Consider the following 57,671-nt stretch of genomic DNA (forward strand, 5'->3'; position numbering starts at 1 on the left):
TCGACAAGGTCACGTTCACCTATGTCTCCGAACGGCCGGACCGCCCCGGGGGCCGCGGCAAGGGACAAGGAAAAGATGCGGCTTCCCGGGACGAGAGCTCCGTCGACCCGGATTTGGTCGAGCTGATCAAGCCGGACAAGAAATTCTACTTGATCCCGCCCAAGACGAGGCCGGAGCCGCTGCCAACGGTCCAGGAGCACCGGCTCGCATTACGGAGCATCAGCTTTAAGGCGAAGCCGGGCGACGTCATTGCACTCGTCGGACCGAGCGGCGCAGGCAAATCGACGCTTGTTAATTTCATTCCCCGCTTCTACGATCCGGACGAAGGCTCTGTGAAGCTGGACGGCGTAGACCTGCGGGACTACGATCTGTACGACCTGCGGCGGCAAATTGCCGTCGTGCTGCAGGATAACGTGCTGTTCTCCGGCACGGTGTTCGAGAACATCGCCTACGGCGATCCGGACGCTACCGAGGAGAAGGTGATCGAAGCCGCCCGCGCCGCCAACGCCCATGAATTCATCATGGATATGGAGCAGGGCTACGACACGATCGTCGGTGAGCGCGGCGTACGGCTGTCCGGCGGCCAGAAGCAGCGGATCGCTATCGCCCGCGCGCTGCTCAAGCAGCCCCGCATTCTCATTCTGGACGAAGCTACCTCGGCGCTGGACGCTGAATCGGAGGAGCTTGTAACGGAGGCGCTGGAGCGGCTGATGGAGGACCGGACGACCTTCATCATCGCCCACCGGCTCGCCACCGTCGTCCGCGCCGACCTCATTCTCGTCATGGACCGCGGCGAAATCATCGAACGGGGAAGCCATGCCGAGCTGCTGGCCGCCGGCGGCCTGTACAAGGATTTATACGTCAAACAGCTCAAAGCGATGAACCCGGAGGAAATGATGAGGCAATCGATGGGCTGGTAGCTGATAGCTGCTAGCCGGCAGGCGGCGGTCTCGCTTAACGGGTCCGCCGCAGCCGAGGAACGAGAAGAAGCCAAGCTCCGCTTCGCGGCGGAGCCTGGCTTCTTGTTTAGTTGATAAGAATTGATAAGTTTTCGAAGGCTTATCGCTTCGCATCAACCTTGATAAACGCGCTGGTTCTTGTAAGACAAGGACGGCGTAGCCGTTTATCCTGGTGTCAGTGAAATCTCCTCATATACTCCAGCTCGTAGATCAATTCCTGGTTTCGCTTTCCGATCACTTTGGCAGGCACGCCGCCTACGATCGTGTAAGGGGGAACATCTTTCCTCACCACGGCGCCGGCGGCAACAACCGCACCTTCCCCGAGCCTCACCCCCGGCAGTATGACCGCCCGGCTGCCGATCCAAACATAATCTTCAATGGTTACCTTCCCCAGCACGCCGGCAAACGTTGGACTGTTTACTCCGTGCTCCGCCGTGAGGATCATCACTTCGGGGGAAATACTGACATTATTGCCGACAGTAAGCCCGCCCCTCCCGTCCAACGTACAATCCCGGTTAATGACGGAGTGGTCTCCGATCTCGATCCCTCCGCGCGTCATTAGCTTTTGCCCCATATGAACTGCCGTCATTTGGCCGATCCGAATGCCGTATATTCGTTTATAAAAGAAATACCGGATCGAATAAAAGGGGATGCCGTTCACCACATGATTCGCCGTATAGTGCAGCAGCTCGCTAACGAATTGTCTCAGACCCATTCCCGGAAGCACCTCATTATTCTAAATAGATTAACTATGATACATTATGTATCATAACGGTGATAACCGTCAACTCTATTGTACAAGCACCCCTCATTAGTGACCTTGCCATAAAAAAACCGGCTGTTCCGAAGAACAAGCCGGCTTTTCACCCTCTGAATGATTCGTTCCCTTAAGGCTTCACGTCATAAATCTTATACAAATCGTCCAGCATCAGGTTCGCCGCTTTGACGCCCCCGGCCGTGTTCCACGTCGCATCGCTCACCTTGATCAGCTTGTTGTTCTTCACAACCTTCAGGTTCTTCCAGAGCGGATCGTTCATCCATTCCTGCTCCTGCTTCGTTCCTTTGCCGTCCCCGATCTCATACGTGAAATAGAATACCTTATCCGCCGCGTCAAGCTCCGGCAGCCGCTCCTTCGTAATATCCTCGAACGACTTCTCGTCGCTCTTCGGATCGGAGCGCGGAATGCCGATCTGCTTGAAGATGACGCCGGAAAACATATCGCCGTAATAAAAGCGCGTCTTCCCGCCCATAAAGCGGACGACGGCCACTTTCTCCTTCAGCTTGTCGCCGGCCTTGCTCTTGAAATCGTCGATCCGCTTGTCGAACGCGGCGATGACCTTGTCGCCTTCCGCCTTCTTGTTGAGCGTATCCGCATACAGCTTGAAATTACTCTTCCATTCGCCTCGCAGCGTCTCCGAGAAGACCGTCGGCGCGATTGCTTTCAGCTGCTCGTAGATTTTCTCTTGACGCATCTTGTTGCCGATGATCAAGTCCGGCTTAAGTGAAGCGATCAGCTCCAGGTTCGGCTGAGATTCCCCCCCGACCGTCTTTACGCCTTCCATGTCCGCACGGATATGATCGAACCATGGGCTGCCGTAGTACGATTCTACAGCGCCTACCGGTTTGACGCCGAGCGCCAGTAGCGCTTCCGTGCCTTCGTTCGTCAGTACGACGACCCGCTGCGGATGCGCGGGCACTTCCGTTTCGCCCATCGCGTGCTTGATCTTGCGCGGTGCGTCGGCTGCCGCCGCCGAACCGGACTTGTCGTCGCCAGTCCCCGGCTGCGCCGCAGGCTTACTGCCCCCGCAGGCCACGAGAACTAAGGAAAGCATAAAAATCAAGGCCAGCAGCGCCGCCGGTTTACCTCGAAGCAAACGATCGTGAAACCCCATTTTGTTTATTGACCTCCCAAGTAAAAATGCAATGCATCCCAAATTGATAATGATTATCATTAACGAACAATATATTACTTGCAGCAGCCTCACTTGTCAAAAAATACTTTGATAATGATTCTCAAATTCATTGACAGGTGATAACCACTCTCATACAATGAAATGAGCCGGGCCACCCGGCAAGGGTCCTCTGGGAAAGCGCAAAGCATTCCCGCCGTCCCTTCAATCTTTTTTAACATCACCCGCTGTAGGCGGGTTGTGACAGGAAGCAGGCTGCGCCCTTATGAACATGAACATGAACATGAATACCAACCGGATCAACTTCCGCCGATCCTATAAAAGCATCGGATTCGCTCTATCCGTACTGCTGCTCGGAGCCGCCATGACCTTCAGCGTCATGTTCGGACTCCGCACTTACTCCTGGGAGCAGATCGTTTCCGCTTATATGCAGTTTAACGGCTCCAACGAGCATATCATCATTCAGACCGCCCGTGTGCCGAGAGCGCTCATCGCCGCGCTCGTTGGAGGCAGCCTGGCCGTCGCCGGAGCTTTGATGCAGGCGATCACCCACAATCCGCTCGCTTCGCCCAGCATCTTCGGGGTGAATGCAGGGGCGGCTTTTGCCATTGTATTGTCGGTGGCGCTGTTCAATGTGTCCGGACTCTCGCAGTTCACCTGGATCGCCTTCCTCGGCGCAGCGGTGAGCGCAGGTCTCGTTTATACGCTCGGCTCGCTCGGCAGGGACGGCCTGACGCCGATCAAGATTACGCTGGCGGGCTCCGCCATGAGCGCTTTCTTCGCTGCGCTGACCCAAGGCATCCTGCTGGCCAGCGGCAAAGCGTTCGACCAGGTGCTCTTCTGGCTCGTCGGGTCGGTGGCGGGACGCACGATGGACATGTTCCTGTCCGTCTTCCCTTATATGCTCGCGGCTATCATCGGCGCATTCCTGCTCGCCTCGCCCATTAACGTGTTGTCCATGGGCGAAGACGTGGCCAAAGGCCTCGGGCAGCGGACCGCACTCGTCAAAGCCGCAGCCGCGGTCGTCATCGTCCTCCTCGCCGGAGGCTCGGTGGCGGTGGCCGGTCCCGTCGTCTTCGTCGGGATTATCGTGCCCCATGTCGCCCGATTTCTGGTCGGAACGGACCATCGCTGGCTGCTTCCTTACTGCGCCGTGTTAGGCGCGCTGCTGCTCGTTAGCGCGGACATTGCGGCCCGCTTCATAGCGATGCCGAAGGAAGTGCAGGTGGGCGTGACGACCGCACTGCTCGGCGTTCCGTTCTTCGTCTACATCGCGCGGAAAGGGGGGCTGCCCGGATGAAGACGACCGCAAGAAGCCGTTATGTCACACTGCGGGGCCCGCTTTATTCTTACCTGGTGCACAAGAAAGCCGTCACCGTCACTCTTCTCCTGCTCGCCGTCACGACCGTACTGATGATCGTAAGCACGGGCATCGGCAGCGTCTACATCGCTCCGGGCGAGGTGGTCCGCTCGATCTTCGGCTTCGGCTCCGACTCGAGCGAAATGATCGTCCGCTCGCTCCGTCTGCCGCGCGTCATCATGGCGGTGCTGATCGGAGCGGCGCTGGCGGTGTCCGGTGCGATCCTGCAGGGTATTGTCCGCAATTCGCTCGCTTCCCCCGATACGGTCGGCACGACCGGAGGGGCGACGCTCGGCGCGGTGCTGTTTTTCTTCTTCCTCTCGAATAAGCTCAGCATTCATCTGCTGCCGCTTGCGGCCGTCATCGGAGCGTTTGCGGCCACCCTGCTCGTTTACATCCTCTCGTGGAAAAACGGCGTGATGCCGCTCCGGCTCGTTCTGGTCGGCATCGGCTTCTCGGCCGCCATGAGCTCGCTTTCGTATATGCTGATGATTTCCGGCCCGATCGTCCTGGCCAACCAATCGCTGACGTTCATGACCGGTAGCGTCTACGGCGTCTCCTGGGAGAAATCGGTGCTCCCTCTGCTGCCGTGGATGATCGTCCTGCTGCCGCTGATCTTCCTCTGTGCCAGGCACCTGAATATTCAGGGGCTGGGCGAGGATATCGCGAAGGGCGTCGCCTTCGGCGGCGCGATCAACTTCATCGGCCTGCTTGCCCCGCATATCGGCCGCAAGCTGGTCGGCCCCAGCTTCGGCGCGCTGCTGCCGGTAAGCGCCCTGTGCGGCGCGATCATCCTGCTGCTGGCCGATCTGGCCGGACGAACGCTGCTGCCGCCGCACGATATTCCGGCGGGCGTATTCACCGCGGCGATCGGGGCACCCTTTTTCATCTATCTGCTGTACCGCAGCCGTCATCGCTGACGCAGCCGCCGTCCGGCTTGCCACCATACTTTGAAGGAGCTGACGCTCATGACGCACCAACCCGCAATGGAAGCCCGGTCGCTTCATCTGTCCTACGGGGATACCGCAATCTTCGATAGCCTGAATCTCAGCATACCGAAGGGCCGGATTACCGTATTCATCGGCAGCAACGGCTGCGGCAAATCGACGCTGCTCCGTTCCCTGGCGCGGCTTCTGAAACCGAAGAGCGGAGCCATTCTGCTGGACGGCGAGGCGCTGCTTCGGCTCCCGACGAAGGAAATCGCCAAACGGATGGCGATTCTGCCGCAAGGTCCGGCCGCTCCCGAGGGACTCACGGTGCTGCAGCTCGTCAAGCAGGGCCGCTACCCTTACCAAAGCTGGCTGCAGCAGTGGTCCGCCGAGGACGAACGCAAGGTCCGCACCGCACTGGAGTTGACCCGGATGGAGCCCTACGCCGAACGGACGGTGGACAGCTTGTCCGGCGGACAGCGGCAGCGGGCTTGGATCGCGATGACGCTGGTGCAGGATACGGATACGATTCTGCTGGACGAACCGACGACTTACTTGGACCTTACGCACCAGATTGAGGTGCTGGATCTTCTGTTCGAGCTCAACGAACAGGAACGGCGCACCATCGTGATGGTGCTGCACGATATGAACCTCGCCTGTCGGTATGCCCATCACATCGTAGTGATCAAAGACGGGGCCGTGTACGGCGAAGGCCGTCCCGAGGAGATCATGACCGAACGGCTCATCCGGGATGTGTTCGGCATGGAATGCCGCGTGGCGCAGGACCCGATCTTCGGGACGCCGATGTGCATACCTTTCGGCAAAGGACGAATGCTACTACCACGTCAGGAGAGCGGTTATGAACATGCGGAACGCGAGCTTGAGAACGTTTGAAGAAGACTTCGGCCTCCTCCTCGGGAAGACGGATGACGACGCGGGGCTTTCCAGCCTCCGATGCCCCGGGGAAGAGCTCCTGACGCGGGAAGGCCTGGAGAGCCTTCTCCGCCGGTTCGGGCAAGGTCTCGGCTCGACCGCCTGGAAGACGACGGCCTCCCTCTTTACCAAATACTATGCGAAAAAGCTGTGCGGCGTCCTCTACGCCATGTCGGTTATGGACAAGGGGCTGCTCCTGCCTCTCCGCTGCGCCGTGCTGGAGCTGCGCGAAGCGCCGGATTTCCGCATCCGAACCGGGAACGCGGAGCTTGTCCCCGCTCCGGCGTCCGGCCGGGCGGCTTGGCGCCGGGAGACGGTGCGTCAGCTGTTTGCGGAGCATCTTGCGCAGCTGCTCGATGCGATCGCCAGACATACATGTGTGAATAAGGACATCCTGTGGGAGAACGCGCTGGTCTATATCCGTCACGGCTACGGCGAATGGGTGCAGGAAGCCGCATCGGAAGCGGACCGGCAGCGGATCGAGGGCGATTACCGGTTTCTTATGGAGGAAGCGGGGCCAGACCTCTTGGGCGGCGAGGACGCCCATCCTTTTGCCGGGTACAGCACCGCCCTCGTGCCGGGAAAGCCCCCGGTACGCAAAACGTGCTGCATGCGCTGCTTGCTGCCCGAAGCCGCGTACTGCAAAACTTGTCCGAGAGCGAACGGTTAGCGGGCTTTCGGGGCGTGATCGTACGTGAAGGTCTCGGAGGACGGCAGCAGCCGGCTTCCGCAGGCCTCCAAATTTTTTTGTGTTTGTGATTTTTTTCACATCGAAAGCGGATGTCCTATGGTACATTAAAGATGCGGTAAGGAAGTTAAAGATAAAGCGACGGACCAGCAAGGCGGGAATGAAAGCAACGCCCCGAGCGATGCCCGGGGAAGCCGCCCGGGAGCCCGGCAACCGCTGCAGCCGCGATCCTCACAAGGAAAGGAGCAAGAGCCATGAACGCGCAACTCCGCTTACGATACCTGCTTCCGAACCCGGGAAACCTTGTACGTTCCGGCCAGTCCCGGTACTCTCTTGAATAGACGGGAAGCCTGCTTTTTATAGGTTAATTTGTGAAAAAAATCACTTAAATATCCGGTGGTAGCCCCACCTTAAGGAGATGTCGATCATGATGAAATTTTGGAGAGAAAACGTGTATGCTGCCGGTTTTACGCTACTGCTTCGGTTGTACCTAGGCTGGACTTGGATGACAGCGGGCTGGCACAAATTGACCGCCGGCTTCGACGCCACAGGGTTCCTTAAAGGCGCTGTCGGCAAGCCGATTGTCGATAAAGCGACGAACGAGCTCGTCTACCCGACCTTTACGGCTTTCCTGGAGCACTTCGCCCTGCCGAACGCCAAGCTGTTTAACATTGTGATCCCGCTCGGCGAGCTCCTGATTGGTCTCGGCTTGATTCTCGGCGCTCTAACCTTGACGGCCGCCTTCTTCGGGATGTTCATGAACTTCATGTTCCTGTTCGCCGGTACGGTAAGCACGAATCCGTGGCTGATTCTCCTTGGCGGTATCGTCCTTGCGGCGGGCACCAATGCCGGACGGTTCGGCTTCGACTTCTACCTGATGCCGCTGCTCCGCAAGCTGCTGCACCGCGGCGGCAACGATCATCACACGCCTAACGTATTCAAAGGCACGAAGCCGACAGCCCACGCTTGACGCGGCGGACGGTCTAAGCGGCGCAAAAGGATCGGGGGAAGTCCCCCGATCCTTTTGCGCTGCTTTTATGCCTCCGGAAGCAGCACCGTGAACCGGCTGCCCCGCCCCGCCCCGCTCTCGGCCTGAATCGTGCCGCCATGGGCATCCACGATCCATTTGGCTATGGAGAGGCCGAGCCCCGTCCCGCCTTCCTGGCGGGAGCGGGCTTTGTCGATGCGGTAAAACCGTTCGAAAATATGCGGAATTTGATCCTCCGGAATGCCGATGCCGGTATCCGTGACGACGAACCGCGCTCCCTTCTCCGACAAAGCGGTCTCGAGCGTCACGCTCCCGCCCTCCGACGTATATTTAATCGCATTGTCCAACAGGATGACGAGCAGCTGGCGAACCCGCTCCCCGTCCAGCCGGGCGGTATCCGGACCGCCCGCATGGACCGCATGCCGCAGCTCCAGCGCGATCCGCTTGCGCTCTGCCAGCGGCCGCAGCTTCTCCACCGCATCTTGAGCGAGGCCGCGGAGCCCGATCGGTTCCCGCAGGATCTCCACGGCGTCGGAATCGCTTCGGGCCAGCGTGAGGAGCGACTCCGTCAGGCGGATCATCCGGTGCACCTCCTCGTCCATATTGCTCAGCACCTTACGGTGAAACGGCGGCAGCGCCTCTTGCTCCTCCCCGAGAATCTCAACGGACGACTGCATCACGCTGAGCGGCGTACGTAGCTCGTGAGAAGCGTCCGCAGTAAAATCCTGCTGCCGCTTGTAAGCGCGGACGATGGGCACCATCGAACGGCCGGCCAGCAGGTAGCCCATTCCGCTGGCCACCGCGAGCAGGCAGACCGAGAATAGGAGCAGCGCGAGACGCATTTGGCTCAGCAGCCGGGTATCCCCGGAAATGTTCTGTCCGGCCAATAAGATTCCGTTGATGTCGGGCCAAGGATACGCTTTGAGGAAATACGTATCGTCGCCGCGCTCGACCAGATAGCCGCTCGAATGATTCACGGGCAAGCCGTGTCCGTGTATATTTTGGCTCAGCCAGGCCGTCCAAAACGTCCTCATCTCATCATCGTAGGACGAGCCGAAGATCGGGTCGCCGCTTGGGCCTACCAGAAACATCAGCTCGTTCGATTGAACGGCATCCAGGTCGATCAGCCCTCCGCTTCGGCGATCGCCGGGTCCGGGGCCGGGGGGACGCCTGTCGAGCGGCTCCTTTTTGCGGTGCTCCAGCGTCTTGACCGCTTTATCGTATATGCCGTCGACCGCCGCATTCTGATTGCGGTGCAGCGTCTGGCTGAGCACGACATAAAACAGCACCGTCATGAGCAGCAGGATCAGCGCCAGCATGACGCTGAAGAAGATGGTCAGGCTGCGCCGCGTCTTCTCAAACATGCGTCATTCCTCCAATGACAGCCGGTAGCCGAGACCTCGTACGCTGTGTATGATTTTGTCCGGGAACGGGTCGTCGATCTTCTTGCGCAGCAGCTTGACGGTGGCGTCCACCGTATTGGGCGTCACCTCGGCATCGACTCCCCATACCTGGTCCATCAGCTGCTCGCGCGAAATGATTTGTCCGGTATGCAGCAACAGAAAGGTCAGCAGCTGGAACTCCCTCCGCGTCAAGCTGACCGGGCTGCCGCTGCGCACAACCTCGTGCGTCACGCGGTTGAGCAGCAGCGTCTCGCCCAAGCGGCATTCGTCGCCGGTCCACTCGGCCGGCCGGCGGCCGAGCGCATGGATCCGGGCATCCAGCTCTTCAAAGGCGAACGGCTTGACCAGATAATCATCCGCCCCCGCGCGCAGTCCCGCCACCCGGTCGGGCACCGCATCCTTCGCCGTCAGCATAAGCACGGCGGTTTGGTCTCCCCGTTCCCGCAGATCGCGGCAGAGCTCGATCCCGCTTTTGTAAGGAACCATCCAGTCGAGGATATATAAATCGTAGGTGCCGCGGCGCATGTATTCCTCAGCCGTTTCTCCGTCCTGTACCCAGTCTACGCTGTGGAACTGCTGGCCCAGCTTGTACTGCACCAGCATCCCCAGCTTCTCGTCGTCCTCCACCAGCAGAATATGCATCTTGCGCCCGACCTCTCTTCTGACGTACGGCCATCCTGATCCGAATGACCGTCAGTAATCCTATCATAACACAGCTGGCCCCGTAAAAAATTCCGATCCACGGCACTTTGCTGTCCGACCCGGCTCCAATGCCGTGCAGCATGGCCGACAGGAATACGGGGTAGGCCAGCAAATGAATGTACTTCCACAGCCTGTAAGGGATCAGACTCTTAAAGTCCGTCGTGATCAGAACGAGGATCAGTCCGTAAATCGTCAGCGTCCCGAGCCCGCTCCAGAAAGGATCCTTCGGTGCGGTAAAAGGTACCAGCAGCTGCGGCCAGCCGTAAGGCATATATGTGTCGATCATCAGTATGAGGCCGTGAACGAGCCCGATCAAGAGTCCCGCATTCGACGTCCGCGAATGCCAGCGGTACAGCCGGGCTTTGGCCTGTCCCTTGAAGAGGGGCATGCTGTAGAGGATGCCGAGGGCAACCCCGGCGAATAATAGAGCATATGAAGTCAAACCTGCAATACGTATTATCCACCAGGTCGGCAGGTTAATCAGTAATCCGGCCATAGGTTAATCCTCCTTCGCTTTCGTTATCAGGGGAGTCGGATGACGCCGGGCGAAGCGTCACGGCATCCGGGCGCTCGCCCTGCCACTGCTCCAGCCACTGAGCCTCCGTACCGTAATAATGCCTTAATCCGTCCTTGGTTATGAGCAGCGCCTGATACCGGGGACCTTGCCGTCCGAGCCATTCGAGCCCTTCTCGAAGGCCGAGGATGCAGACGGTTTTGGCGGCTATCTCGCTCTCTCCCGCCGTCCTTCCCGCAACTGTGCATTGCGCCACGTCGGTCCGCACCGGCCGCATGGTCCGCGGATCGATGAGGTGATGGCGTTCGCCTTCGTCCGTACTCCAGCGGCGCCCGATCACGCTGGAGGTGGCAGCCGCCCCTTCGATCAGACGGAGCTTGGCCAGCGTCCGCTCGGGCTCCCAGGGGTCGGCCACCTCTACCGTCCAGGGGCTGATCTGCGTTCCGCCCCAAGCCCGCAGATCGCCTCCGGCATTAATCAGGCCCGCCGCGGCTCCCGCGCCGGAGAACCAGGAAGCCAGACGGTCCACCGTCCAGCCTTTCACGAGTCCGCCAAGATCGAGGCGGCCGCCCTCCGGCAGGCGAACGATACCCATCCGGGGATCGAGCGTCAAGGCGGTCTGCGCGGCGGTCGGCGGTTTCGGTTTCAGTTTCAGCTTCGGCATGGGCAAACGCAACCGTGTTCCCGCCGCACTCTTCAGCCGCTCAAAGCTGACGTCATATCCCGCCTGCTCCAGTGCCGGCAGCACGAAGGGCTCGTATATGCCTTCGGTTCGAACGCGGTAGTCTTCAGCCAGCTGCAGCACGGCCATCATGGTCTTCGATACGAAGCACGGACGGCCTCCGGAGGCATTCAGACAGGAAAGCTCGCTGTCCTTCCGGAAGCGGCTGAAGATGCGCTCCGCGAACTCGAACCAGCTCTGCGCTTCTGCGGCCAAGCCTCCGGCAGAAGCGTCCAGCACGACGTCCACGTCCGTATTCATCGCCCTGAAACGCACCGACGCGTAAGCTTCTTCGCCCCGGGTCCGCATCACGAGCTCCTCGTCCGCGTTCTGGGCTTGGACGGCGTCGTCGTCTGCGGCGTGCCGGGCGTGCTCGGCGTCATGGAGCCGCTCCCTTGGCTCCCGTAGTCCGGCGAAGTAATGCCGTCCTGCGGGGCGCTTCCCTGCGAAGTCCCGTCCCGCAGCCGCCTATGCCTTCCATGCGGACGCTGCAGCTGGCCGCCATCCTGTCCAAAATCCTGTTGGCGCTGCCGGAACTGGCCATACTCCTGCTGTACCGGGTCCTGCGCCTGCGCCTGTGCCGATTGCGGCTGAGTCGCGCCCTCCGCGAGCGCCTGATTATGAGCTATAGTGAAGGCGGGAGCCGCCTTAACGTGATTGAACAGCAGCCCTGCTGCGAGCGTACAGCCTGCGGAGACGCTCCATTTGATCAGTTTCGATCTGGTGACGGATCTCATCGAGTGACTCTCCTCTCAAGTGAATGAACCCAGTATAGACCCCCATTCTGAAACGGACATGAAAGCCGCCGCCTGAGAAAAGCACAAGGCGCCGGAAGAATGAACGATGTGAACATCGCGGTTCGGAAGGCCGCCGAGCAGGCGAACACTGTTAGCGATGCCGACCGGGCGGCGGCAGGCTCGGGGAAACCAGGATAAACAGCTTCGCCGTCCTTGTCTTACAAGGACCAGCGCGTTTATCAAGGTTGATGCGAAGCTATAAGTTGCGAAAAACTTATAAATTCTTATCAACTAAACAAGAACAACCGTCCGGAATACCCGGACGGTCAGGCTGTTGAGAAACCCATGAAATTGAGAAATCTGCCTTGTTCCTCCGGTGGGGTATCCCCCTCCGGCCGCTGTTGTTACCCGTAAAATGTTCAATTTATTCGCTATGCAGCGGTCATTTTCCGATAACAAAGGCGGGCGCTAACGCTCCTGCAGAGGATACCCCACCTTCTACCTTTTGCATTTTTCTGCATATCCGGGTTTCTCGTCATTCTGACCGTCCGGAACACCCGGACGGTCCTTGCGCGGTAACCTATGTGTTCGGGCGAGGGTGCGTAGGCAAACGCTGCCCCAAGCCGGAGCCGTAACGGCCGACCTGCCAAAAAGAACAGCTGCCTTGACCTTGCCGGCAGCTGTTCTTTTTGTACTCCTCACGGTCCCTTTGGGCTTGCCGTCCGGCGAGCCGTTTCAACTCGCCCCGGCTCCAAGGGAACGAACGCCTGATTGCGCTGCGGCGAAGCGTGGATCGCGCTAGACCCGCTCCACCATCAGCGCGACGCCCTGCCCTCCGCCGATGCACAGCGCCGCCAGGCCAAGACGGCCGCCGCGCCGGGCGAGCTCGTAAAGCAGCGTAACCAGTACCCGGGCACCGCTCGCGCCGATCGGATGGCCGAGCGCAATCGCGCCGCCGTTCACGTTCAGCTTCTCATGCGACACACCCAGCTCCCGCCCTACCGCAAGCGATTGGGCCGCGAACGCTTCATTCAGCTCGAAGAGGTCGATCTCCTCTATCGAGGTGCCGGTCTTCGCAAGCAGCCGCCGGACGGCGTCTACCGGCCCCAGTCCCATGACGGACGGGTCCAAGGCGGCCGAAGCGTACCCCCGAATCCGGGCCAGCGGCTTCATCCCCAGCCGCTCCGCCTCACGGGCGGACATGACCACAAGCGCCGCCGCTCCGTCATTGATGCCGGAGGCATTGCCGGCCGTGACGGTGCCGTCCCGGCGAAATGCAGGCCGCAGCTTGCCGAGCCCTTCCGCCGTCGTGCCGGCGCGCGGAAACTCGTCCGTGTCGAACGGGACGGGTTCCCCCCGTCGCTGGGGCACGGATACTGGCACGATCTCCTCCTTGAACCGTCCGGCGGCGATCGCTTCTTCCGCCTTCCGCTGGCTGGCGGCTGCGAATTCATCCTGCTCTCGGCGGGCGAGTCCGTACCGCTCGGCAATATTTTCGGCGGTGATCCCCATATGGATGTCGCACATCGCGCACCATAAGCCGTCGCGGAGCATGGAGTCGACCAGCTTGCCGTCGCCCATCCGCAGGCCCGAGCGCGCCCCCTCCAGCAAATACGGGGCCTGGCTCATATTCTCCATCCCGCCGGCCACGACGATCTCCGCATCGCCCAGCCGGACGGCCTGCGCCGCAAGCATGACCGCCTGAAGACCCGAGCCGCATACTTTGTTCACAGTCAGAGCCGGTACGGCGTGGGAGAAGCCTCTTTTGACCCAAGCTTGTCTGGCCGGATTCTGCCCCAGTCCCGCCTGCAGTACGTTGCCCAGAATGACCTCATCCACCTGTTCATCCTTCACGTTCGCCCGGCGCAGCGCCTCCTCGATGACGACGCCGCCCAGCTCCGTCGCGGAGACGCCCGCCAGCGAGCCTTGAAAGCTTCCGATCGCCGTGCGTACAGCGCTGACGATTACCGCATCCCCGCTCATTCCAGTCCTCCCTGTCCGCAGACGCCGAGCTGGTTATCCAGCCGGGAATCGACCAGGAACCGGGCTTCCGTCTTCGCCCGGACCTCCTCCAGGCTCGCTCCGGGCTGCAGTTCCACCAGCATCATGCCTTCGCTTGTGAAATCAAACACGGCCAGGTCCGTAATGAGCCGGTCGACGACGCCCTTTCCGGTCAAGGGGAGGGTGCACGCCTGCTTCACTTTCGCTTCGCCGTATTTATTCACATGCTCCATAATGACGACGATCCGCTTCGCCCCGCTTACGAGATCCATGGCGCCGCCCATGCCCTTCACCATCTTGCCGGGAATCATCCAGTTCGCCAGGTCTCCGGACTCCGATACCTCCATGCCGCCGAGAACCGCCAAGTCCATGTGCCCGCCGCGAATCATAGCGAACGACTCCGCACTGTCGAAGTAAGAGGCGCCCGGCACCGCCGTCACGGTTTCTTTGCCCGCATTGATCAAATCCGGATCTTCCTCCCCTTGCAGCGGGTAAGGCCCGATGCCCAGAAGCCCGTTCTCCGATTGAAGCATGACGTTCCGGTCGGCCGGAATTTCACCTGCCAGCAGGGTCGGCATACCTATACCCAAATTGACGTACATGCTGTCCCGGATTTCTTGTACAGCTCGCTGAATAATGATCGAACGGTGATCGCTCATGTCAATTCCTCCTTAGCTGCTCCGGACCGTCAGACGCTCGATCCGCTTCTGGTAGCCTATCCCCCGGACGACGCGCTGCACATAAATCCCCGGCGTATGAATTTCATCCGGGTCCAGCCCGCCGGTCTCCACGATCTCCTCCGCTTCCGCGATCGTGATGTTGCCGGCCGCGGCCGCCAGCGGGTTGAAGTTGCGCGACGTCTTGCGAAACACAAGATTTCCCGCCGCATCCGCCTTCCAAGCCTTCACCAAAGCGAAATCGGCGGTGAGGGCGCGCTCCAACACATAAGTGCGCCCGTCAAACGTCTTATGCTCCTTCCCTTCGGCCACCAAGGTTCCGACGCCCGACGCCGTATAGAAGCCCGGTATGCCCGCGCCCCCGGCCCTGAGCCGCTCGGCCAGCGTCCCCTGCGGCACCAGCTCCACCTCCAGCTCGCCGCTCAGGAACTGCTTTTCGAACGTTTTGTTTTCGCCCACGTAGGATGAAACCATTTTGTTGATCTGTTTATTCGCCAGCAGCAGTCCGAGGCCCCAATCGTCGACGCCGCAGTTGTTGCTGATCACGGTCAACTGCCGCGTCCCCCGCTTCCGCAGCGCGGCGATCAAATGCTCCGGAATGCCGCACAGCCCGAAGCCGCCGACGACCAGAGACGCTCCGTCCCCAATATCCTGCACGGCTTCTTCCATCGAGCCCATCAGCTTGTTCATTCCCATCTTGCACTCTCCTCCCATGTTGTCTTCTCTCTCTACTGTGCGGTATATCCCCCGTCGATCAACAGCGATGCGCCGGTCACTCCCCTCAGCTTGTCGCTGGCGATCAGAACGGCGTACTCGGCGATTTCCTCGACCGACAACAACCGCTTCTGCGGAACTAACGGATAGATGACCTCATCCAGCACGCTTTCCAGCGGGACACTCCGCGTCCTCGCCAAATCCTCCAGCTGCCCCCGGACGAGCGGCGTATCGACGTAGCCGGGACACAGGGCGTTCACGGTGATGCCGTCCGCCGCACCTTCCAGCGCGGCCACCTTGGTGAGGCCGATCAAGCCGTGCTTCGCGCTGTTGTAAGCCGCTTTGCCGGCGAAGCCGATCACCCCGTTGATCGAAGCCATGTTGATGATGCGCCCGTAGCGCTGCTTTTTCATCATGGGAAAGGCGTATTTGATCCCGATAAAAGCTCCGGTGAGCATCACCTTCAACATCCACTCGAACTTCTCTACGGGAAAATCCTCAATCGGCGCCACGTGCTGCAGCCCCGCGTTATTGACCAGAATATCGAGCCGGCCATAGGCCTGCCGTGCAGCATCGATCGAGCCGGCAAAAGCAGCCTCCTGCGTTACGTCGCAGGCGAGTCCGAGCGCGTCATAGCCGCCATCCTGGAGCTGCTGTGCGGCAAGCCGCGCCTTCTCCTCCTGAATATCGGAAATGACGACGCGGGCCCCTTCCCGCGCAAACGAGCGGGCGATCTCCAGACCGATGCCGCTGGCGGCGCCGGTGACGAAAGCGACTTTCGAATCAAGCAAGCCAGTCATAGCAGCGTTCCCTCCATTGGTTTGAAGATATTGGTTTAGAAGAAAGATAGTACGGCGGCAAGCAGAAGAACGGTAAGCGTCTTGACGACCGTGATGGCGAAAATATCCTTGTACGACTGCCGGTGCGTCAGGCCGGTGATGGCCAGCAGCGTAATGACGGCGCCGTTATGAGGCAGCGTATCCATGCCTCCGGAGGCCATCGAAGCGATGCGGTGCAGCCACTCGACGCTGATGCCGGCCGCTTGCCCGGCCGCCATATACTGCTTGCCCATGACTTCCAGGGCGATCGATAAGCCGCCGGAAGCCGAGCCGGTCACACCGGCCAAAATATTGACGGATATCGCTTCCGATACGAGAGGGTGGGAGCTGAGGTTCAGAATCCAATCTTGAATCGCCTTAAAGCCTGGCAGCGTCTTGACCACGTTGCCGAAGCCGACCTCCGAGGCGGTGTTGAAAATCGCAAGCAGCGCGCCCATGGCCGCCGCCGTGAGGCCCGTCGCCAGCTTGGTCTGCACCTGCCGCAAATTGATGCATACGGCGGCGACAATGCCGAGGGTCAAGGCAATGATGAGCGCCCACGAGGAGGCAACGGTTTTGACATTGGCGATGTTGTACTGCTTCAGCACGTCGGCGCTGTACCAGTCCGCTACCGAGATGAAGCCGCGGCTCAGCAGAAAGTTGAAGAGCAGCACGAGAACGAGCGGAACGATCGAAATCCACAGGTTCGGGTACCCCTGGTTCTCCGCCGTTTCCGGTTCATTCTTATGTCCCGTGCCATAGCCTTCCCCGAGCGCTTCGGCCTGCCTGCGGCGGCGCTCCAGCCAGACCATGCCGGCCGCGAAGACGATCAGCCCGCCGATCGTGCCGACGACCGGAGCCGCGTACGCGTCCGTACCGAAATAGGCGGTCGGAATAATGTTCTGCACCTGCGGCGTTCCTGGAAGCGCATCCATAGTAAACGTGAAGGCGCCCAGCGCGATCGTCCCGGGAATGAGACGTTTCGGGATGTTCGCTTCGCGGAATACGGCCACCGCGAACGGATAGACGGCGAAGGCGACGACGAAGAGCGACACTCCGCCGTAGGTCAGCACTGCGCAGGCCAGAACGACCGACAGCATCGCCCTTCTGGAGCCCAAGGCTTTGACGATGGACTGGGCGATCGACGAAGCCGCGCCGCTTAGCTCCATGACTTTGCCGAAGATCGCGCCGAGCAGAAAGATCGGGAAGTAGGTTTTAATATAATTCGCGGCATTCGTCATATACGTTTCCGTATAGCTGGGCATCAAAGCCAGTCCCGAAATGACGACCGCAAGCAAGGTGAAGATCGGAGCGAATACAATTACCGGATAGCCCCGGTAGGCGAAAAACATGAGCAGTCCGAGTGCCAACACAATGGCCACCACTTGCACGAACACCATGCGCCTTCCCCTCTTTCCTCCTGAAAGAAATTGTTCAAACTGTCGATGCTTGATAGCGTTTACAGCAACAGTTTACAACGGGAAAGCCGGCGAGGTAAAATTCATACATCGAATAAAAACCATTCCAAAATTTTATAGGTTGGGGATGATAGCTATGGATTTGCGGAACTTAACCTATATTCTTGAGGTCGCCAGGCAGCAAAACTTCACGAAAGCAGCCGACATATTGCACCTGACGCAGCCGACCCTGAGCAAGCTGGTAAAAAGCATGGAAGACGAGCTCGGCGTCACGTTGTTCGACCGTTCGGGCAAAACGATCAAGCTGACCGACGCAGGCGCGGCCGCCGTGCAGCAAATCCATCACATTCTGAAGTCCGTGAACGATTTGTATACGACACTGGACGACGTTTCCGAGCTCAAGACCGGCTCGATCAAGATCGGCCTGCCTCCGGTGGTCAGTACGGTCTTTTTCCCCCGAATCATCGCTCCGTTTCAGCGCAAATACCCGAACATCGACTTCGACATGGTGGAAGAGGGCGCAAAAAAGATCGAGCAGCTCGTGCTGGGCGGGTCAATCGATGTAGGCGTCGTCCTGTCTCCCGACGAGGACTCCAGCTTAGGGCGGCTGCCTTTCCTTCAACAGCGTTTGTCGCTTCTTCTTCATAAGACCCACCCCTTGTCGGATCGGGCCTCGGTCTCGTTGACGGAATTAAGCAAAGAGCCGTTCCTGCTGTTCGCCAAAGGCTTTGCCGTCCGGCAGCACGTTCTCGAAGCCTGCCACAGCTCGGGGTTTCATCCGCCCATCGCCTACGAGAGCTCCCAGTGGGATCTGCTCGTCGAGATGGTCGCCGCGGGGATGGGCGTTTCCTTCCTGCCGGAGCCTATCTGCTCGAAGGTAACAAGCCCGGATGTGAGCATCGTGCCGTCCACGACCCCGCAAATCCCCTGGTACTTGTACGTGATCTGGAACAACGAGCGATACGTGTCCTATGCCCTGCGGGAGCTGCTTGCTTTTATCCGGACGGCGTCCAGACTGGAAACCGGGAAATAAAAGAGTGCCCGCCGCCATGCCGAACATGAAGCACGAGCGGTTCATAGCTGCGTTTGCGCACAAGCTTCCTGCGGACCAATGCAGCTTCCCTCCGACCCGCTCGAACAAAAAAGGCCGTCCCCCGGTCGAATGACCACGGGGACAGCCTTCACTCATGTCTATCGCAGCTTCCAAGCGATATCGTTCCAGCGCAGCTCGCTGCGGAACGTGCGTTGCGAAGTGTGCTTATCGATCAGTACGTATTCGATGCCGGCCATGTCGGCGAAATCGATCAGCTGTTCGCTCGTCACTTCGTAGGAGAATACGGTGTGATGCGCCCCGCCCGCCAAAATCCAGGCCTCCGCCGATTCGCTAAGCGAAGGCTGCGGCTTCCACAGCACGCGCGCGACCGGCAGCTTCGGCATCGGCCGCTCCGGCTGCACCGCGTCGACCTCGTTGATCAGCAGGCGGAACCGCTGGCCGAGGTCGATGACCGAGGCGTTCAACGCCGCGCCGGAGCGGCTGTCGAACACCATGCGGGCCGGGTCCGCCTTGCCGCCGATGCCGAGCGGATGCACCTCCAGCTTCGGCTTCGCGGCCGCGATGGTCGGGCATACCTCCAGCATATGCGCGCCGAGCACCAGTTCGTTATCCGGCTCGAGATGGTAGGTGTAGTCTTCCATGAACGAGGTGCCTTTGCCGCCTGCCATGATCTTCGCCACGCGGACAAGCGCCGCCGTCTTCCAGTCGCCCTCGCCGCCGAAGCCGTAACCGTCCTCCATCAGCCGCTGGACCGCCAGCCCCGGCAGCTGCTTCAGCCCGTGCAGGTCCTCGAACGTCGTCGTGAAGGCCGTGAAGCCGCCCTCCTCGAGAAAAGCGCGCAGCCCCAGCTCGATGCGGGCCTGGTATTTGATCGCCTCGCGGACCGGTCCGTCCGACATTCCCGCAGGCGTGATTTCGTAGCGCTCGGCATATTCCCCGAGCAGCCGGTTCACCTCAGTCTCGCGGACCGCGTCCACGCGCGCCGCCAGGTCGCCGACGCCGTACCCGTGCACCGTCCAGCCGAACCGGATTTGCGCTTCGACCTTGTCGCCCTCGGTGACCGCTACCTGGCGCATGTTGTCCCCGAAGCGGGCCACCTTGAGCTTGCGGCTCTCCGTATACCCGACCGCCGTACGCATCCAGCCCCCGATCCGGCTGCGGACCGCCGGGTCCTCCCAGTAGCCGGCGACGACTTTGCGGGAGATGCCGAGCCGCGCGCCGATGAAGCCGTACTCCCGGTCGCCGTGAGCGGACTGGTTCGTGTTCATGAAATCCATGTCGATGGTATCCCACGGAATGTCGCGGTTGAACTGGGTATGCAGGTGCAGGAGCGGCTTGCGCAGCTCGGTCAGGCCGGCAATCCACATCTTGGCCGGGGAGAATGTATGCATCCATGTGATGAGGCCCGCACAGCGCTCATCCGCGTTCGCCTCCATGCAGAGGCGGTGAATGTCCTCCGGGTTCGTCAGCACCGGCTTGAATTCCACAGGATAAGAAATCGCCTCGTCGCGGTCCAGCCCCTGCGCGATCCGAAGCGAGTGCGCGTCCACCTCCCGCAGCGTCTCCGGACCGTACAAATGCTGGCTTCCCGTAACAAACCAGAATACATAAGGCTTCAATTGCAGCATAAAACTTATTCCTCCTCGGATAATGGAATGAAGATGGGATTAATGCCCGCTTGCTTCCTCTTTGATCGATTTCAGCCGTTTCATCACGTCGTTTCCGCCGCGGCCGAAATAGTCGTGCAGCTTGCTGTATTCTTGATACAGCTTCTCGTATACCGCAACGTTCTCCGGAATTGGCTTGTACGTCTCTTCGCGGACCCGCGCCATCTTCCGCGCCGCCTCGACGATGGAATCGTAGCCGCCTTGCGCCGCGCCCGCAGCTACCGCGCCGAACATCGCCGCGCCGAGCGCCGGGGTTTGCTTCGAAGCAGCAATCTTGATTTCGCGGTTCGTCACGTCGGCGTAAATCTGCATCAGCAGCCGGTTCTTTTGCGGCAGTCCCCCGCAGGCGTACAGCTCATACACTTCAACACCGTTCTCATGGAACGCTTCGACGATCTTGCGCGTCCCATAAGCGGTCGCCTCCAGCAGGGTGCGGTAAATTTCCTCCGGCTTCGTCAGCAGCGTGCAGCCGACGAGCAGACCGGTAAGATCCGTATCCACGAGCACCGAACGGTTGCCGTTCCACCAATCGAGCGCGAGAAGCCCCGACTCGCCCGGCTTGTATGCGGCAGCCTGCCGCTCCAGCCACACGTGCACGCTCACGCCTTCCCGCTCCGCGGCCTCCTTCACATAAGCCGGCACCGCCTCATCCACATACCAGGCAAAGATGTCGCCTACCGCCGACTGTCCCGCCTCATAACCCATATACCCGGGGATAATACCGTCCTCCACGACGCCGCACATGCCTTCCACCCGTTTCTCTTCCGTGCCCAGCAGCATGTGGCAAATCGACGTGCCCATCGCCATGACCAGCTTGCCTGGAGTAACGACACCGACGCCGGGCACGGCCGCATGCGCGTCCACATTGCCAACAGCCACCGCGATCCCCGGCTTCAGCCCCATGCGCTGCGCCATCTCCGCCGTCAGTCCGCCGGCCTTCGTGCCCAGCGGTACGACCTCGCCCCGCAGCTTCGTCTCCGTCAAATTCTCCAGCCGCGGATCCAGCGCCTTGAAGAACTCCTTGCCCGGGTAGCCGTCCTGCTTGTGCCAAATGGCTTTATAGCCTGCCGTACAGCTGTTGCGCACGATGTTACCGGTCATCCGCGATACGACCCAGTCGGCCGCTTCCAGGAACCGGTCGGCCCTTGCGTACATGTCCGCATCCTCGTTCAAAATTTGCCATATCTTCGCAATCATCCATTCGGATGAGATTCTACCGCCGTACCTTGGCAGGAAAGCTTCGCCCCGCGCTTTGGCGATTTCATTAATTAGGTTCGCTTCCTCCTGCGCCGCGTGGTGCTTCCAGAGCTTCACCCAGCTGTGCGGGCGGTGCTTCAGCTCCGGGTCGAAACAGAGGGGCTCTCCCGTTTGATCTACCGGCAGCATCGTGCAGGCGGTGAAATCGATCCCGATTCCGATGACGTCGGCCGGATCGACCCCGGAAGCGCGGATCACTTCAGGGACGGACCGCGTTAGCACCTCGATATAATCGGCCGGGTGCTGCAAGGCCCAATCGTGGCCCAGCTTGACGCCGGAATCCGGCAGCCGCTCGTCGATCACGTTATGCGGATAAGGGGTGACATGGTCCGCAACTTCCGTCCCGTCGGACAGGTCGACGAGCACGGCACGGCCCGATTCGGTGCCATAATCGATGCCAATGGCGTATTTTTTGTTCATTGGGGCTGAGACCTCCTTCCGTCCTGACCGTAATAAGCGCCGGCTCCGTGCTTCCGCAGGAAATGCCGGTCGAGCAGCGTTTGATCCATCGGGGGCGCAGCCGGATTAAGATAAAAGGTGCAGTAGGCCATCTTGGCCACCTCCTCAAGAACGACGGCGTTATGCACGGCGTTAGAAGCGTCCTTTCCCCAGCTGAACGGCGCATGGCAGTGAACGAGTACTCCGGGAATCCGTTCCGGATCTTTATCGCGGAAGGTCTCGATGATGACGTTGCCGGTTTCGAGCTCGTAAGCGCCTTCAATCTCCGCAGTCGTCATCGGCCGGGTGCACGGCACCTCTCCGTAAAAATAATCCGCATGCGTTGTTCCCAGCGCCGGAATGCCCTTACCCGCCTGCGCCCAGGTCGTAGCCCAAGGCGAATGGGTATGTACAATTCCCCCGATTTTGGGGAATGCCTTGTACAGGGCCAGGTGCGTCGGCGTATCGGAGGAAGGCTTCAGATCCCCTTCGACGATATGCCCCTGCAGATCAAGGACGACAAGATCGTCCACCTTCAACGCCTCGTATGGAACCCCGCTGGGCTTAATGACGACAAGGCCTCGTTCCCGGTCGATTCCGCTTACGTTCCCCCATGTAAACGTTACCAACCCGTGCCTCGGCAGGTCCAGGTTGGCCTCCAGCACTTCCTTTTTCAGTTGTTCCAACATTTCGTCACCGTCTCCTCTCTTTATTCATATCATTCCTTAAACACATTATATATTTGTACGTACATTTATTCAATACTTTTTTGCTAAATAAGTGACTCGTTTTTGCTTACTTGAACAGCAAGTTAAATCCTAGTTAAATCGACGGCAGCGCCCAATCTACCAATTTCCAATTCGACAAATTCTGCTATAATGAACAGTAGATTGGACCGCAGGTCCAACATTTTCCGGCACGGATACAAAGACCTGTAAGGAGCGGTCTTCTTAAGATGCAAGCGGCAGCGCCTAACCGGCATGCCAAAAATATTCTTTTATTGGTGGTGAACGCTTTGAAACCGATTATAAAACAGCTCGTTTGTTGGACATTGTCCCTCCTTTTGGCGATGCCCGCTTTTGCCGTGCAGGCGGCCGAGCCGGCTCCCGGTACTCTCGACGTGAGCGGCGTACATATCGATGACGTTGTAAACCAAATTTCTCAAAACCATCTTACGAAATCCGACATTGTCCAATTGCTGAAAAGCATCCAACCCATGGCCGTTATGCCATCGGTTTATAATCATGTCTATGTTACCGGCGTTAGCATTACGCCAACCTCCGCTACCATTCCGGTAGGGGGAACCCAGAGCTTTACGAAGACGATTTCTCCCGCCAACGCCACGAATCAGGACGTGAACTGGACCAGCAGCGATCCGTCCGTCGCGAAGGTTGTGTACAATACCGGAGTGGCCACCGGTATTGGCGCAGGAACGGCTGCCATTACGGCGACTACGGCAGACGGCGGCTACACCGCATCGGCCGTCATTTCGGTGCTGCCCGTTACCGTGCCGGTCACCGGGATCTCGATAGCTCCTGCGGTATCGACGATACCTCTGGGCGGATCCCAAATGCTCACCAAAACCGTCACGCCGGCCAATGCCTCGAATCCGAACGCAACCTGGACGAGCAGTAATCCTTCGGTGGCGGCCGTCGTTTACGACACGGGAGCCGTAAAGGGAGTAGGCATAGGTACAGCCACGATTACGGCGACGACCCTGGACGGCTTGCATTCCGCGTCGGCCCTCGTCATCGTCGTACCCGTCCCGATAACCGGCATCACCGTCACTCCTGCGAAGGCAACGATTACCTGGGGCGACACGGCGGTATTCACAAGCAGCGCCGTGCCGGCTGGCGCCGTCAATCCCGCCGTAACCTGGACCAGCAGCAACCCTTCGGTGGCAGCCGTCGTTTACAATACGGGAGTCGTAACGGGAGTCAGCCCGGGAACCGCCATCATTACGGCAACGACCCTGAACGGCACGTTTTCGGCCTGGGCCGGCATCACCGTTCTGCCGGTGTCGGTATCGGGGATCAGCGTAAGTCCCGCGTCGGCGACGATCATTCGGGGACAAACACAGACGCTCACCAAGACCGTTACACCTATGAACGCATCCAATCCGGACGTCATCTGGACCACCAGTGATCCGTCCGTCGCAATCGTCGATCCGAAGGGCAACGTCACGGGAGTTGGGGTCGGGACGGCAACCATTGCGGCAACGACGATCGACGGCGGATATCATGCCGGGGCCGTCATCGCCGTTACTCAAATCCAAGGCAATGCCGGCGTCACCATCGTTTCGCCGAGTCTTCGCAATACTGCTAAACCTACCGTATTTTCGGGCACCGTGTATGATCCGGACGGGAATGAATATGTAGGCTTCGTCAAGGTCCGCATTAAAAATCAGAACGGACAATACTTGAAATCCGACGGCACGTTTGCCACGGATTCGACGGTCTACGATTTTCATGCACCGGTCAGCGGCTCGACCTGGTCTTTGACTTTGACCAATCCCGATTTCGCGGAGGACACGGGATCAGGCAATTATTATTATGTTGAAGCTTACGCAAACGACGGTCTCGACGGCCCCGTCAGCAGCCAAATGTTCTCCTATACGACAGGGCCGATGACGATTTCGCCGGGATATGACGTCCAGCTCTATTATTACATGGGGAATGTCGTCTTCGCCCTCGGCGTGACGAATTACGGACGTATTCATTATGTGTATCAGCCCGTTTCCATAGCGGCGGCACCTACCGTTCAACAAGTGGCGGAAGGAAAAACCGGTGATGACGCTCCCGCTCCGGAAGCCGGTTTCTTTGATACCATCGGCATCAATACGAATCTGCTCGCGCCATATCCTACAGGATTGGAAACCGGCGTGGAATACAAGGTTTATTACGTACTGGAAGACCTTAACCATCAATTCAGCCCTGTTCTGGTCACCGGCACATCCGTGATGATACCTTATCCGGTTTTGATGTGAAGTGCATACCAGGATAAACGGCTACGCCGTCCTTGTCTTACAAGGACCAGCGCGTTTATCAAGGTTGATGCGAAGCTGTAAGTTATGAAAACTTATAAATTCTTATCAACTGAAAAAAGACCATGCGGCTCTGCGCATACGCAGAATCACATGGTCTTTCTTACTTCCCGGAGGCCTTCCGGAAGTATTCCGGAAGCCGGAACTTTACAGCCTTCTCGTCGATTCCCGCACGATCAGCTCCGGCTCGAACACCAAGCCTTCTTCCGGGGGCCTCTGACCTTCGATCATTCCGATCAGCCGCTCTGCCGCCTGCGCTCCCATCCCCGTCTTAGGATGCGTTAGCGTAGTCAGCTTCACCTCGGTAGCTACCGCAAGAGAGGAGTCGTCGAACCCGACGACCGAAATGTCCTGCGGGACGCTCAGCCCACTCTGCCGAACAGCCTCAAGCAGTCGGACCGCCAATTCGTCATTGTAGCATACGAACGCCGTAGGCCGTACGGCGGGATCCGCATCCGCGAGCATCGCCAGCGCCGCCTCGAACGGCTTCGTCTGCTTGTCGTCCGTCATATAATGGACGACCGTCTCCGGCTGCAGCGGCACCCGCATATCGCGATGCGCCCGCATGAAGCCCTTTAGCCGGTGCACGCCCTGGAGGTCGTCCATCTTGAAGAAACCGGCGATCCGCCGGTGCCCCAGCTTGATCAAATGCTCCGCGGCCCGATAACCGCCCGCCTCATCGTTTACCTTCACATAAGGGCAATCGAGCTCGGCATACCGTTCGTTGATCATCAAATACGGAATTTGATGATAATCCAAGGACAAATAATAGCTTAAATTCGGATTTCCCTCCGCGCTGCGGGTAGGCTCGATGATAAGCCCGCTCAGCGGCTGGCTCATCATGAGACGCAGGCTCTCTTGCTCCCGCTGCTTGTCGTTATCCGTGCTGGACAGCAGCAGGCGGTAGCCCCTTTCCCGCAGCACCGCTTCCGCCCCCCGTACGATATGGGGAAAGATGTAATCCGATATATAGGTCGTAATGATGCCGACCGTCTGCAGCTCCGGCGTCTTGCGCCCGTGCGGGGTGGAGACGAATGTTCCCCTCCCTTGGACGCGCTGCAGCCAGCCTTCCTGCTCCAGCTCCCCGAACGTTTGGCGGACCGTCTGCCGGCTCATGCCGAACGTCTCGGCAATTTCGTTTTCCGTCGGCATCTGATCATTCGGCTTCAGCTTCCCCGAATGGAACCAGCCCAGAATCTCCTGCTTGAGCTGCAAATATTTCGGCATCGTTTTGTTCTCTCTCATCCCGCGTTAGCACCTCGTATCTTCCATCGCCGTCTTCATGAGATTCATTATACCTTGGGGCAAATTGTATGTACATATGGATGGCACCGCAGCGGCGAATTGACCGCCTTTCGGCAGTCCCAGGCTGTAGAGAAACCCATGAAATAAAGAAATCTGCTTTGGTACCCCGGTGGGGTATTCGCCTCCGGCCGCTGTTGTTACCCGTAAAATTTTCAATTGATCCGCTATGCAGCGGTCATTTTCCGATAACAAAGGCGGACGCTACAAGGGATACCCCACTATACCTTAGCATTTTTCCTGCATATCCGGGTTTCTCGTCAGTCTGACCGGTTACGCCGTCCTTGCTGTCCCGCAGAAAAACCAGGCACAATGAGATAGCTTAATATCACAAGGCATAAAATGAAAAAAGGCCTTCCGCAACGGAAGGCCACTGAAAAAACTCACGGGATCAATTCAATGCCGGCGTCGTTTTACCTTTGTCCGAACGGCGGCGTTCTCCAAGACGAAGCCCCTTTTTTCTTTTTCATCATATCCAGCACTTTGAATGCGGCAGCCCCCAACGCGATAATCCCAAGCGCATAGAAGCCGTAGCGGGTCACTACGGTATGGATGACATCCATATGATCTCCAAAAAAATAGCCCGTCATGAAAAATACCGCCGTCCAAACGAGTCCCGTCGTGTAAGAATAAAAGGCGTACTTTCGAAACGGCATCCGGTTGATGCCCATAAGGTAAGGAACGACGTGTCGGACCACGGGCAGAAAATAACTGATCACCAGGGTATAAGGACCGAAGCGTTCCAGCAGCTTCCGGGAGCGGTCGATCGCGGCGGCAAGCTTGGGCTTCTTGGCCAGCTTGTTCAGCACCGGAGCGCCCATAAACCGCCCCAGCACATAACCGAGCGATAAGCCTGATACGACTCCCATATAAGTCAGAATAAAAGACGGCACTGCCTGCAGCCAGTGCAGCGAGACGACCATGCCGCCGGTCATTACGATGACCTCGTCAGGAATCGGCATGCCGACGATTCCCAGCCATAGAGCAAAGAACAGGGCGAAGTAGCCGAAATGCTGAATGGAGTGAAGCAGCACGTTGATGGTCATAGATAAACTCCTCTCAATTCGTGCATACGTAAACGAATGCCGGGGGAAAATTCCAAGGTACGAAGGAAATCCGGACCGAAGCGAAACGTTCCTGCAGCATGGATTTCATCTGCAGCGAATATTGGAAGGTAATGAACGGCCCGCCGCCGCGCAGGGAAGCCTGGACCTCATCCATAATTTTCTCCCGCTGCTCAACCGGAAAATTGGCGAACGGCAGTCCCGAGACGATGCAGTCCACCCCGCTAAGGCCAAGGCTCCGGATGGCACCGCTCAGATCCTCCGCGTTCTCGAAGCAGCTGAACTCCTGGAACTGCAGCGTAAGCCGCCGTCTCATCACCTCCTCTTTCTCGAAGACGGCGACCTTCGTGCCCGGACGGACGGAAGCGCGGATCGCCTTCGTAAAGACGCCCGTTCCTGCGCCCAGCTCGGCAATGGACCGGATCTCGGTCCAATCGACCGGACGAAGCATCCGCCGGGTCAGCGCGGACGAGCTGGGAACGACGCTGCCGACCACCCGGGGAGATTGAAGGAATTTATAGAAGAAGGTCCATTTGTCGGACGAAGTGATCGCTGCCATAAGAGGCCACATCCTTTTCGCTTGATGAATATAGGATAACCAACAATTCTAAGGAAACATGGGGGTAAATTCTGAAGAATTGTTTAAGAACGGCTAAGAATTTATTGTCTCCTATTTCATCAGACGCTATGCCTGCACGGTTCCCCTTCAGATCAAATTATATATTCCGATGAAGGGCTGACAGCTTAAGGACCAACTCTGATCCTATGGCCTCTATTATGAAGCATGTCCCTGCATCCGTTCAACTTTCCCGCCTCTTCGGCAAAATAAACAGGCAGACTAGCTCATCGGAGCCGTCTGCCGCAACATAAGCGATACGCTTAATTGAGAACATTGAAGCTTAAATAACAAAGACTTGTCAACGGGATCCATGCGACAAAGCCGCTGAGCATTGATCCCCGTCCTATCCTCCTCTGGGAGTGCCCCCCTCCCAACGCCGCTCCCAGCTGAAGCTTCTCCCGCTTCTTCTCCAGCTTGGGAATGTCATAGGTATGCAGCCCTTCCTCCTTCTGGGCGGAATTCCACAAGTCGTTCCACATCCCGAAATGAATACAGCCGGGTCCCTCCATCCGCCCTTTCCGGAAAGCAGCTCAAGGAGAAGGGCCTCACGCTCACGGACGTCATTTACTTGCGCGTTTATATCGCCCCGGACGCGGCGAAGGAGAACAAGTTCGATTTCAGCGGCTGGTTCGACGCTTATGCGCAGTTCTTTAATACCAAGAGCAACCCGGAGAAGCCGGCCCGCTCGACCATCGGCGTGCCTCAGCTGGCAAGCAGCGACTGGCATCGAGATCGAAGCGGTTGCCGTGTATCCGAAGAAAATTCATTAAATAGTGCGGTGGAAGGAAGATCACGGCCAGGATATGAGGCGGCAGTCAGGGGGAACCGGCTCCCAGGTCTGCGGCTCTTTTTGTTGCCCACCCGCGTATGTTCGCCCAGGCCAATCGTTCACTCCTCGAGGATGAGGGTTCTTTTCCTTGGGAGAATTGCTATAATGAGAATGAAATTGTCATAGGGCATGCCAAGAAGGGAAGTTAACAATGAAGAAAATCAACAAAGTCCGGATGCACGAAATGGTATCCGAGGAGCTCAAGGAATATATCCGGAGCAACGACTTGAAGCGCGGGGACAAGCTTCCTTCCGCCGAGACCATCATGAAGATTCTTGGCGTCGGACGGTCCTCCCTCCGCGAAGCGCTTCGTTACCTGGAGGCGACGGACATCGTCGAGGTCGTTAACGGCAAGGGGATTTATGTGAAGGAAACCGCCCAGTATCATATGTCCGCGAAGATCAACATCGAGGACGAGCGGTCGGCGCTGCTGCAGCTCATGGAGGTTCGCCGGGCGCTGGAGCTGCTTGCCGTGGAGCTTGCGGCACAGCGTTCCTCGGAGAAGCATCAGGAGGAAATGCGCCGCTATTTGCACGAGATCGAAACAACCCGCGGGCATGCCAGCTCGATTGCGGATATGAAATTTCACCAGGCCGTTTATAAGGCGTCCGGGAATCCGATCCTGCAAAGCATCGCGGAGTCGGTATGGGAGCTGTTCTCGGTGTTCTGGAATGCGCCGTTCGGACGGCAGGAAATTTTTCAGGACAGCTTTCCGTTCCACCAAACGTTGTTCCAGGCCATCGTCGAAAAAAATCCGGCCAAGGCCCGCGAGGAGTTCAACAAAATGATGGACAGCATGGAACAATCGATCAAAAGCGTATAAATTAATGTAAACATATATAACATCAATATCCAAATGTAATCCAGTACAGCGTTTTCATAAATGAAACCAGGTGATGAAATATAACAAAATGTATTGACTTCCTCAACCTTGCCATATTATCATTTGGGTATAAAAAGTAGGCTATATACCTGTCATACAGGCATATAGCTTCCGATCCATTTACCTTTTGAACAGCTTCAATTTCCGTGCCTTGATTGCTCATCTTAACCTAACCTATCATACAGGTGTATAGGTTGACCGGGTATTGATCGTACCACCTCGCTTTACGCTGGATAAGCTATATTGGACATTGGTCTTCTATAGAAAATAATGATGGTGGAGGTATACATGATGAAGGGGACAAAACGATGGTTGGCGGTATCACTGGTTCCGGTTTTGGCCGCAGGCGCACTGGGCGGCTGCAGCAGCGGGCAGAGCGGAGCCGGGAGCGGGAGCGGTTCCAATACCGTAAACCTGAAGATGATCGAAAGCTTGACCAGCCCGGCAAGAACGGAAGTCATCAAGAAAATGATCGCGAGCTTTGAGGCCGCGAACCCGAATATCAAGGTCGAGTTGATCTCTCCTCCTCTGGAAAGCGCCGACAACAAGATATCCACCCTGCTTTCCGTCAAGGATGAACTCGATGTGCTGGAGGTACGGGACGTTACCGTCAAGCAATTCGTGACCAACAAGTGGATCGCCGACCTAACCTCGTATACGTCCGCTTGGAGCGGCTACAAGAACTTGAACGCCAACTCCCTGGCCATGGCCAACTACATAGACAACAAACCCTACTACATCCCCTACGGCCTTTATCAGAAAATGCTGTTCTACCGCAAAGACTGGTTTGATCAAAAGGGCCTAACGCCCCCGAAAACATGGGACGACCTGGCCAAAGCGGCCAAGACCCTTACCGATTCCCCGAACAATCGCTTTGGCTACTCCTTCCGCGGCGGATCGGGCGCCGACGGCTACATCGTCGACCTGCTCCGCGACTATAACGGCACGAATGTCAATTTGGACGACGCGATGTTCCTGAAGAGCGGCGCGACCATCTTCAGCACGCCGGAGGCGAAGCAGGGCATGGCGCTTTATGTCAGCTTATATAAGGACGGCTCTCCGAAGGATTCCATCAACTGGGCCTTCGCCGAGCAGGTGCAGGGGTTCGTCTCGGGCGCGACGGGGATGCTCATTCAGGACCCGGATACGATCGATCCGGTGAAGCAGGGACTGAAGGAAGGCACCTGGGCGACGGCGCCGATGCCGACGGGACCGAGCGGAGCCTCGCACTATAAAGTGGGCGCCGCGGGCTGGGGGATGACCTCCTACTCCAAGCATCCGAAGGAAGCGTGGAAGCTGATCGAATTCCTCTCCAGTCCGGAGCAAAATGCGGTGTTCACCAAGGTGGCAGGCGTCATTCCGATCCATAATAGCGCATCGGTCGACAAGTACTTTAAGGAAGGCGCCTATAAGCCGTATATCGATATGGCTAACGATACCGCCCACTACTTCCCTTACAAGCCGGAGACGGACTACAAGGGCTTCGGCGAGTGGAGAAAAATCGTCCAGCAGGACGCGCAGGCAGTCCTCCTCGGGAAGATGACGATCGATGATGCGCTGAAGAAGTGGGACGCTTACTGGGTGAACGAGAAGAAACAGGGCAAATAATCACAATCGGGCGACGGATAGGCCTCCCCCTAACCGCCGCCTCCATTCCTGGAGGGATCCTGCATGAATAACCGGGAAGTACGGCCGTCACGGATGGCGGGCAGGTCGCTGCCGCTGAACCGAACGCAGACGTTTATCTTTTTAAGCTTGCTTCCGACACTGCTTCTTGTCTTCGGATTCACGTATTTTCCGATTCTCAAAGGGATCAGCGTAGCGTTCCAGAATTACTCGCTCTTCAATTTAACGGACGTCCGCTTTGTGGGCTTGAATAATTTCCGTACCGTGCTGGCGGCAGACCAATTCCATACCATCCTCGAAAATACGGCGCTCTGGGTCGTCGTCTCGCTCTTCTTTCAGTTCGTCATCGGCTTCATCCTGGCGCTGCTGATGCGCAAAAGCTTTCCCGGCCGCGGCGTTTACCAAGGGTTCGTATTCTATTCCTGGGCGCTATCCGGCTTCCTGATCGGCATCATCTGGCGCTGGCTGTTCAACGGGCAGATCGGCGTCGTCAACGACCTGCTCCTGAAGCTCGGGCTCATCTCGGAGCGTATCGGCTTTCTGTCCGACCCGAAGTGGGCGATGTTCTCCGTCATCGTCGCCAACGTCTGGTACGGCGTCGCCTTCTTCGCGATCATGCTGCTGGCGGCTCTGCAATCGGTGCCTTCCGAGCTGTACGAAGCCGCGGAGATCGACGGGGCGGGCAGCTTCAAGCAGCTGGTTCATGTGACGATTCCCTACATCATGCCGACGATCATTTCCACCACTGCGCTTCGGGTCATCTGGATATTCAATTTTCCCGACCTGATCTACGGAATGACGAACGGCGGTCCTGCCGGCTCGACGCATATTCTGACTACCTTCATGCTGGACAAAATCGTCTTCTCCGGCGATTACGGGCAGGCCAGTGCGATCGGGATCCTGTGTATCGCCATCCTGGTGCTTTTCACCGCCTTTTATCTGTTTGCGACCAAAGCGGAAAAGGCGGGTGATTTCTGATGAAGAAGCCGCTCAAGCACGCCGGAACGGCAGGTAAAACGATCGCGCTCGCGTTATATTTGATCTTCATGGTGTTCCCGCTGTATTGGATGGTCATCACCTCGCTGAAGCCGCGCGGCGACATCTTCAAGCTGCCCTTGCAGTATTGGCCCGAACGGCTGTCCGTGGAAAATTACGTTTCGATCTTCAAGATCTCAAAGTTTCATATTTACATCGGCAACAGCCTCGCGATCTCGCTCACTTCCGCGGCGATCGTGCTGATCGTAACCGTTCTAAGCGGCTACGTCCTCGCCCGCTTCACGTTCCGGGGCAGCCGCCAGCTGATGATGGCCTTTTTCGTGACGCAGATGATCCCCCTGTTCATCGGCTTCAGCACATTGTATCTGATGATGTCCAAGATGGGGCTGCTGAACAAACAAGGCTCCTTGATTCTCATGTATACGGTCGGCCTCGTACCGTTCTGCACCATCATGCTGCGGGGCTTCTTCCAGAGAATTCCCGCGAGCCTCGAGGAAGCCGCCATGGTGGACGGCTGCTCCCGGATCAGCGCCTTGTTCCGGGTGATCGTACCGATCATGATGCCGGGCATTTCGGCAACGTTCATCTTCGCCTTCGTACAGAACTGGAATGAGTTGTTCATGGCGATCATGTTCATCGACAAGGAAAGCTCCAAGACGCTGCCCGTCGCCATGAACTCCTTCATCACCAAATTCGATATCGATTGGGGGTCCATGTCGGCCGCCACCGTGCTGTCCATTATTCCGACCGTCATCCTTTTCGCCATCTGCCAGCGGTTCATCGTCGAGGGCTTGACGCAGGGCGCGGTAAAAGGATAAGGCGGGCAATCCTAACATGAAAGGACCGATTCCTGTGGACCAAACAAGAGACCGCGCCGGAGATATCCGGAGCTCCGAGCCTATGATCGACTCGAGCACGCGGGTTGCCCACGATCCTCATGACGACCGGCATCAAGGAGCTGTCGTGATGCCGATTTACCAGAACAGTCTGTTCACCTTCGCTACATATGAGGAGTTCGACCTCGCCTCCACGGGCACGGAGGATATCGCCGTCTACTCCCGGGGGCATAATCCTACGGTCCGGCAGCTGGAGCAGAGGCTGGCCCAACTCCAGGGCGGCGGGAAAGCGCGGTGCTTCGCATCGGGCATGGCCGCCATCTCCACCGCCATCTTGTCCAATGTCCGTGCGGGGGACCATATTATCTGCATCGATCAGGTGTACGGGCCGACGCGGGAGCTGCTGACGCATTTCCTTACGCGGTACGGCGTCGAAACGAGCTTCGTGGACGGCACCTCGCTCGAAGCCTTCCAGGCGGCGGTGCGTCCGAATACGAAGCTGGTGTATCTGGAAAGTCCGACGACGCTGACGTTCCGCCTTCAGGACCTGCGCGCCTGCGCGGACCTTGCGAGGAGCATCGGGGCCGTGACGATCATCGACAATACGTGGGCGACGCCGGTGTTCCAGAATCCGTTCCAATACGGCATCGATTTCGTCGTGCATTCCATTAGCAAATATATCGGGGGGCACAGCGATATCGTCGGCGGCGTGCTGATCGGCTCCGCGGAGCGGATCAGCCGGATCAACGCCGGCGAATACCTGCTGCTCGGCGGCATCATGACGCCGCAATCGGCTTCCCTGACGATGAGAGGACTGCGGACGCTCCCCTTGCGGCTCGAGAAGCTGGAGCAAAGCGGGCTGACCGTCGCCCGCTTCCTGGAGGGCCTTCCCTTCGTCAGGAAGGTGAATCACCCCGGGCTCCCCTCCCATCCGCAGCATGAGCTGGCTAAGAAGCAGATGTCCGGTTCGAGCAGCCTGTTCTCGTTCGAAACCGACCTGCCGGCGGCAGAAATGAAAGCGTGGGCCGACCGGCTGGGCTATTTCCGCATCGGCGTCAGCTGGGGCGGCCATGAGAGCTTGGTCACCGTCGGCCGGCTCGGACCCGGCTACGAATCCGTTACCGGCTCGCTCGTCCGCCTGTACGTCGGTCTGGAGAATCCTTCCGATTTGATCGAGGACATCATACAGGCAAGCGCCGGACTCCCGGTGTAGGGCAAATCAAAGGGCGTTCCCAAGGTCTTCTCCGACCGAAGGGAACGCCCTTTGTTCATATTATTTCAACCCTAGCTGCTCAAACCGTTTCTTGGCGCGCTTCCGGAAACTTACCGTGAACACGATCGCCGCCCCGATGAACCCGTACATGACGAAGTTCGATACCGCGAGAAATTCCGTGACCGTCAGCTCATAGACGAGAATCGTACGTACGACCGCTTCGCCGAGGAGAACCGCTCCCCAGACCACCGTCATCGTGCGAGCACGAAGCGGAAGTAAGGAATTCGCCATTTGCGGTCGGTTGTCAATGGCGCTTTGAATACAATTTTGTTTTCCCAAAAAACGAAAAAAGACCGAATCCTAAGAGAATTCGGTCTGATTGAGAGAAACCCGGATAATGCAAAAGGTAGCAGGTGGGGTATCCACTTTAGGAGGGATAGCGCCCGCCCTTGTTTCGGAAAAGAAGGGAACGGATTAACGGGCTTGCACTTCCTCATCCTTCGGAAGCAGGAACGCCAGGATGCCCAGCAGAGGCAAGTAAGCGCACAGCTTCATAATAAATGCGATGCTGGTCGCGTCGGCAATGGCCCCGAGCACCGCAGATCCGAGTCCGCCCAGGCCGAAAGCCAGACCGAAGAACAAACCGGACACCAGTCCCACTTTGCCGGGGAGCAGCTCCTGCGCGTAGACCACAATAATCGAGAACGCCGACGAAAGGATGAAGCCGGCGAAGACACAGAGCACGCCCGACCAGAACAAATTGGCATAAGGCAGCAGAATCGAGAAGGGCGCCGTCCCCAGAATGGACAGCCAGATGATGTTTCTGCGCCCGTACCGGTCCGCCAACGGGCCGCCGAAGAAGGTGCCTGCCGCCGAGGCGACCAGGAAGGCGAACAGGAACAGCTGCGCATGCTCTACGGTAATCCCGTAATCCTTAATCAGGTAGAACGAGTAAAAGCTCGTGATGCTCGACATGTAAACGTGCTTCGAGAAGACAAGAAAAACCAGAATAACGATCGCCCAGACGACTTGTGTCTGCGACAAGCCTGCCTTGCGGAGCCGGGACTCTGCAGTCCGCTGCTTACTCGCCGGGCGCGGCTGCAGCTGCTGCCGGCTGTACCAGCCGGCCACGAAATACTGAATCGCAATGGCGATGACCGCGGCGATGGTGAACCACATTACGCCGATCTGCCCGATCGGCACGAAGATGAGCGCCGTCATGACCGGACCGAGCGCGCTGCCAAAATTGCCGCCGACCTGGAAGATCGACTGCGCGAGTCCCCGCTGGCCTCCAGCCGCAAGATAAGCGACGCGGGACGATTCGGGGTGGAAGATCGCCGAGCCGATCCCCATGCAGATGACTGCGGTCAAGATCAGCGTGAAGCTGGGAGCCAGCGCCAAGACAATGACCCCAATCAGGGTGAAAAGCACCCCGATCGGTAAAATGTAGGGTCTCGGACGCAAGTCGGAATACAGCCCGACAACCGGCTGCATGACGGAAGCGGTCATGTTCATGGCAAATGCAATGAGCCCGATCTGCTGATAGCTGAGCTTCAAGGTTTCCTTCAGAATCGGGAAGAGCGCGGAAACCGTAGACTGCATCGAATCGTTCAGCAGGTGAACGATGCTGATGGCGAATAAAATCGGGAATACCGTAGCAGTGGCGCGGGCGGCAGCCCCCGGCAGCATTGGATTCGCGGCGGGTTTCGCCATGGTTTCTCTCCTCCTGTTCATAAATGAGCGTTCATCCGATTGATGAGTATTGAGCGATTATAGCACGGACTCGGAACATGTCAACACAAAAAAACAAGGAAGCGTTTCCCTTGCTTTCGCTCGTGCCTGATCCGATTATGATTTCCCGTTCCATAGATTCAGTCTTAGCTCGGATTACGGCAGCAAATTCCGCTTCTTGGCTTCAATGACGGCCGTGACGCGGAGATTGACGTTCATTTTGGTAAAAATATTGCGGCCATGCACTTTCACCGTCTCCGAAGTTACGGTTAGCCTCCCGGCGATTTCCTTGTTCGAGAGTCCCGCCGCCACTTTGACGACTTGCCCGGGATCTTTCCCTGCACCTTTTCCCGGACCTTCCGGGAATTTCACGAGAGGCTTCGGGAACGTTTAAACGTTTTATCCACAAAGCACCCACAACTCGACCCCACTTATACACATTCCGCTATTTCTTACCCACATTTCACCCACAAACTATCCACAAGTTATTCACAAGTTGTTCACAATTCATCAACAGATTATCCGCTACTCCTCGACCCTCAGCGGTCCTCAACCAGTATCAGGTCCAAAAAAAGAGGCGGATCGGCTCCGCCCCTTCGGTCCATGATCTTGAATCATTCACACCGGAAGATCTACCCTTGCTTCGCTACCCGTACCCGGCCGGAAAAGAAGGTTGCTCCGCCGCCCATGTCGGCGACGCGATCCGGCGTCAGCGCATTCACGAGCGCCTTGCCTCCGACCGGTGAATCCGCCCAGAGCCCCTGGCTGACGACGACGCCCGGCAGCACATCCTCGCCCACGGCCGCCGTCAGCTGGCATTCGCCCCGTTCATTCCACACCCTGACCGCATCGCCGTCCGCAATGCCCAGAGTCGATGCGTCCCGGGCATTCATGTGCAGCAGCGGCTTCTTTTCCATGCGGACATGCTTGTCGTTATTCGAGAACGTCGAATTCAGGAAATTGTGATTCGGCGCCGGAACGAACAGGAACGGCAGGTCCCCTTCCTCCGGCAGCGGAACGTAGGTCGGCAGCGGAGGGAGGCCATTACGCTCCATTGTTTTCGAATAGAGCTCGATCTTGCCGCTCAGGGTTTTCAGGCGGCCCGAGAGCAAAGGCCGTACTTTGCCTTTTAGAAATTGCTTCTCCGCCAGCTCCTCGTACGTCATCCCCTCAAGGACCGGATTGTTCGGATGGTCCAGCGCCTGCCGGATCATGTCCTCCTCCGTATCCCGCAGCGCCTGATCCTCGAAGCCCATCGCCTCCGCCAGCAGACGGAATACCTCCACGTTCGATTTACTTTCCTCGTAAGGCTCAATGACCGGCTGTTGAATCTGGACATAATGATGCCAATAAGAACGGTAAAAATCCGTATTTTCAAAAGAAGACGTCGCCGGCAGCACGATATCCGCATAAAGTGCCGTCTCCGTCATGAACAAATCGTGGACGACGGTGAACAAATCCTCACGCTCCAGCCCCTGCCTTACTTTGTTCGCATGAGGAGCTACAACGGCAGGATTCGAGTTGTACACGTACATTGAGCGGATCGGCGGATCCAGCTCCAGCAGCGCGCTTCCGAGTAAATTCATGTTGACGCGGCGCGTGGGCCTCTCCAGCAAATCCGGGCGCTGCAGCGCCTTCGAATTGTGCTCCAGGTAAGCACCGTTGCTCTTGATCGCGCCGCCGCCCTTGCAGAGCCAAGCGCCCGTGAGCGCGGGCAGGCACGAAATCGTACGGATGCACATCCCGCCGTTATCGTGATGCTGCGGCCCGTTGCCGATCCGGATGAACGACGGACCGGTCTCTCCATACATGCGGGCCAAGCGGATGATGTCTTCCACCGGCACGCCGGTGATGGCCGAGACGGTGGACGGATCGTAGCTTCGGACATGTTCCCTCAGCTCTTCATGCCCCACGGTATACTGCTGCAGGAAAGGCTCGTTCACCAGCCCCTCCGCAAAAAGCACATGCATCATTCCCAGTGCCAGCGCGGCATCGGTTCCCGGCACAATCGGGATAAACCAGTCGGCCCACCGGCCGGTCCGGTTGTTGTGCACGTCGATGACGACGATCTTCGCTCCGTTCTTGCGGGCCTGCTCCGCGAGTACCACCTGATGCATATTTGTGCTGACGGCGTTGATCCCCCACATGATGATCAGCTTCGAGTGCACGGAGTCCTCGGGATCGAATCCGTAGCCTCCACCCATCGTGTAGCGGTAGCCTACTTCTCCCGCCATTTGGCAGATCGTATAATCCAGCCGCGTTGCGCCCAGCCGGTGGAAGAAACGGCGGTCCATACCTTCCGTACCTAGCCGGCCCATGTTCCCGTAGAAGCTATAAGGCATGATCGATTCGGAGCCGTGCTCCGCGATGAGCCGCTTCCAGCGGGAGGTTATCGTACCGATCACTTCTTCCCAGGAAATCCGTTCGAAGGAGCCCTCGCCTTTCCTGCCCGTCCGCTTCAGCGGATAACGCAGCCGCTTCGGATCATAAATGCGCTCTCCCATGTTCCGCACTTTGTTGCAGATCGCACCGCGCGTCACCGGATGGTTCGGGTCGCCCTCGATCTTGACGATTTTGCCGTCTACTTTATGTAGGAGAAGCCCGCATTGGTCCGGGCAATCCAGTGAACAGACCGACGGAAATACGCCGGTCCGCTCCTTCAAGTATGAATGCATTTCCACACAACCTTCTCTCCGTAATCTTTTCCCCAGTTATACATAAGCTGCAGGATCGGCATCAGGCTTTCGCCGTAAGGCGTCAGCGAATATTCCACCCGCGGCGGAACCTCGGCGTACACCTTGCGGTGAACGAGCTGATCCTCCTCCAGCTCGCGCAGTTGGTTCGTCAGCATCTTTTGGGTGATCGAAGGAATTTTCTTCTTCAGCTCGCTGAACCGTTTCGTTCCTTCCAGGCCTAAATGCCACAGAATGATCAGCTTCCATTTCCCGCCGATGACGGCGAGCGTCAGTTCCTTCTCGCAATTGATTTCCTTCAAATTGATCCGTTCTTTCAGTTCGGTTGCCATGCAAACGCCCCTTTCTATCACAATAGTATCCTTTGGGTGACTATACCACAGGAAAGTGCGTACTTCCGTAATTTGCAGTTCAGTCCTAGAATAAACCTTGTCGCCGGACAATACAACAAATAATTCACTTAGAGGAGTGGTAAATACATGGAATTGCAATTGGCGCTTGATCTTGTGAACATTCCTGAGGCCAAAGCGGTGGTCAAGGAAGTGGAAGCTTATATCGATATTGTGGAAATCGGAACGCCTGTCGTCATTAACGAAGGCTTGCATGCCGTCAAGGCCATGAAGGAAGCTTTCCCACATCTGAAGGTGCTGGCCGATCTCAAAATTATGGATGCCGGCGGCTACGAAGTGATGAAAGCTTCCGAAGCCGGCGCCGATATCATTACCGTGCTGGGCGTATCCGACAACTCGACAATCCATGGCGCAGTAGAAGAAGCGCGCAAGCAAAACAAAAAAATCATGGTCGACATGATTAATGTGCGAAATATGGAGGAGCGCGCTAAAGAAATCGACGCCCTGGGCGTAGACTACATCTGCGTTCACTCCGGTTACGACCATCAAGCCGCAGGCAAAAATTCGTTCGAAGAGCTGAACGCGATCAAACGGGTCGTCAAGCAGGCCAAAACGGCCATTGCCGGCGGCATCAAGCTGGATACGCTGCCCGAGGTAATCAAAGCGAATCCGGACCTGGTCATTGTCGGCGGGGGCATCACGGGCCACCAAGACCTGAAATTCGCAGCCTCCGAGATGCGGAAGCTTGTTAAACAAGCCTAACGGTAAAGCTATGAAATTATTAACGGACCGAATCTTGGACGAGGTAAACCGTACGGTAGGTTTAGTATCGCAGGAAGCCGCGGAGCAGCTGGTGGAGCGGATCCTGAAGTCACGGAAAATTTTTGCCGCCGGCGCCGGGAGATCCGGATTGATGATGCGGGCGTTCGCCATGCGGCTGATGCACCTCGGCTTCGAAGCTTATGTCGTGGGCGAGTCCGTCACCCCGGGGCTGACGCAGGAGGATCTGCTCCTGATCGGCTCCGGTTCGGGCGAGACGCGCAGCCTGCTGGCGATGGCCGAGAAAGCGAAAAGTATCGGCGCCGCCGTGGCGCTCGTCACGATCAAGCCCGAATCGGCCATCGCGCAGCGCTCCGACGTGATCGTACGGCTGCCTGCAGCCGCGAAGGAAGCGGCGGATGACGGCTCGACGACGATCCAGCCGATGGGCACCCTGTTCGAGCAAAGTCTGCTGCTGCTGCTCGATGCGATCGTGCTGGAGCTGATGGAGCGTAAAGAGCTTGACGGGAGCGCGATGTTTGGGCGGCATGCGAATTTGGAGTAAAGTGTACGGGAAATATGTGCAAACCCGGGCGTTAGAGCGTTGGAGGCCATGGGCATGGGGTTACGACCGCTCTTAAAATCGTGTTCCTTTTAATAAAACTTCAGGTTAGAGGGAGGAAAACGATTTTAAAGGCGGACGCTACGCTTCTCCACCCCATGCCCAAGGCCTCTTTGTTCCACGTCTGCGCAGACTGCTACTTTACTTGCGCCCCTTACTCCAAGCTTCGCTGGAGGAGTAGGAATAGAAAGAGCAGGCCGTCCCTTTTGTACGAGGGACGGCCTGTTTTTAATATGTAAGTCTTTCGCGGCAGGACTGCTCCAGGCGCCAACGGAGCTCGGGAGAAGCTTTGCCCAGCATCGTTTGAAACAGGCTCCGCTGGATGGTGAGAAATGTGCAAGGCGTCAAGGTCTTGATGGTCGCAGTACGGGGAAGCGACATCATCAGCGAAATTTCCCCGAAATGGTCCCCGTCCTCTAGAACGGCCACCCGGACTTCTTCCTGCGAATCCGGCCGGAGCTTGAGCACTTCGATTTGCCCGCGCACGACGATATAGAACTTGTCTCCCTCGCCGTCGCGCTCCACGACCATCTCGCCGGCCGGAATGTATTCCGTAACCAAACAGCCGCATAAGTAGTGGAGAAACTCGTCGTCCATCCCGCTGAATAGCGGAATCCGCTTCAGGCGTTCGGCATCCACATGCGCGGAGCGGCCGTCGCCGCTGACGGCGAACCCGCTTTGTTTGTTCCACAGCATGCGGTACAGCTCGCTTGCGGCGAACAGCTCGTCATGCGTGCCGGAACGGACCAAACGCCCGCCGTCCATAAGGAAGATGGTATCCGCATCCTGGACCGAAGACAGCCGGTGGGTCACGTTAATAATCGTTGTGGAGCCGGCCAGACGGCGGATCAGCTGATGAATGAACGCCTCGCTGTCGGGGTCCAGCGCGGAGGTCGCTTCATCAAGCAGCAACAAGCTGGGATTGCGGACGAGCGCCCGGGCTAAAGCGACCCTTTGCTTTTGACCGCCGGACAGTAAAGCTCCGTTCGCCCCGCAGCCCGTGGCGTAGCCCTCCGGCAGTCCCGCAATCCAATCATGGATGCCCGCCAGCCGCGCCGCTTCCATGACCGCCCGATCGGGGACATCGGTTTTGCCGAGCCGGATGTTGTCCATGATCGACAGCTGCATCAGCTCGGTATCCTGAGATACGTAGCCGATCATCTCCCGGACCGTTTCCGGCGGAAGGACGCGCGTGTCGGTCCCGTCGAATTCGACGCTGCCGGTCGTCGGCTCGTAGAAGCGCATGATGAGATTCACCAGCGTGCTCTTGCCCGACCCGTTCGCCCCGATAATCGCCGCATACCGCCCTGCGAGAATGGTCAGCTGGAGCCCCTCGAGGATCGGGGTTCGGGAATCGTAAGAGAAGCTTACGTTATTCAGGGCGATTTGCTTGTCGACCCGCTCCATACTCGAAGCGGCCGCCTCCGTACGTGCCCGGTATTCGGGCGCTTCCTCCAGCAGCTGCTCGATGCGGCTGCAGCTCCCCGTCGCCGACGATAAAGCCGGGATATGCTTGGCCAGCTCGCGGACCTGCTGTCCGATTCCGAGGAATATCGTCTGGAACGCAAGCAGCGTACCGATGGAAATCGTACCGCGAATGGCAAGATAAGCCCCGGCCGTCAGCGAGACGAGCTGGCTGAGCAGCAGCACCGAGGAGACGGAGAGCGGGATGCACTGCAGCACAAAAGCCGCCCTCCGGGCAAGAGAAGCCAGTGCGCCGGTCGTTTGCTTCAAACGATCGTATTCCCATCCGCTCAAATTGAAGGCGCGTACCGTTTTCTGCACACCGATGTGCTCCTGAATCAGATCTTGAACGGCGGACTGCCTCGTTTTGAGCGTATCGTTAAGCCTCATAGCCAGCGGATTCAGCAGGGCTGGCATCACAAGAGACAGCACAGCCCCTGCCAGGGACCATAAGGCAAGGCTCCAATGAAGCCAAGCGTTCAGGCCCGAATAGACAATGATGGCGAGCAAGGCATGAATGACCTGAGCGAGAGAAAGGAATGCCGCTTGGAGCGAGGCCAAGTCGTTCGTAAACCTCGAAGTCAGCGTACCTCTGCCCACTCTCCCGAAATAAGAGACCGGAAGCTGCTGCAGATGCCCGAACATTTGCAGCCGGACATCGTTCTGCATATCCACCCCGAGCTGGGCAAGCAAATATTGTTTATAAACGTGACATGCGGCGTGAATCAGAAACCCGCCCAGCAGAACGGCGAGCAGAATGCCGAGCAGGCGCTCGTTCTTCTCGGCGATGACCCGGTCGACTATCGTTTTGGAGACGAAAGACAGGGAAGTAAAAGACCATGACGAGCATACAGCCGACAATGGCAGCCGTTTCTCTAGTGTAATGCGCATACCGCTTAATCAAGAACAGCATCAGCCTGGACAAAACGGGCTCCCTCCTGCAGGAACTAAGGTCATATGACGAACAAGCTCGGCTAGGCCTTTCGGCATTAATCTACTATTACCATATCATATCGTTGTTCGCCGTAACATCCCCCAGCGGGGTAAATATTGGCTGTAGGCTACCTCATAAACCTCTATCCAAAAACAGGAAATAACGGAATGGTTACGGACCGAGGTCCGATGGGTACAATTCATACACAGCGCTCTTTCATTCGGGCCGCTACTGGAGGGATCATGATGGCCAAGAAGGAGAATAAACCAGGGGAATTCTCGGTACCCTGCAGCGTAACATGGGATTTGCTTCGCCGGTGCGCCTCAGTGTTCACGAAGAGGAAATCGATTTGACGAAGCGAGGATAACGGCTACGCCGTCCTTGTCTTACAAGGACCAGCGCGTTTATCAAGGTTGATGCGAAGCTATAAGCTGCAAAATTTTATAAAGTCTTATCATCGAAAAAAGGCGGGATCAGCTCCCGCCTTTTTGCCGTTTGCTCATTACGATTGCTGCTGCGGTGTCACCGCCTGCATCGCTTGATTGACCGTGCCGTTTTGAAAAATCATGCCCCCCGCCCGATTGCCGACCGTTCGCCCAACTCTGTCGCCGAGGAGTCCGCCGACAACGGACCCGATGACCGTACCCACTCCCGGAAAAACGGCCGTACCGAGCATGGCGCCATATTCCACGCCGGCAATGACACCGAAGGCTCCGGTTACGTTTTCCGTCGTCTGCACCGCATACTGGGTTCTGTTGATTTGCCCTTGCGTCAGGCCCTTCGTGTCCTGTACCTGCGAGATGGCCCCGGAAACGATACCCGCCCAAAGCGATCCGTTCTGAAACATAAGCAGCCCTCCTTCTAAGATACGATGAAGATCCCTTTAACGAAGGATCTTGAGTGCAGTGTGCCCATAAGCCTCCTAAGAGTTGCGGTCCGACTTCGTAAAAATTTTTTCCATTCCCGTCTTCTCGGACAAATCGAGGAGCGCCTCCGTCCCGCGGACCGCCCATCTGCGGGCGGCGTTTCTCGCTTCCGGCGATAACGCGAGCAGAAGAGCCGCCGCACCCAACAAGATGCCTGTGCGTGATTTCAACATATAATGGTCCTCCGGACTTTCATTTAGTAGCAAGCTGGAATCTTAGTTTGCCACCAATATCTCCCTTTATTCATGGCCGCCGCATGCTGCATAATCCGGATTTGCCTGTACATACTACCTAGAATCGACTGGCAAGTAATCATTACCGTCCCTGAGGAGAGGTTGTCGTATGTCGTCCATTCCCAGCAAGAAACGATTTATCCGGATGCTGCCCGGCCGCATCCGAATGGAATTTTATGGACTTCTGCATAACCCGGAGGCAGAGAGCCGACTGAAGCAAGCCTTGGCTGCACTGCCCGGCGTGACCAATGCGGAACCCTCATCACGTACCGGTCGCTTGCTGCTTCTCTATGATGAGAAGCGGATCGCGCCGGCCGAGCTGCTCCGGCAGATCGAAGCGCTCGAACGCGGTTTGGCTGCCGAACCGGAACCTGTCATGAACGAGGAAACCGTCTCCGGCGGGAAGCTGCCGGAAGAGCCGGCAGCCCCTGAATCCCCCGCGGCGAGGATGGAGGCGGCCGCCGCCAGCGAGACACGGTCAGGACCCGGCCCGGTTGCGAGCAAGGGACTGCCGGCAGGCGATTGGAACCGGCCGTTCACGCATAGGGGCCTGAGCGCATCCGCGTCTTCCGGCCGCGCCTCGCCTCCGGCCGTTCCCCTCCCGCTCGCATTAGCCATGGGAGGCCTTGTCGTTCTCGGAGGCAAGCAGCTGCTGTTCGGCAAGTCGGCTCTGGCACGCAGCCCGGTTCCCTTTTATTTATCAGGTCTGATTTCGGTGCTAACGGGGTATCCTTTCCTGCGAAGAGGGCTGCATCGGTTCACGGAGAATAAGAAGCTCAATTCCGACCTCCTGCTTGGAGCCGGGGCGCTCGGCCTTGCGCTCGTGCGCGAGAACCTTGTCGTGCTTGGTGCCATCAGCCTGCTGCAGTACGTGAACTGGCGGCAAAGCCGGCTCGGCCTCCCAAGCGGCGGGGAGGAGCCTCTCCCGGCTAACATCTCGGCCTACAGCGAGAAGGCCGGCCGCTGGGGAATCGCCGCCGCGCTGGGCACCTGGCTCTTCTCCCGCGATCCGGTACGGGGCATAGCCGTCCTGCTCGCGGCGAATCCCAGACCGGCTACGATTCCGGGCCGATGCGCCTGGGCGCAAGCCGAGCTGCGCTCCAAGGAATCGCTGCCTGCCTTGCCGGGGCAGCTTCCGCTTGCCGGCCTCGCCCGAACGGACACGCTGCTGCTGGAGGATTCAGCGCTGCTGTTCCGTCATCACGACGCAGCGGAACCGACATGTGTGACGCACGACGGCGATCCGGACAAAGTGCTCTGCACAGCGGCGGCCCTGCTGGAAAAAACGATTCATCCTTGGCGGGAAGACATCTGGGCCCAGGCGAAGCGCACATGCCGAACCGTTCGCACCGCATTCCACGTGGAAGTGCAGGAGGACGGCGTGAGCGGGCGAATCCATCACACGGTCTATTCGCTGGGAAATCTGGCTTATTGCCGAAGCCGCGGCATCCCGTTCGAGAGCTATTATGTGGAAGCGAAACGAATGGAGAATCAAGGCTACGAGGTTATTTACGCGGCTGAGGAGACCGCTGCCGGAAAATCGTGCATCGGGCTTGTTTGCCGGCCCCGCCCTGCCTTGCCGGACAGCCAGTGGCTGATCGAGGCGCGCCGTCAGGGCATGCGAACCCTCCTGCTGAACGACAGCATGAATGCTGGTCCTGAAGCGGCCGCCCGGCTCGGCATCGGAACGGATTGGCTGAAACTGGGCCCGCAGGAGCAGCTCGAACGGATCGCTGTGCGCCATCAAGAGGGCAGCCATGCGCTGCTCGTCACCGGAACGCCCGCTTCGGCGGAAGGCGCCCTTCTGGCGGAAGCGGGCATCCCGAATGTCCCGTTCGAACGTCTGGATAATGTGCTGGAAGCCCGGACCCGAGCCAAACGGATCGAGGCGACGGTCGATCAGCACTTTCGCGTGACCAGGTGGTGGAATCTCTTCGGCTCCGCCTTCGCCGCCGCCGGTGCGATCAGCGCGCCGCTGGCGAATCTGGCGGGAGACGCACTCTCGCTGCTCTTCCTGTCCCGCTCGCAAAGGCAGGCGGAAGCGGCCTTCCCTATTCTGTCACAACCGGCTTCCTTGGCGGCGCAGGAAGTCGCAGCCGCACTAGAAGCGGAGGTCATTGCCGGAAACGGCGCTTCCGGCGGCGCGATTCCTTGGCATGGACTGCCGTGGGAGAGTATCGCGGACCGTTTCGAGGCCGATCATCGGAACGGCCTGACTGCAAGACAGATCGATAAGCTTCGCGTCAGCTTCGGCTACAACGAGCTGGAGCGGAAGCGGAGCCGTCCGTGGCTCGTATCTTATCTCGGGCAGTTCAAGGAGTTTACGACGCTGATACTGCTGGGGACTTCCGTCCTCGCCCTGTTTACCGGCGGATTGTTCGACGGGCTGGCCATGGGTACCGTCCTGCTGGCCAACGCTGCGATCGGTACGATACAGGAGCGCAAGGCGGAGCAAGTGGTGGAAAGCCTGAACCACTTCCAGCCTCCGGATTGCCGGGTGATCCGCGACGGAGAAGAGCTCACCCTGCCTGCAAACGAGCTGGTGCCGGGCGATATCGTCAGCCTGGAACCGGGCGACCGCGTTCCCGCCGACATCCGCCTTATGCGAGCCTGGAATCTCGAGGTGAACGAAGCGGCGTTGACCGGCGAATCGATGCCGGTTACGAAGCAGGAAAGCTCCCTCGAGATCGATTGTCCGCTTCCGGAGCGGAGCAACATGCTTTATATGGGAACGGACGTCAGCCGCGGGAAAGCAATTGGCGTTGTCGTTCAGACAGGTATGAACACCGAAATCGGGCATCTGATGTCGCTCTTGAAAACGGAAAGCCAACCGGCCACCCCTCTTCAGGAGAAGGTAACGTCGATCAGCAAGATGTTCATTAAATGGGCGCTGGCCGCGGGCGCCTTGGTTTTCGCCGCCGGGCTTATTCGGGGTGTGCCGATCACTCAAATGATCACGACCTCCGTCACCCTGGCCGCTTCCGCCATTCCCGAGGGGCTTCCGGTTACGATTACCATTGCTCTGAGCGCGGGTATTTTCCGCATGGCGAAGAAGAACGCGCTGATGCGCAAGCTGTCGGCTCTGGAAACGCTTGGCCGGACGACGATCATTTGTACCGATAAGACGGGAACGCTGACGAAGAACGAAATGACGGTCAAAGAAATCGCCTCGGTTCAAGGAACATGGCGCGTTACCGGGAACGGCTATGATCCGGAAGGCGGCATCTACGATGCGCATTCCGGGTCCGGGCAAGAGGAGACCGCCGGCCCGCTAAGGGTCGTCCCTCCACAAGATGCGCCGGCGCAGCCGGAGCTGCACCGCATGCTGCAGATCGCTTACCTGTGCAATAACAGCAAGCTTGAGCAGCGGGGCGGGGTCTGGAGCATCCAGGGCGATCCGACCGAGGGCGCTCTCTTAACACTTGCGGCCAAAGGCGGGTACAAGGCGGATACGATGTCGCAGTGGCACCGCGGTGCAGAGATTCCTTTCGACTCCGGCACGGGCAAGATGAGCGTCGTCTGCCGGGATGCAGGCTCCGGCAGCGAATGCTTTATTTTCTCCAAGGGAGCGGTGGAATCCATTCTGCGGCACTCCAGCCATTATCAGCAGGACGGTCAGCTGCTTTTGCTTACCGACGCGGTCAAGGCGAAGATCGCAGAGCAAACGGAACGAATGGCTTCCGGCGCGCTTCGGGTGCTTGGGTGTGCCTACCGGCCGTTGAGAGAGGACGAACATGAGCAAGAGCAGGGCCTCGACGAGCGGAACATGATCTACGTCGGCATGGCTGGCATGATCGATCCTCCGAAATCCGATGTGGAGACGAGCATTCGAGAAGCGTACGCCTTAGGGGTGAAGCCGGTGATGATTACGGGTGATCACCCGATCACGGCGATCGCCATCGCCAGGGAGCTCGGCATCGATGACGGCACCCGCCGGGTCGTGTCGGGCCACGAGCTGGAAAGTATGTCCGACGCCGAGCTGGAGAGCATCATCGAAGACATTTCGATCTTCGCCCGCATGAATCCCGAGCATAAGCTGCGGATCGTTGGGGCGTTTCAGCGGAAAGGACATATCGTCGCGATGACGGGCGACGGCGTGAACGATACGCCGGCCATCAAGCAGGCCGATGTCGGCATTGCGATGGGCCGAACCGGCACCGAGGTCAGCAAGGGAACCGCCGATATGATTCTGAAGGAGGATCACTTCGGCTCCATTGTCGACGGCGTGAAGGAAGGCCGCACGATCATCGGCAATATCCGCAAAGCGCTGGGCTGTTTGCTGACGGGCAATCTGGCTGAAATCCTCGTCACGAGCGCCGCGGTCATCGCCGGTCTTCCGATTCCGCTCGTGCCGATCCAGATTCTGCTCATGAACCTGCTCACCGACGCGCTTCCGGCGATGGTGCTTGCCGTAAGTCCCGGCAGCAAAACGAAGCAGACGAAACGGATCGATATCGTGGATAAGCCGCTCTACAAGAAGGTCGTCGTTCGCGGCGTCCTGCTGGGAATCGGCTCCCTCGGGCTGTTCGCGCTGTCGCTGGCTATGGGCGAGCCGGTGCATGTGGCGCAAAGCATCGCCTTCGCCACTCTTGTGGCGGGCCAGCTCGTTCAAACCTTCTCCTGGCGGCAAGAAGGGACGGAAGAAACGTTCCGCGATTGGAGCAAGGACCGGTTCCTCCTAGGTGCGCTCGGTTTTTCCGGGCTCGCCCTGCTCAGCACGCTGTACATTCCGCCGGTTGCCCGGCTGTTCCATACGGCTCCGCTGGCTTTGCGTCACTGGGGGCCGATCCTGCTCGTCGCCGCCTCGGTTACTTTCGTATCGAAGCCCCTTCTCGGGCTGTTATCCGGCAGAAGCGCGAGCACCCAAACTGCCGTACCCGCCTTGGCCGCAGCTTAGCTGCGGTCCTGGCTTGACTTACATTCTTTGAAAGGAGGAGTACCTTGCCATGCTAGAGAAGAATGCCGAGAGGCTTCTGGTCGGCGCCGTACTTGCGCTCGCCGCTTCGACCCTGCTGCCGGTCGCCCGGAGAACGCTTATTCCTCTGGCCGAAACCGGCCTTCAGACCTTGAGCGGGCTCACGGAGCGCGTTAAGGCCGGTATCGAAATCGCGCGCAACGAGGTCGAGGACGTCGTGGCAGAAGCCCAGTTCGAGCGAATGCGCAAGCGGCTCGACAAGGAAATTGAAATGGCAGCAATGGAATCTGATTGTTAGGAGCGAAGCCGGTTGTCAACCCAAACCATAGACAAGCATCTGGAAGAGGCGCTTAAGCACCTGGAGAGCGCGATCAACCAAAGTGTGCATACCGTTCTGGAGAATGACGGAGCCCGCCATGAAATCGGAGCGAAATGGCAGCATTTTCTGGGAACGTTCTACGGCCTGGTGAAGGAAAAGGGGAGGAAATCGCGCGTCAATCTGCTCAGCTGGATTTCGTTTGCCAAGCTGCGGTGAGCCGATGCGATCAGACTGCACCCGATCAGGATCAACGACGGCTGCGCCGTCATGCTTTGCCAGGCAGCGCGCCCGTCAAGATGGTACAATAGAAAAGAGGGCCCCTTCCGTGTCCGGGGATCCCTCTTTTTTGTATGCCACTTCGGTATCCTGTGCTCGCTTATTACGCATTCAGCTTCTTTCCATCGGGGGCGGCTGTATCCAATTTGGTCCAATCGACGCTATTTTCCATCACCAGCGAAAGCAATACTCCCATAACGAGGCCGTTGCTGAGGAGCGGGCTCACGAACATCGGGAACGCGGCGAACGCTTGAGGCGGCGTATTCATGATGCTGATCCCGAGCAGCACCGGCAGCGCAACCCGGAAGATCGTCTTGGAGTTGTACTCGACCGAGCGAATCGTGCGAAGCGCCGTACCGAACATTTGCAAATAGGCGACGAAGAGGACGGCATTGCCGATGCTGCTAGGCATCATGGAGAAGAAGCCGCTGAGCGAGGGCGCCAGCCCGAGAAGGGCGAACATCGCGGCGCCGGCGATCAAGGCGGAGCGCTCCAGAATCTTCGTGCTTTCCAGCAGTCCGACCGACGAGGTGAACAGACCGAACGGCAGCAGACCGAACAGTGCGGACAGCATCGAGAACAGGCCGGTCAGCGCGTAGGAGCGCTTATACCGGGCGTCGCTGGTTTGCGTTCCATAAATTTTCTCAACCGTGGACAAGGCCGTAACCGTATTGGTCATGTTGATCAAGCCGACGATGACCGACGCCACGATGATGCCGTACTCCAGATTCGGCGCGCCCCACGGAAACAAGCTGAAGAGCGGGCCGGCGGCGGCTTGGCGGGACTGATTCGCGCCAAGCCACAAATCGTTCGCGATCCAGCCGACGATGATGCCGATCAGAATCGCATAGTTCGCAAACCGCTTCGGTCCCTTCAGCTGAATCAAGCCGACGAGCAGCGCAACGGCAACGGACAAGCCCGCAACCTTCGGGTCCATCTGTCCGTTCGCCTGAAGGCCGATCATGCCCTTGAAGAAGTTCATCGTAAGCTGGACCGTCAGAAGCAGCAGCGAGACCCCCATGACGATGGGGCTGAACAGCCTCTTGAGCAGTTGTCCAAAACCGAGTGCGCCCAGCACGATCATGAGAAAGCCGGACAGCAGAAACCCGGTGGCCAGACCCCCTCCGACAGCGGTCAGGCTCATACCGACGGACTGGGCGGAAGAGCACAATCCGAGCCCCAGCCCCCACCAGACCCCCGCCGGACCGTCCATGACGGCATAGCGATGGCCGATCCAGGCCTGCAAGATGCAGACGAGACCGGTCAGCAGAAAAGACCGCTGCAGCGAAGCGGCGATTTCCTCCGGCGGCAGATGCAGCGCGGCCCCAAGCGACAACGGAACGACAACCGTATTCGTGAACATAAAGAAAAACCACTGCAAGCCGGCCAGTCCGATCATCGAAGCCGATCGGTTGAGCGGCCCGGTTCCTTCGGAATGGTTCGCAATCCTGTTCCTCATGGCCGCTTTCCGCCCTCGGTCAAGATTTGTTCTGTCCCAGTCCCCTCTTCCGGCAAGCGACGAACCGGAGCCGCGGTTTCTTGTGCCGCGGCCCGGTCTATGGATAATTTCAGGTTATTCATGGTGATCACACTCTCTCTTGAAATTCATGGTCAATCTTACCGGCTTGTGCCGTGCCTATCTCCAGGCAGAAAATTGACATGAACTTATGTTATCATAGGTCGGAGTATACTAAAAATATTCATTTCGTTTGATTTCCATATGAAAATCATATAGCTGGAGTGAAAAACCGTGGACATCCGTCAATTGAAATATTTCATCGCGATCGCGGAAGAGAAGAAAATTACAGCGGCGGCAAAGCGTCTTCATATGGCCCAGCCTCCGCTAAGCCAGCAGCTGAAGCTGATGGAAGAGGAGCTGGACCTGAAATTATTCGAACGCACGGGCAAGCATCTGGAGCTGACGGAGGCCGGCAGGCGCCTTTATAAATACGCGCTGGACATTAGCAAGCTGATGGAGGAAGCGCAGACCGAGGTCAAGGAAACCGGCAGCGGAATCCGCGGGAAGCTGACGATCGGCGTGAACACCCTCTCCGATGCGAGATTGCCCGGCCTGCTGCAGGCCTACCGGCAGACTTATCCGCATGTGACCTACAAAATCCAGCAGAACGAATCCGAGCAGCTCTGCTCTCTGGTCAGGGACCGGCAGCTCGAGCTGGCCATCGTCCGGTTGCCGATCCGGCTGAACGATTTCGCCATGCTTCCGCTGTACACGGAGCCGTTCATATTTGCCGTTCCCGGCGCCTGGGGGGCGAAGCTGTCTGATGGAACAGTAAGCTATGAGGACATTTGCTCTTATCCCCTCATTCTGCCGAGCACCGAAGGACTTGGCGTATACCATCTGATTTTGGAGGCGTTCACCAAGCGCCAGCTGACCCCGCAGATCATCTGCGAGTGCTCGGACGCTAGCATCTTATTCGAGCTGATCTCCTCCGGCTTCGGGGCCGCCATCATCCCGTACAGCCTTGCCTCAAGAAATCGTACGTATCCCGTCGCCTTTTATGAAATCGATGACGGACCGTCAAACGGCTCTACGGGATTAATCTGGCTGAGCCATCATTACTTGTCGGGAGCCGCCCAGCGATTCATCGAACTCGTGAAAAGCTTGGAGCCGGACAAGGGCTGACCCTCCCGTGAAATGTCCCCTCAACCTCTCTGCACCAAGATTCCAGTTTGGATAATATCATCCAGTCCGGGGAAAATATGAAGGATTTGAACGAAGAAATAGAAAGAGGCTTCCTCCATGAACTTATTCCGGAAAAAGTTCGGAGCCCTGATTCAATCCCGGCAGCGGCCCGCTGCGGGCGAACAGGAGGACACGGCTCCCCTGCAGGCGCTCTCCCTCCATTTAAACGACAATCTGCAGCAGCTTCAAACCCTGTTTAAAGATTGCTCGGATGTCCGCTTCCATTCGTTTCTGATCGGCGGCTCTTTGAATGCGCTGCTGGTCTATATCGAGGGCATATGCGATATCGAGCTGATTGATCAGCACGTCCTTGCTCCGCTCCTGATGAGACAAGATACGGCGGAACCGAGTATCGAAGACCTGATGAACAACATTCCCGTGTCGAATACCAGAACGGTCCTAACCTTTCAAGGGATGACGAATGAGATTATGTCAGGCCATCCCGTGCTGTTAGCCGATCGAATCAGCCAGGCCATTGTGATCGGCGCAACCAAATTGGAAAAGCGGGCCATTGAAGAGCCTTCGGCCGAGTCGGTCGTCCGCGGTCCCCGGGAAGGATTCACGGAAGCACTGAACGTGAATACTTCTCTGCTGCGCAAGATCATCAAGAGCCCGGCTCTCAAGATGAAGTCCGTCACCATTGGACGGTATACCCAAACCAAGACGATCATTGCGTATATCGAAGGGATCGTGCAGCCCTCTCTGATTGATGAAATGGAGCAGCGCATCAAGCGCATTGACATTGACGGGGTGCTGGAGAGCTCATATGTGGAAGAGCTGATCGTAGATAATCCGTACTCCGTGTTCCCTCAACTAATGTCGACGGAACGCCCCGATGTGGTCAGTGCCAATTTGCTCGAAGGCCGTGCCGTTCTTCTTGTCGACGGTTCTCCGTTCGCTTTAATCGCGCCGATTTCGATATTCTCGCTCCTGCAATCGCCGGAGGATTATTACGCAGGGTTCTGGGCGGGTTCGCTCATCCGCTGGCTGCGGTATTTGTTCATAATCATTGCGCTCACGATCCCGTCCGCGTACGTAGCGATCCTTACGTTTCATCAGGAAATGGTCCCTACGAAGCTGCTTCTCAGCATCGCCAAATCCCGCGAGGAAATTCCGTTCCCGGCTCTTGTAGAGGCGCTTCTCATGGAAGTGACCTTCGAGGCGCTCCGCGAAGCGGGCCTGCGGCTGCCCAAGCAAGTGGGAGCAGCCGTCAGCATCGTAGGGGCCTTGGTCATTGGTCAGGCAGCCATTGCTGCAGGGCTTGTGTCCGCTCCCATGGTCATGGTGGTCGCAATGACGGGGATCGCCTCGTTTACGATCCCCCGCTACAGCCTAGGAATCTCGGTAAGACTTCTCCGATTTCCGCTGATGTTCCTGGCCGGCATGATGGGTCTGCTCGGTCTCATGCTGGGGATCATCACTATGTTCGTACACCTCAGTACGCTTCGCTCCTTTGGGGTGCCTTATTTGACGCCGCTGGCTCCGATGAGCCGAAACTTGCTTAATATGCTGGTTAGGGTGCCTATATGGATGAGAAACACCCGGCCCCACTTGACAGGAAATAGCACAAACCTTCAAAGGCAGGCCGCCGGACTTAAGCCGGGACCTCGGCAAGGGAATGAACCGACATGATCGATAAAGAACGAATCACCGGCTTTCAAATCGGCATGCTCATGTATCCGACACTTCTCGCTACAGGCATTTTGAGCGTGCCGTCGATCACAGCCAAACATGCGGACAGAGACTTGTGGCTCTCTCCGGTATGGGCTTCGCTCATCGGTTATACGCTGGTCTTGGCCATCTTCCAGCTTCATCGGCGTTACCCGAGAAAAACGATCATCGAGGTCGGCGAGCTTGTACTCGGCTCCGCCTTAGGTAAGCTCTTCGGCATCTTATTCCTGTTCGAGCAGCTGCATGATACCTCCTTCGTGCTGAGGGAGTACGGGGAATTCGTCGTCGGCCACTTCCTGACGCGCACCCCTACCGTCGTAACCATGCTCTGTCTCATCATCGTCTGCTCCTTTGCGCTGCGCGGCAGAGTGGAAGTAATCGCAAGATGCGCCCAGATCTTCGTGCCGTTATTCGCCTTCTTCCTGCTGCTTATCGCGGTTCTTCTGACGCCGGAGTATGAGTTCAGAAATCTGCTTCCTGTCCTGGAGGAAGGGGTTCATCGTTCGATCCGCGGCTCCTTTACCCCAATGAACTGGTTCTGCGACTTTGTTTACGTCTCTTTTCTGCTGCCCTCCATATCCGAACGGGATAAAGGACTGAAGTGGAGCTTGGTGTCGGTAACCATGATTACCTTGACCATGATCGTTACCAACGTATCTATTATGATGCTGTTCGGCCAGGCCACGGCCGGCATTAATTATCCGGTAATGGTGGCAGCGCGGTTCATCAGTCTGGCTGATTTTGTTGAACATGCGGAAGCCATTTTGATGGCCATCTGGGTGATGGTTATATTTATCAAAGTATGCATTTACTACTACGCGTCCGTACTTATCGTATCCCAGCTGTTCAAGCTGCCCGATTACCGTTCCGTCATATTTCCGGTCGGCTTGACCCTGATCCCGCTAAGCGTCTGGGTTTCGCCCAATGTGCAGTCGATGGGATATTTCTTCGAGAGCATAGGCGTATTCTACTTTCTCTCCGTCAAGTTTGCGATGCCGGTGCTGCTTCTCGCAGTCGCTATGGCCCGACATCCGATGCGCCCGAGTCCGATGAGCTAGAAGAGGTTAGAGGAGGTAGCAGCGTTTGGAAAAGAAAGCCAAAATATCCGCTTTTCAATTGGCCATGATCATGTATCCGACCATTGTGGTCACCGCCATACTTCTACTGCCTTCCATGATCGCCAAGTTTGCCCACCGGGACATGTGGCTGTCACCGATCTGGGCGGCCTCCGGCGGAGTCTTCATCGTCTGGGTATGCTACCGGCTGCATCAGCTGTATCCCGGGCAATCCATGATTCAGTACGCCCAGCACATTATCGGCCGGATTCCGGGCAAGGCGGTCGGGGTTATTCTCCTCCTCTTTTTCCTGCAGCTGAACGGTTATATAATCCGTGAGTTCGGGGAGTTCATGATCAGCCTCTTTTTCCCGAAAACGCCGATTCTTGTCGTGATGGGCAGTATCGTGCTCGTTGCGGCTTACGCCGTTCGCGGAGGCATGGAGGTGCTCGGAAGATGCGCCAGCGTGTTCGCTCCGATGGTGCTGATCCTGTTCCTGATGCTCCTGGTTCTGCTTATTCCGAACATGAAGCCGAGAAATTGGCTGCCGTGTCTGGAGAACGGAATCCAGCCTACGCTGATCGGCGCGATCGTGCCGATGGGAGGATGGTTCGGGGAGTTCTGCCTCGTCTCCTTTCTGTTTCCCGCACTCAAGGAAGGGGAACGGGGATTCAAGTGGAGCCTCCTTACCGTACTCTTCGTGACGCTCACGATGGTGATCACCAATTTGGCCACGCTATCCATTTACGGAAATTTGATGGAATCGATCCATTTCCCGGTCATACTGGCCTCGCGATATGTACAGCTGGCCGACTTCATCGAGCATGTGGAATCCCTTGTGATGGCCATTTGGATTCTCGGCGTATTTGTAAAAGTCTCCATGTTCTTATACGCCGCCGTCGTCGGCACAGCGGAATGGCTGAACCTTTCGGATTATAGGCTGCTGGTCCTGCCGGTAGCGCTGATCTGCCTTCCTCTCAGCGTATGGCTGGCTCCGAATCTTCAAGGGCTCAGTTATGCCATCAGTACATCCGGCACGTTCTATTACGCCACCGTGCAGTATTTGATCCCGACCGTGCTGCTGATCACCGCCATGATCCGGAGCGGCAAAAAGCCTAAAGCGAAGGGGGTCTGAAGGGTGTGCACTCCACCGCTTCGCAGAGCAAGCAAATTTCTGAAGACCGTCATCTGCGGGCTCCTGTTCTTGCAGTGTACCGGCTGCTGGGACCGGCTGGAAGTCAACGATCTCGCGATTATTTTGGCGGCAGGCCTTGATCAGGGCAAAGGGAATTTACTCGAGCTCTCGGTCCAGGTGTACATTCCGGGCCCTCCCTCAGGAGGCGACCAATCGGGGATGGGCAGCACAAGCAAGACAGGCGGCGGGAAAACCTTGGTCCGGTCGGCGGAAGGCACTACGTTTGCCGATGCCGTGTCGAAGCTGCAGGAGAAGCTTCCGCGCCGCATCTTTTGGGGCCATGACGATACCTTTATCTTCAGCGACGAAGTAGCAAAAGGGGACATTCGCGAACATATCGACTTTATCATGCGGGCTCCGGCCCCCCGCGAGCGGGCGAATGTATTTATTTCCAAAGGTCCGGTCAAGGATGTGCTGGCGCTGGTCCCGCCCTTGGAGAAGAGCACGGCGGAAGTGCTCCGGGAACTGGCCAAAGGGCAGACCGGACTTAAGGTGTCGGTGAAGGATTTAGCGGAGATGATGATCGGCGACGCCCAGGCGGCCGCCCTTCCCTTGATCCGTATCCTTCCGGCGGAGCCGGGAACGAATCCTAAACAAACGGTCGCCTATATTCACGGTTCGGCAGTTATTAAGAAGGGCAGGATGATCGGAACGATTAACGATCGTACGACCAGAGGCTTGCTGTGGCTAAGGGATGAAGTCAAGACGGCTACCGTTACGATTAAACCGGAGGAGGGGCCGGGTTATGTTACGTTGACCCTGTTAAGAAGCTGGACGCAATTGGTTCCGCGGATCGACGGCGACCGCTGGAGCATGACGGTCAAGCTCGAAACCGAAGACGATGTCGTTCAGAATACGACCAACATCAGTTTAGTGGATCCCGAAGTAACGGAGCGTATGGAGAATCAACTGGAGGCCGAGATTGCCAAACGGGTGCGGACGGCTCTTGTGCAGCCCCAGACGCAATTGAACGCGGATATCTTCGGCTTTGCGGAGGCCTTCCACCGGAAGTATCCGAAGGAGTGGAAAAAAGCGAAGGACCGCTGGGACGAGATCTTCCCTAAGGTCGAGGTAACGATCGTAGCCCGAAGCAAAATTTTGCGTACCGGTCTTGCCAGCGTCAATACCGTCAAACCGAAAGAAGAGGTGAAGAAAAAGTGAGATGGGGTTCCTTTATCGTCATCACGCTGCTCGTGATCGCCATCTTCCTCTACGAGCGGCCCCATATGAAAGACTACTCGAAAAAAGAGAAAAGGGCGCTCGCTTCGCTCACAGTGACGGGCTGGCTGCTGACCCTGCTGCTTGTGCTCTTCCCCGACCTCCCGGGACCTACTCAGCTGATACAGTTCATCTACCATCCGCTCGGCAAGCTGCTGGAGTAAGCTTGACGGGAGGGGGCCAAGGGACCGGGCCGAGCAACCGCCGCCGTTAAACGCTCCGTTCGGGTGACTCCGGTTCTTCCGCGGAGCGGAAGCGTTCTTTGCCAAAGAACAGATAGAACAGCAGGGATATGATCGAATATACC

General features: G+C 57.9%; 52 protein-coding genes and 1 pseudogene (2 of these 53 cut by a window edge). 24 read left to right on the forward strand and 29 right to left on the reverse strand.

Annotated features, from left to right (window positions below; translation table 11 throughout):
* Positions 1-920 carry the 3' end of an ABC transporter ATP-binding protein gene (locus tag O9H85_RS24965; RefSeq protein WP_409348197.1) on the forward strand. 1,075 nt of this gene lie to the left of the window's left edge, so only the last 920 of its 1,995 coding nucleotides appear in the window; the start codon falls outside the window, past its left edge; it ends in the stop codon at positions 918-920.
* Positions 921-1,182: 262 nt separating this feature from the next.
* Here O9H85_RS24965 and O9H85_RS37910 read toward each other — a convergent pair.
* Together O9H85_RS37910 and O9H85_RS24975 are read right to left on the reverse strand one after the other, a co-directional pair.
* Positions 1,183-1,332: pseudogene (locus tag O9H85_RS37910) on the reverse strand (DapH/DapD/GlmU-related protein); the annotation flags it as partial.
* Positions 1,333-1,846: 514 nt separating this feature from the next.
* On the reverse strand, positions 1,847-2,851 hold the full coding sequence (locus O9H85_RS24975) for an ABC transporter substrate-binding protein (protein WP_269884132.1): 1,005 nt from the start codon (positions 2,849-2,851) through the stop codon (positions 1,847-1,849).
* A 289-nt stretch (positions 2,852-3,140) separates the two neighbouring features.
* Here O9H85_RS24975 and O9H85_RS24980 point away from each other — a divergent pair, with 289 nt between their 5' ends.
* The 5 genes from O9H85_RS24980 (at position 3,141) to O9H85_RS25000 (ending at position 7,749) form a co-directional block, all read left to right on the forward strand.
* Complete coding sequence (locus tag O9H85_RS24980) at positions 3,141-4,169, forward strand: FecCD family ABC transporter permease (RefSeq protein WP_409348204.1); 1,029 nt, start codon at positions 3,141-3,143, stop codon at positions 4,167-4,169.
* A complete protein-coding gene (locus tag O9H85_RS24985) occupies positions 4,166-5,149 on the forward strand; it encodes a FecCD family ABC transporter permease (protein WP_269884133.1) in 984 nt (327 codons plus the stop codon). Before O9H85_RS24980 ends, O9H85_RS24985 begins: the two co-directional genes overlap by 4 nt.
* 48 nt (positions 5,150-5,197) lie before the next feature.
* The gene (locus tag O9H85_RS24990; protein WP_269884134.1) at positions 5,198-6,052 is read left to right on the forward strand and encodes an ABC transporter ATP-binding protein; all 855 of its coding nucleotides are present in this window, start codon (positions 5,198-5,200) and stop codon (positions 6,050-6,052) included.
* Positions 6,018-6,761 (forward strand): IucA/IucC family C-terminal-domain containing protein, encoded by a 744-nt coding sequence (locus O9H85_RS24995; protein ID WP_269884135.1) that lies wholly within the window; start codon positions 6,018-6,020, stop codon positions 6,759-6,761. Before O9H85_RS24990 ends, O9H85_RS24995 begins: the two co-directional genes overlap by 35 nt.
* Positions 6,762-7,206: 445 nt before the next feature.
* Positions 7,207-7,749: a DoxX family membrane protein gene (locus O9H85_RS25000; RefSeq protein ID WP_409348198.1), complete on the forward strand. Its 543-nt coding sequence runs from the start codon at positions 7,207-7,209 to the stop codon at positions 7,747-7,749.
* A gap of 65 nt (positions 7,750-7,814) precedes the next feature.
* Here O9H85_RS25000 and O9H85_RS25005 read toward each other — a convergent pair whose 3' ends face one another.
* The 10 genes from O9H85_RS25005 to O9H85_RS25050 form a co-directional block, all read right to left on the reverse strand.
* The gene (locus O9H85_RS25005; RefSeq protein ID WP_269884136.1) at positions 7,815-9,131 is read right to left on the reverse strand and encodes a sensor histidine kinase; all 1,317 of its coding nucleotides are present in this window, start codon (positions 9,129-9,131) and stop codon (positions 7,815-7,817) included.
* Positions 9,132-9,134: 3 nt separating this feature from the next.
* Positions 9,135-9,812 (reverse strand): response regulator transcription factor, encoded by a 678-nt coding sequence (locus O9H85_RS25010; protein WP_269884137.1) that lies wholly within the window; start codon positions 9,810-9,812, stop codon positions 9,135-9,137.
* A complete protein-coding gene (locus O9H85_RS25015; protein WP_269884138.1) occupies positions 9,703-10,368 on the reverse strand; it encodes a ferric reductase-like transmembrane domain-containing protein in 666 nt (221 codons plus the stop codon). Before O9H85_RS25015 ends, O9H85_RS25010 begins: the two co-directional genes overlap by 110 nt.
* Positions 10,349-11,416 carry an FAD:protein FMN transferase gene (locus O9H85_RS25020; protein WP_269884198.1) on the reverse strand — a complete coding sequence of 356 codons (1,068 nt, stop codon included), beginning with the start codon at positions 11,414-11,416 and terminating at the stop codon, positions 10,349-10,351. Before O9H85_RS25020 ends, O9H85_RS25015 begins: the two co-directional genes overlap by 20 nt.
* Positions 11,416-11,844 carry a hypothetical protein gene (locus tag O9H85_RS25025; RefSeq protein WP_269884139.1) on the reverse strand — a complete coding sequence of 143 codons (429 nt, stop codon included), beginning with the start codon at positions 11,842-11,844 and terminating at the stop codon, positions 11,416-11,418. Before O9H85_RS25025 ends, O9H85_RS25020 begins: the two co-directional genes overlap by 1 nt.
* A gap of 798 nt (positions 11,845-12,642) precedes the next feature.
* Positions 12,643-13,827: an acetyl-CoA C-acetyltransferase gene (locus tag O9H85_RS25030; RefSeq protein WP_269884140.1), complete on the reverse strand. Its 1,185-nt coding sequence runs from the start codon at positions 13,825-13,827 to the stop codon at positions 12,643-12,645.
* On the reverse strand, positions 13,824-14,504 hold the full coding sequence (locus tag O9H85_RS25035; protein ID WP_269884141.1) for a CoA transferase subunit B: 681 nt from the start codon (positions 14,502-14,504) through the stop codon (positions 13,824-13,826). The genes O9H85_RS25030 and O9H85_RS25035 overlap by 4 nt, the downstream gene beginning before the upstream one ends.
* A gap of 12 nt (positions 14,505-14,516) precedes the next feature.
* Entirely contained in the window at positions 14,517-15,212 is a 696-nt protein-coding gene (locus O9H85_RS25040) for a CoA transferase subunit A (RefSeq protein WP_269884199.1), read from the reverse strand.
* Positions 15,213-15,250: 38 nt separating this feature from the next.
* Positions 15,251-16,027: a 3-hydroxybutyrate dehydrogenase gene (locus O9H85_RS25045; protein WP_269884200.1), complete on the reverse strand. Its 777-nt coding sequence runs from the start codon at positions 16,025-16,027 to the stop codon at positions 15,251-15,253.
* Positions 16,028-16,071: 44 nt separating this feature from the next.
* A complete protein-coding gene (locus O9H85_RS25050) occupies positions 16,072-17,454 on the reverse strand; it encodes a GntP family permease (protein WP_409348199.1) in 1,383 nt (460 codons plus the stop codon).
* 154 nt (positions 17,455-17,608) lie between these two features.
* Between O9H85_RS25050 and O9H85_RS25055 the strand changes: the two genes are divergently transcribed.
* Positions 17,609-18,505, forward strand: coding sequence for a LysR family transcriptional regulator (locus O9H85_RS25055; protein ID WP_269884142.1), 897 nt, complete (start codon positions 17,609-17,611; stop codon positions 18,503-18,505).
* Positions 18,506-18,663: 158 nt separating this feature from the next.
* On the opposite strand, the gene araA is transcribed toward O9H85_RS25055, so the two are convergent.
* From araA to araD, 3 genes are read right to left on the reverse strand one after another with little or no spacing between them, the layout of a single operon-like run.
* Positions 18,664-20,154, reverse strand: a complete 1,491-nt coding sequence (gene araA / locus O9H85_RS25060; RefSeq protein WP_269884143.1) for an L-arabinose isomerase — start codon at positions 20,152-20,154, stop codon at positions 18,664-18,666.
* Positions 20,155-20,193: 39 nt separating this feature from the next.
* Positions 20,194-21,870: a ribulokinase gene (locus tag O9H85_RS25065; RefSeq protein ID WP_269884144.1), complete on the reverse strand. Its 1,677-nt coding sequence runs from the start codon at positions 21,868-21,870 to the stop codon at positions 20,194-20,196.
* Positions 21,867-22,577: an L-ribulose-5-phosphate 4-epimerase gene (gene araD, locus O9H85_RS25070; RefSeq protein WP_269884145.1), complete on the reverse strand. Its 711-nt coding sequence runs from the start codon at positions 22,575-22,577 to the stop codon at positions 21,867-21,869. Before araD ends, O9H85_RS25065 begins: the two co-directional genes overlap by 4 nt.
* Before the next feature lie 266 nt (positions 22,578-22,843).
* Between araD and O9H85_RS25075 the strand changes: the two genes are divergently transcribed.
* Positions 22,844-24,874, forward strand: coding sequence for an Ig-like domain-containing protein (locus tag O9H85_RS25075; protein WP_269884146.1), 2,031 nt, complete (start codon positions 22,844-22,846; stop codon positions 24,872-24,874).
* Between the two features lie 204 nt (positions 24,875-25,078).
* Here O9H85_RS25075 and O9H85_RS25080 read toward each other — a convergent pair whose 3' ends face one another.
* From O9H85_RS25080 to O9H85_RS25095, 4 genes are all read right to left on the reverse strand, one after another.
* Positions 25,079-26,176 carry a GntR family transcriptional regulator gene (locus O9H85_RS25080; protein WP_269884147.1) on the reverse strand — a complete coding sequence of 366 codons (1,098 nt, stop codon included), beginning with the start codon at positions 26,174-26,176 and terminating at the stop codon, positions 25,079-25,081.
* Between the two features lie 470 nt (positions 26,177-26,646).
* On the reverse strand, positions 26,647-27,279 hold the full coding sequence (locus O9H85_RS25085) for a DedA family protein (RefSeq protein WP_269884148.1): 633 nt from the start codon (positions 27,277-27,279) through the stop codon (positions 26,647-26,649).
* Positions 27,280-27,292: 13 nt separating this feature from the next.
* Complete coding sequence (locus O9H85_RS25090; RefSeq protein WP_269884149.1) at positions 27,293-27,856, reverse strand: class I SAM-dependent methyltransferase; 564 nt, start codon at positions 27,854-27,856, stop codon at positions 27,293-27,295.
* A 320-nt stretch (positions 27,857-28,176) separates the two neighbouring features.
* A complete protein-coding gene (locus O9H85_RS25095; protein WP_269884150.1) occupies positions 28,177-28,383 on the reverse strand; it encodes a hypothetical protein in 207 nt (68 codons plus the stop codon).
* A gap of 513 nt (positions 28,384-28,896) precedes the next feature.
* Here O9H85_RS25095 and O9H85_RS25100 point away from each other — a divergent pair.
* The 5 genes from O9H85_RS25100 to O9H85_RS25120 all read left to right on the forward strand — a co-directional run bounded on the left by O9H85_RS25100 (position 28,897) and on the right by O9H85_RS25120 (position 34,299).
* The gene (locus O9H85_RS25100; RefSeq protein WP_269884151.1) at positions 28,897-29,568 is read left to right on the forward strand and encodes a FadR/GntR family transcriptional regulator; all 672 of its coding nucleotides are present in this window, start codon (positions 28,897-28,899) and stop codon (positions 29,566-29,568) included.
* A gap of 348 nt (positions 29,569-29,916) precedes the next feature.
* Positions 29,917-31,236 carry an ABC transporter substrate-binding protein gene (locus O9H85_RS25105; RefSeq protein WP_269884152.1) on the forward strand — a complete coding sequence of 440 codons (1,320 nt, stop codon included), beginning with the start codon at positions 29,917-29,919 and terminating at the stop codon, positions 31,234-31,236.
* 63 nt (positions 31,237-31,299) lie between these two features.
* Positions 31,300-32,232 (forward strand): carbohydrate ABC transporter permease, encoded by a 933-nt coding sequence (locus O9H85_RS25110; protein ID WP_269884153.1) that lies wholly within the window; start codon positions 31,300-31,302, stop codon positions 32,230-32,232.
* Complete coding sequence (locus O9H85_RS25115) at positions 32,232-33,068, forward strand: carbohydrate ABC transporter permease (RefSeq protein ID WP_269884154.1); 837 nt, start codon at positions 32,232-32,234, stop codon at positions 33,066-33,068. Before O9H85_RS25110 ends, O9H85_RS25115 begins: the two co-directional genes overlap by 1 nt.
* A gap of 16 nt (positions 33,069-33,084) precedes the next feature.
* On the forward strand, positions 33,085-34,299 hold the full coding sequence (locus O9H85_RS25120) for a trans-sulfuration enzyme family protein (protein ID WP_269884155.1): 1,215 nt from the start codon (positions 33,085-33,087) through the stop codon (positions 34,297-34,299).
* Between the two features lie 60 nt (positions 34,300-34,359).
* Here the strand turns inward: O9H85_RS25120 and O9H85_RS25125 are convergent, their stop codons facing one another.
* The 5 genes from O9H85_RS25125 to O9H85_RS25145 all read right to left on the reverse strand — a co-directional run bounded on the left by O9H85_RS25125 (position 34,360) and on the right by O9H85_RS25145 (position 39,055).
* Complete coding sequence (locus O9H85_RS25125) at positions 34,360-34,554, reverse strand: DUF3159 domain-containing protein (protein ID WP_269884156.1); 195 nt, start codon at positions 34,552-34,554, stop codon at positions 34,360-34,362.
* A 219-nt stretch (positions 34,555-34,773) separates the two neighbouring features.
* On the reverse strand, positions 34,774-36,012 hold the full coding sequence (locus O9H85_RS25130; RefSeq protein ID WP_269884157.1) for an MFS transporter: 1,239 nt from the start codon (positions 36,010-36,012) through the stop codon (positions 34,774-34,776).
* Between the two features lie 174 nt (positions 36,013-36,186).
* The gene (locus tag O9H85_RS25135; protein ID WP_269884158.1) at positions 36,187-36,402 is read right to left on the reverse strand and encodes a helix-turn-helix transcriptional regulator; all 216 of its coding nucleotides are present in this window, start codon (positions 36,400-36,402) and stop codon (positions 36,187-36,189) included.
* Between the two features lie 260 nt (positions 36,403-36,662).
* Positions 36,663-38,705, reverse strand: coding sequence for a molybdopterin-containing oxidoreductase family protein (locus O9H85_RS25140; RefSeq protein ID WP_269884202.1), 2,043 nt, complete (start codon positions 38,703-38,705; stop codon positions 36,663-36,665).
* On the reverse strand, positions 38,690-39,055 hold the full coding sequence (locus O9H85_RS25145) for a winged helix-turn-helix transcriptional regulator (protein WP_269884159.1): 366 nt from the start codon (positions 39,053-39,055) through the stop codon (positions 38,690-38,692). The genes O9H85_RS25140 and O9H85_RS25145 overlap by 16 nt, the downstream gene beginning before the upstream one ends.
* Before the next feature lie 147 nt (positions 39,056-39,202).
* On the opposite strand from O9H85_RS25145, the gene hxlA reads away from it, so the two are divergent.
* On the forward strand, positions 39,203-39,835 hold the full coding sequence (gene hxlA / locus O9H85_RS25150) for a 3-hexulose-6-phosphate synthase (protein ID WP_269884160.1): 633 nt from the start codon (positions 39,203-39,205) through the stop codon (positions 39,833-39,835).
* A 10-nt stretch (positions 39,836-39,845) separates the two neighbouring features.
* The gene (hxlB, locus tag O9H85_RS25155) at positions 39,846-40,397 is read left to right on the forward strand and encodes a 6-phospho-3-hexuloisomerase (RefSeq protein WP_269884161.1); all 552 of its coding nucleotides are present in this window, start codon (positions 39,846-39,848) and stop codon (positions 40,395-40,397) included.
* Between the two features lie 285 nt (positions 40,398-40,682).
* On the opposite strand, the gene O9H85_RS25160 is transcribed toward hxlB, so the two are convergent.
* The 3 genes from O9H85_RS25160 to O9H85_RS25170 all read right to left on the reverse strand — a co-directional run bounded on the left by O9H85_RS25160 (position 40,683) and on the right by O9H85_RS25170 (position 43,951).
* Positions 40,683-42,809, reverse strand: coding sequence for an ATP-binding cassette domain-containing protein (locus O9H85_RS25160; RefSeq protein WP_269884162.1), 2,127 nt, complete (start codon positions 42,807-42,809; stop codon positions 40,683-40,685).
* Between the two features lie 545 nt (positions 42,810-43,354).
* Positions 43,355-43,699, reverse strand: coding sequence for a glycine zipper domain-containing protein (locus O9H85_RS25165; protein WP_269884163.1), 345 nt, complete (start codon positions 43,697-43,699; stop codon positions 43,355-43,357).
* Positions 43,700-43,774: 75 nt separating this feature from the next.
* Entirely contained in the window at positions 43,775-43,951 is a 177-nt protein-coding gene (locus O9H85_RS25170; RefSeq protein WP_269884164.1) for a hypothetical protein, read from the reverse strand.
* Positions 43,952-44,120: 169 nt separating this feature from the next.
* On the opposite strand from O9H85_RS25170, the gene O9H85_RS25175 reads away from it, so the two are divergent.
* Genes O9H85_RS25175 through O9H85_RS25185 form a run of 3 tightly spaced genes read left to right on the forward strand, consistent with a single transcriptional unit; the run spans position 44,121 to position 49,461 of the window.
* Positions 44,121-48,908 carry an HAD-IC family P-type ATPase gene (locus O9H85_RS25175; protein WP_269884165.1) on the forward strand — a complete coding sequence of 1,596 codons (4,788 nt, stop codon included), beginning with the start codon at positions 44,121-44,123 and terminating at the stop codon, positions 48,906-48,908.
* A gap of 49 nt (positions 48,909-48,957) precedes the next feature.
* A complete protein-coding gene (locus tag O9H85_RS25180; protein WP_269884166.1) occupies positions 48,958-49,224 on the forward strand; it encodes a DUF5132 domain-containing protein in 267 nt (88 codons plus the stop codon).
* Positions 49,225-49,236: 12 nt separating this feature from the next.
* A complete protein-coding gene (locus O9H85_RS25185) occupies positions 49,237-49,461 on the forward strand; it encodes a hypothetical protein (RefSeq protein ID WP_269884167.1) in 225 nt (74 codons plus the stop codon).
* A 163-nt stretch (positions 49,462-49,624) separates the two neighbouring features.
* Here the strand turns inward: O9H85_RS25185 and O9H85_RS25190 are convergent, their stop codons facing one another.
* Positions 49,625-50,980, reverse strand: a complete 1,356-nt coding sequence (locus O9H85_RS25190; protein ID WP_269884168.1) for a uracil/xanthine transporter — start codon at positions 50,978-50,980, stop codon at positions 49,625-49,627.
* Positions 50,981-51,271: 291 nt separating this feature from the next.
* Here O9H85_RS25190 and O9H85_RS25195 point away from each other — a divergent pair, with 291 nt between their 5' ends.
* The 6 genes from O9H85_RS25195 to O9H85_RS25220 all read left to right on the forward strand — a co-directional run bounded on the left by O9H85_RS25195 (position 51,272) and on the right by O9H85_RS25220 (position 57,528).
* Complete coding sequence (locus O9H85_RS25195) at positions 51,272-52,165, forward strand: LysR family transcriptional regulator (protein WP_269884169.1); 894 nt, start codon at positions 51,272-51,274, stop codon at positions 52,163-52,165.
* 117 nt (positions 52,166-52,282) lie between these two features.
* The gene (locus O9H85_RS25200) at positions 52,283-53,857 is read left to right on the forward strand and encodes a spore germination protein (RefSeq protein ID WP_269884170.1); all 1,575 of its coding nucleotides are present in this window, start codon (positions 52,283-52,285) and stop codon (positions 53,855-53,857) included.
* Positions 53,854-54,954: a GerAB/ArcD/ProY family transporter gene (locus O9H85_RS25205; RefSeq protein WP_269884171.1), complete on the forward strand. Its 1,101-nt coding sequence runs from the start codon at positions 53,854-53,856 to the stop codon at positions 54,952-54,954. The genes O9H85_RS25200 and O9H85_RS25205 overlap by 4 nt, the downstream gene beginning before the upstream one ends.
* Before the next feature lie 25 nt (positions 54,955-54,979).
* Positions 54,980-56,086 (forward strand): GerAB/ArcD/ProY family transporter, encoded by a 1,107-nt coding sequence (locus O9H85_RS25210; RefSeq protein ID WP_269884172.1) that lies wholly within the window; start codon positions 54,980-54,982, stop codon positions 56,084-56,086.
* Positions 56,087-56,089: 3 nt separating this feature from the next.
* Positions 56,090-57,307, forward strand: a complete 1,218-nt coding sequence (locus O9H85_RS25215; protein WP_269884173.1) for a Ger(x)C family spore germination protein — start codon at positions 56,090-56,092, stop codon at positions 57,305-57,307.
* Positions 57,304-57,528, forward strand: coding sequence for a hypothetical protein (locus O9H85_RS25220; RefSeq protein WP_269884174.1), 225 nt, complete (start codon positions 57,304-57,306; stop codon positions 57,526-57,528). The genes O9H85_RS25215 and O9H85_RS25220 overlap by 4 nt, the downstream gene beginning before the upstream one ends.
* A 46-nt stretch (positions 57,529-57,574) precedes the next feature.
* On the opposite strand, the gene O9H85_RS25225 is transcribed toward O9H85_RS25220, so the two are convergent.
* Positions 57,575-57,671: the end of an MFS transporter gene (locus O9H85_RS25225; protein WP_269884175.1), read on the reverse strand. 731 nt of this gene lie beyond the right edge of the window; 97 of the gene's 828 nt are visible here — the last part of the coding sequence; its start codon lies off the right edge, out of view — the gene reads right to left on this strand; it ends in the stop codon at positions 57,575-57,577.

This window comes from Paenibacillus gyeongsangnamensis, from assembly GCF_027533625.1.
Lineage (GTDB): Bacteria > Bacillota > Bacilli > Paenibacillales > NBRC-103111 > Paenibacillus_G > Paenibacillus_G gyeongsangnamensis.

Excerpts from the sequence above, each read along its gene's own strand:
- O9H85_RS24975 (WP_269884132.1), bottom strand. The coding sequence starts at position 2,851 with ATGGGGTTTCACGATCGTTTGCTTCGAGGTAAACCGGCGGCGCTGCTG.
- O9H85_RS24980 (WP_409348204.1), top strand. The coding sequence starts at position 3,141 with ATGAACATGAACATGAATACCAACCGGATCAACTTCCGCCGATCCTAT.
- O9H85_RS24985 (WP_269884133.1), top strand. The coding sequence starts at position 4,166 with ATGAAGACGACCGCAAGAAGCCGTTATGTCACACTGCGGGGCCCGCTT.
- O9H85_RS24990 (WP_269884134.1), top strand. The coding sequence starts at position 5,198 with ATGACGCACCAACCCGCAATGGAAGCCCGGTCGCTTCATCTGTCCTAC.
- O9H85_RS24995 (WP_269884135.1), top strand. The coding sequence starts at position 6,018 with ATGAACATGCGGAACGCGAGCTTGAGAACGTTTGAAGAAGACTTCGGC.
- O9H85_RS25000 (WP_409348198.1), top strand. The coding sequence starts at position 7,207 with ATGATGAAATTTTGGAGAGAAAACGTGTATGCTGCCGGTTTTACGCTA.
- O9H85_RS25005 (WP_269884136.1), bottom strand. The coding sequence starts at position 9,131 with ATGTTTGAGAAGACGCGGCGCAGCCTGACCATCTTCTTCAGCGTCATG.
- O9H85_RS25010 (WP_269884137.1), bottom strand. The coding sequence starts at position 9,812 with ATGCATATTCTGCTGGTGGAGGACGACGAGAAGCTGGGGATGCTGGTG.
- O9H85_RS25015 (WP_269884138.1), bottom strand. The coding sequence starts at position 10,368 with ATGGCCGGATTACTGATTAACCTGCCGACCTGGTGGATAATACGTATT.
- O9H85_RS25020 (WP_269884198.1), bottom strand. The coding sequence starts at position 11,416 with ATGCGGACCCGGGGCGAAGAAGCTTACGCGTCGGTGCGTTTCAGGGCG.
- O9H85_RS25025 (WP_269884139.1), bottom strand. The coding sequence starts at position 11,844 with ATGAGATCCGTCACCAGATCGAAACTGATCAAATGGAGCGTCTCCGCA.
- O9H85_RS25030 (WP_269884140.1), bottom strand. The coding sequence starts at position 13,827 with ATGAGCGGGGATGCGGTAATCGTCAGCGCTGTACGCACGGCGATCGGA.
- O9H85_RS25035 (WP_269884141.1), bottom strand. The coding sequence starts at position 14,504 with ATGAGCGATCACCGTTCGATCATTATTCAGCGAGCTGTACAAGAAATC.
- O9H85_RS25040 (WP_269884199.1), bottom strand. The coding sequence starts at position 15,212 with ATGAACAAGCTGATGGGCTCGATGGAAGAAGCCGTGCAGGATATTGGG.
- O9H85_RS25050 (WP_409348199.1), bottom strand. The coding sequence starts at position 17,454 with ATGGTGTTCGTGCAAGTGGTGGCCATTGTGTTGGCACTCGGACTGCTC.
- O9H85_RS25055 (WP_269884142.1), top strand. The coding sequence starts at position 17,609 with ATGGATTTGCGGAACTTAACCTATATTCTTGAGGTCGCCAGGCAGCAA.
- araA (WP_269884143.1), bottom strand. The coding sequence starts at position 20,154 with ATGCTGCAATTGAAGCCTTATGTATTCTGGTTTGTTACGGGAAGCCAG.
- O9H85_RS25065 (WP_269884144.1), bottom strand. The coding sequence starts at position 21,870 with ATGAACAAAAAATACGCCATTGGCATCGATTATGGCACCGAATCGGGC.
- araD (WP_269884145.1), bottom strand. The coding sequence starts at position 22,577 with ATGTTGGAACAACTGAAAAAGGAAGTGCTGGAGGCCAACCTGGACCTG.
- O9H85_RS25075 (WP_269884146.1), top strand. The coding sequence starts at position 22,844 with ATGCAAGCGGCAGCGCCTAACCGGCATGCCAAAAATATTCTTTTATTG.
- O9H85_RS25080 (WP_269884147.1), bottom strand. The coding sequence starts at position 26,176 with ATGAGAGAGAACAAAACGATGCCGAAATATTTGCAGCTCAAGCAGGAG.
- O9H85_RS25085 (WP_269884148.1), bottom strand. The coding sequence starts at position 27,279 with ATGACCATCAACGTGCTGCTTCACTCCATTCAGCATTTCGGCTACTTC.
- O9H85_RS25090 (WP_269884149.1), bottom strand. The coding sequence starts at position 27,856 with ATGGCAGCGATCACTTCGTCCGACAAATGGACCTTCTTCTATAAATTC.
- O9H85_RS25100 (WP_269884151.1), top strand. The coding sequence starts at position 28,897 with ATGAAGAAAATCAACAAAGTCCGGATGCACGAAATGGTATCCGAGGAG.
- O9H85_RS25105 (WP_269884152.1), top strand. The coding sequence starts at position 29,917 with ATGATGAAGGGGACAAAACGATGGTTGGCGGTATCACTGGTTCCGGTT.
- O9H85_RS25110 (WP_269884153.1), top strand. The coding sequence starts at position 31,300 with ATGAATAACCGGGAAGTACGGCCGTCACGGATGGCGGGCAGGTCGCTG.
- O9H85_RS25115 (WP_269884154.1), top strand. The coding sequence starts at position 32,232 with ATGAAGAAGCCGCTCAAGCACGCCGGAACGGCAGGTAAAACGATCGCG.
- O9H85_RS25120 (WP_269884155.1), top strand. The coding sequence starts at position 33,085 with ATGAAAGGACCGATTCCTGTGGACCAAACAAGAGACCGCGCCGGAGAT.
- O9H85_RS25125 (WP_269884156.1), bottom strand. The coding sequence starts at position 34,554 with ATGACGGTGGTCTGGGGAGCGGTTCTCCTCGGCGAAGCGGTCGTACGT.
- O9H85_RS25130 (WP_269884157.1), bottom strand. The coding sequence starts at position 36,012 with ATGGCGAAACCCGCCGCGAATCCAATGCTGCCGGGGGCTGCCGCCCGC.
- O9H85_RS25140 (WP_269884202.1), bottom strand. The coding sequence starts at position 38,705 with ATGCATTCATACTTGAAGGAGCGGACCGGCGTATTTCCGTCGGTCTGT.
- O9H85_RS25145 (WP_269884159.1), bottom strand. The coding sequence starts at position 39,055 with ATGGCAACCGAACTGAAAGAACGGATCAATTTGAAGGAAATCAATTGC.
- hxlA (WP_269884160.1), top strand. The coding sequence starts at position 39,203 with ATGGAATTGCAATTGGCGCTTGATCTTGTGAACATTCCTGAGGCCAAA.
- hxlB (WP_269884161.1), top strand. The coding sequence starts at position 39,846 with ATGAAATTATTAACGGACCGAATCTTGGACGAGGTAAACCGTACGGTA.
- O9H85_RS25160 (WP_269884162.1), bottom strand. The coding sequence starts at position 42,809 with ATGCGCATTACACTAGAGAAACGGCTGCCATTGTCGGCTGTATGCTCG.
- O9H85_RS25165 (WP_269884163.1), bottom strand. The coding sequence starts at position 43,699 with ATGTTTCAGAACGGATCGCTTTGGGCGGGTATCGTTTCCGGGGCCATC.
- O9H85_RS25170 (WP_269884164.1), bottom strand. The coding sequence starts at position 43,951 with ATGTTGAAATCACGCACAGGCATCTTGTTGGGTGCGGCGGCTCTTCTG.
- O9H85_RS25175 (WP_269884165.1), top strand. The coding sequence starts at position 44,121 with ATGTCGTCCATTCCCAGCAAGAAACGATTTATCCGGATGCTGCCCGGC.
- O9H85_RS25180 (WP_269884166.1), top strand. The coding sequence starts at position 48,958 with ATGCTAGAGAAGAATGCCGAGAGGCTTCTGGTCGGCGCCGTACTTGCG.
- O9H85_RS25190 (WP_269884168.1), bottom strand. The coding sequence starts at position 50,980 with ATGAGGAACAGGATTGCGAACCATTCCGAAGGAACCGGGCCGCTCAAC.
- O9H85_RS25200 (WP_269884170.1), top strand. The coding sequence starts at position 52,283 with ATGAACTTATTCCGGAAAAAGTTCGGAGCCCTGATTCAATCCCGGCAG.
- O9H85_RS25205 (WP_269884171.1), top strand. The coding sequence starts at position 53,854 with ATGATCGATAAAGAACGAATCACCGGCTTTCAAATCGGCATGCTCATG.